Below are 57671 nucleotides of genomic sequence, written 5' to 3' on the forward strand. Positions count from 1 at the left end.
GCAAATGCAACGGGCACAATCACAAACAGCGAAGTCAATATCTCCGGCAGTGCCACCATCACGGGCGATGTCTACGGCGGCTACCATGCAGGTTCCGGTAATGCCACCGGCGGTACGCTCAGTATCTCGGGGGGCAATGTTGGCGGCACGATCTACGGCAACCATGCGAATGCGGGCAACGCCACGGATGCAACCATTAACATCACGGGCGGCACGATGGGCGATGTCTACGGCGGCTTTGCAAACGGCTCGGGCAAGACCACGGGCAACACTGTCAACCTCGGCACGGAGACCACGGCATTCACAGCGACTTCCGTCGGCACCATTTACGGTGGAAACAAGGCAGAGGCAACAGATAATACCCTGAACGTCAACAGCCGGAATGCAGGTGCTACGGATGTTAAGAACTTCGAGAACGTCAACTTCGATGTGGCGCACAACGTCAGCCACGGGGATACCATGCTGACGCTCACAAACGGAGCAAATACCAGCATTGACTGGTCGAAGATGAAGCTGAAGAACCTGGATACCATCACGGCAAGCCCGACGAGCGACCATATCCTGACACTCCTTGACAGCGCAAACGATATTACCTTTACGAACTACGATGCGGCGCGTGCGCGTGAGACGAAGAAGGACGGTGACTACGAATACGTCCTCAACACCGACAGTGAAACAGCGACCGCGAAGAAAGTCGACGTCACGGGCTACCGCTTTGCCAACAACCATACAGCCATCGCAGCCAATGCGAACGAAGCGTGGGGCGGACGCTCTAAGGTCGGTAATACGGTCACAAAGAACTCGCTCGACGTTACGGGCGGCACGATCACCAAGGCAGCCGGCGGTATCGCACAGAATCTTGAGGCGGGCGACGGTGTCGGCGGCTACAAGAAAACGGGCGACGCGGCAGAGAACACGCTGACCCTGAACAGCGGCGCAATCATTACCGACGGCTATGGTGCCGATGTCCGCACCGAGGCAGGAAATGCCACGGGCAATATCATCGACCTTAAAGGCGCAAATGTCACAGGAAACCTCTACGGAGGCGCACTTACACACGCCTCAGCCAGCGGCAGTGCCACGGGCAACACCGTCAACCTCTACAGCGGAAGTGTCACGGGTGATGTCTATGGCGGCTTTGCAAACGGCAATGGCACGACCACGGGCAACAAGATCACCATCGGTGACGGCACGAATGATGCTAACGTCACCGTCACGGGCAAACTCAGCGGCGGCAACAAATCTGCCGAGGGCAACGTCCTCAACCTCAAGAGCAAGGGCGCTCAGGTCGGCAGCCTCGAAAACTTCGGCAAGATCACATGGAGCCTTGGCTCGAATCTTGCCGATGGGGATACCGTCCTCACGCTGAACGATGACACCGCTCTTACCTACAGCACCATCGAAAAGCCGGCGGGCGCAGACGTTTCCAACTGGCTTGGCAGCGTCATGGAAAAGAACGTCCACCTCTTCCAGATGGCAGCGGGCAAGAAACTCACCCTCAGCGGTTACAGCAGTACGGGCAGTGAGCGCACAGGCGATGTCGAGTACAGCCTTGTCACGGACAACAACCAAGATGTTACCACGGCAGGCGGCAGCCTCAATCTCTCTGCCTATAAGTGGCAGAATGCAAACGTCGACGTTAACAGCAACGCACGCAGCGACGTATTCGGCGGCAAGACCGTTTACGGCACGGATGGCGCGACCAAGAACAACAAGCTCACCCTCAAGACAGGTGCAGCCGTCACCAACGCCATTGCGGGTGACACACAGACCGCAAACGGTGCGGCAGAGGAGAATATCCTCACCGTCGAAGACGGCACGGCAACGAATGCCTACGGCGCAAAGACCGTGGGTGGCAAAGCACTGAAGAACAATGCCATCCTCACGGGCGGCAGCGTCACAGACAAACTCGTCGGAGCACAGAGCCAGAGCGGCACAGCCGAAGAGAACACCACAGAAATTAAGGGCGGCAGTGTCACCACCGCCATCGGTGCAGAAACCCTGACCGCAGGAGACGCAGCAAATAACAAAGCGATCATCTCCTCCGGCACAGTCACGGGCAGCCTCAAGGGTGCACAGAGCGCCGGCAAGGCGACAAAGAACACAGCAGAGATCAAAGGCGGCACTATCAGCGGCGCAAGCGTTATGGGCGCAGAGGCGAAGAACGACGCCGAAGAGAATACTGTAACGATCTCCGCAGCACCGACCTCGAACACGTCGACCACGATCACCGGCGGACACTCCACACACGGCAGTGCCGTTAAGAACGTGGTCAACGTCAACGCAGCCGTCACCGGCAACATCGTCGGCGGCTCCACGGACAGCACGAATGGCTTGGATGCCATTGAAAACACCGTCAACGTGCACGCAAATGTCACAGGGAATATCTACGGCGGACACGCACATAACGCATCTCTGCGCAACACCGTGAACATCGCGGACGGCATCACCGTCACGGGCAGCGTCTTTGGCGGCAGCTGCATCACCGCCGAGGGGAACATTGTGAACATCGGCAAGGGATCCACCGTTACCGGAGATGTCGCTGCGGGCAACGCCACCGGCAGCAACCGCGACAACATCATCAACCTCACGGGATCGCGCGTTGAGGGCACCATCAAGGGCGGCAACGGCGGCGCAACCGACGGCAACAACACCCTTGCCGTTCACCATGACCTGACGCAGCAGTCCTACGCCGGCGACTTCACGGGCATCAAGAACCTCCAGTTCTACCTGAATGAAGGCATCACCAACGAGAACCCGACCATACTGAGCCTCGGTACCACGAGCAAAGACATCCGCGGCATCGACGTCGGTGTCGGCGTCAATGGGCTTGCACGGGGACTGAAGGTCAACGACGTCATCAGCCTCATGAAAGTTGCAGGAAACGGCACACTGACCACCGATGCGGACAGCATCGCGCCGCCCGCACCGCAGACCCTCGTCAACCACGTAGAGACCATGCAGGGCGTCTCCCTCCTCTACGGCTTTGACATCATGAAGCGGAGCAGCGACGAGCTGATCGCAACCGTCACGCGGGCAGCCATCAGCGAAGAGACCAAATCCTTTACCGAAACCAGAGCAGGTGCGACCAGCTTCATCAACGGCGGCGCAGACCTTCTTGCAGGTGCAGGCATGACCTCCGCCAAGAAAGAGGGAAGCGGCGACAAGGACAAGGATGCACGCGGCTACCATATCTGGGCAGCGATGGAGCAGAGCGGCATGACCGTCAAATCCGGCTCCTACAGCGACACGCAGGGCTACGGACTTGCCGTTGGCTGGACGCGGGAACTCGGGCAGACGGGCAGCACCCTCCTCTTTAGCCCCTTTGTCGAATACGGCAAGGGCAAATACGACTCCTACCTCGACAGCGGCGTCCATGGCAGCGGCAAAGTCAGCTACCTTGGACTCGGCGTCATGGGACGCGTAGAGAATGCACAGGGACTCTGGGCAGAGGCGGCACTGCACGGCGGCAAGACGCGCAGCGACTACAGCGGCTCGCTCTATTCGGGCACCAGCTCAAGCTATGACAGCTCGAATGCGTACTATGCGGCGCATCTGGGCATTGGCAAGGAGATGAAGACCAACGAGAAAGATAGAGTGAACGCATACCTGCGCTACTTCTGGTCGTACCAGTCCGGCATGCAGGCAAAGATCCATACGAGCGGACGCAATTCGAACGTCGATGAATATAACTTCGGCGCAGTAAACTCGAACCGCGTGCGTCTGGGCTTTAGCTACACGCATAAGGACAGCGACAAGAGTGAGATCTTCGCAGGACTTGCGTGGGAGTATGAGCTGAGCGGAAAGGCGACGGCAAGCTTTATGGGGTATGAGACCCCGAGTCCGTCACTGCGCGGCGGGAGCGGAATGCTCGAAGTGGGCTACCGCTTTGCACCGAAGGACAGCCGCTTCTCGTATGACCTGCGGTTTGCGGGCTGGCAGGGCAAGCGCCAGGGCTACNTGGGGTATGAGACCCCGAGTCCGTCACTGCGCGGCGGGAGCGGAATGCTCGAAGTGGGCTACCGCTTTGCACCGAAGGACAGCCGCTTCTCGTATGACCTGCGGTTTGCGGGCTGGCAGGGCAAGCGCCAGGGCTACTCCGGCGGCGCTCATGTAAACTGGGCGTTCTAAGAGATACAATGTTTTTGGGGAGCTGCTGCATTATATGCGGCAGCCCCTTTTTTTATGAGACGACGGAGCTTTTTCGCTTCGCACTATTTTCATCACACGTTGAATGCGATATAATGACAGAATGATTTTTTTGCAATGCGAAGGAGGGCGTACGATGGCGATGGTTCCGAAACTCAATACAACGATCTTCGAGAAGGAGGTTCCGTTCAAGGTCGTCGCACCCTTTGAGCCGATGGGCGATCAGCCGCAGGCGATTGCAGATCTTGCGGGCGGCATTGAAAACGGCATGACGGCGCAGGTGCTGCTCGGCGCGACGGGGACGGGCAAGACCTATACGATGGCAAAGGTCATTGAGCGCGTGCAGCGCCCAACGCTCGTCATTGCACACAACAAGACACTCGCGGCGCAGCTTGCGAGCGAGTTCAAGTCCTTCTTTCCCGACAACTACGTCGGCTACTTTGTCAGCTACTACGACTACTACCAGCCCGAAGCCTACATCGCGCAGACGGACACCTACATCGAGAAGGACGCGTCCATCAACGATGAGATCGATGAGCTGCGCCACTCCGCGACCTGTTCGCTGTTCGAGCGGCGCGACGTGATTATCGTCGCGAGCGTGTCCTGCATCTACGGTCTCGGCTCCCCCGAGAGCTATCATGAGATGGTGCTCTCCGTACACAAGGGGCAGACGATTCCGCGCGAGGCGATTCTGCAAAAACTTGTCGCCATTCGCTACGAGCGCAACGACATCGCCTTTGAGCGCGGGCGCTTCCGCGTGCGCGGCGACGTGGTCGAGATCTTCCCTGCGGGCTACAACAATCGTGGCGTACGCATCGAGATGTTCGGCGATGAGGTCGAGCGGATCATTGAATTTGATGTGACCTCAGGCGAGGTCTACGGTGAACGGCTTCATTCGATGGTCTTTCCTGCATCCCACTACGTCACGGACGATGAGGATATGAAGATTGCAATGGCGGATATCCGTACGGAGCTTGCACAGCGTCTGGACGAGCTGAAGGGCGCAGGCAAACAGCTTGAGGCACAGCGGCTCGAACAGCGCACGAACTACGACCTTGAGATGATGGAGGAGATGGGCTACTGCTCCGGCATCGAGAACTACTCGCGCCACCTTACGCACAGGAACGCAGGGGATACGCCATATACGCTCCTTGACTACTTTCCTGAGGACTTCCTCATCATGATCGACGAGTCTCACGTGACTCTGCCGCAGATTCACGCCATGTACGGCGGCGACCGCAGCCGTAAGGTCTCGCTCGTGGACAACGGCTTTCGTTTGCCGTCTGCGTTCGATAACCGTCCGCTGACATTCGAGGAGTTCGCCGCACGCGTCAACCAAATCGTCTATGTCTCGGCGACGCCCGGCAAATACGAGATGCAGCAGGCACAGCAGGTTGCGCAGCAGATCATCCGCCCAACGGGGCTGCTTGACCCAGTGGTGGAGGTGCGCCCGCTCGACGGACAGATTGACGATCTGCTCTCGGAGATTCGCGTGCGGATTGAGCGAAATGAGCGCGTCCTTGTCACAACCCTCACGAAGCGCATGGCGGAAAACCTCACCGAGTACCTACGCGAGGCGGGGGTGAAGGTGCGCTACCTCCACTCGGACATCGCGACCATCGAGCGTGCGGAGATCATCCACGACCTGAGAGCGGGCGAGTTCGACGTGCTCGTCGGCATCAACCTGCTGCGCGAGGGACTGGATATGCCCGAGGTGTCGCTCATCGCCATCCTCGACGCGGACAAGGAGGGCTTCCTGCGCTCGGATACAGCGCTCATCCAGACCATCGGACGCGCCGCACGCAATGCGGGCGGACACGTTATTATGTACGGCGATGTCATTACAGGGTCGATGCAGCGTGCCATCGACGAGACGGAGCGCCGCCGAACGATCCAGAATGAGTATAACGAGGCACACGGCATCACGCCAAAGACGATCGAAAAGCCCATCGTCCCGCTGATCGAGATGACACTCGTCGCCGCCGAGGACAGGGCACCCTACGGCAAGAAGGACGGCAAGTCCAAGAAGAAACTTGGCAAGAAGGAGCGCGAGAACCTCGTCAAGAGTCTCCTGCGCGAAATGCAGCAGGCATCGCGTGCGCTCGAATTCGAGCGTGCGGCGGAGCTGCGCGATATGATTGTGGAACTTGAGGGCGATCTGCCCAAGAAGAAAAAGTAAGTGTGAGGAATAGCACTATGGTCTGACCAAACAACTTATGCGACAGCCTGATTGAGAAAGCACTCTAACAAGATCCGTTTACGGGCTTCCCAAAATACTGTCCCAAGAGCTTCACCGAACAATAATTTCCGCACATGGAGCACGCCTCCTCACCTTCCTCGTTGCGCGCCCCGCGTTTTTTGCGGGCAAGTTCGGGATCGATTGCAAGCGTCATCTGCTTTTCCCAATCCAGCTCCTTGCGTGCCTTCGCCATTGCGAGATCCCACTCCCACGCACCCGGTACGCCGCGTACGAGATCTGCTGCATGCGCCGCAATCCGCGCTGTGATAACGCCCGTGTGCACATCCTCTATGGTCGGCAGTCCCAGATGCTCGGCAGGGGTCACATAGCAGATAAAGTCTGCTCCGTTTACGGCGGCAAGTGTTCCGCCAATTGCCGAGGTTATGTGATCGTAGCCCGGAGCGATGTCCGTCACGAGAGGCCCGAGTACGTAGAATGGCGCATTATGGCAGAGTTCCTTTTCGAGCTTCATGTTTGACGCGATCTGATCGAACGGCACATGACCGGGACCCTCTACCATCACCTGAACGCCGCGCGCCCACGCGCGATCCACAAGCTCCCCGAGCGTAATCAGTTCGGTAATCTGGCAGCGATCCGTCGCATCTGCGAGACAGCCGGGGCGCATCCCGTCGCCAAGACTGATCGTCACATCGTATTTCTCGCAGATGTCGAGGATGTCATCGTAACGCTCATACAACGGATTTTCCTTGCCGTGGTGGAGCATCCAGCCTGCAATAAATGATCCGCCGCGACTCACGATATCCATCACGCGTCCCTCGCGCTTCATTTGCTCGATGGCAGTGCGTGTCACGCCGCAGTGCAGCGTCAGGAAATCTGCCCCATCCCGTGCCTGCTGCTCGATCACATGAAAGAGATCCGCATCTGTCATCTCAATCACCGCACCGTGCTTTCGGATCGCGACCACGGTCGCCTCGTAGAGTGGAACTGTCCCGACCATGACGGGGGAGTGCTCGATGATGCGCCGGCGTGATAGGTCGATATTGTCTCCTGTCGAGAGATCCATTACAGCGTCTGCGCCGCAGCGTACAGCTTCGTCCAGCTTCGCAAGTTCCGGCTCAATTTCGGGGAATACGTTCGATGTGCCAATGTTCGCGTTCACTTTGACGCGCAGCCCTGCGCCAACCCCGCGCGGACGGAGCCCTTTGTGTTCCGTGTTCGCGGGAATCACAACCCGCCCTGCTGCCACGCTCTCGCGTACGAACTCCGGCGTCACACGTTCCTCCTCTGCGACAATACGCATCTCCGCCGTAATTTCCCCCGCGCGTGCACGCTGCATCTGAGTTGCCATAAAACGACCTCCTAAAATACAAAAAACCGTCCGGCATAGACCGAACGGCAATCACAAACAAAGCCACTTCCCTACGCAGGCATTACCCAACAGGTTCCAAGGGTCGATCCGGAGATCTCTCAGCAATAACGCTCCCCCAGTGGAAATATACAATTTTCTATGATTATATCATCGCTGCGTATGAAAAACAAGTGTATTGATAAACTTCAGTCATTTGCTCCAAATAAATCAAAACAAAATATGCCCATAGATCAATTAGAAAACAACAGCGATGCCTTTACTTTTGCTCCCTGTTCGCTATAATGGTGGGACAGTAAATGGAGGAAAATATGAACGAAAGTATCAAAATCGAGGGCGCACGCGCCCATAATCTGAAGAATATCAATGTGGAGATTCCGCGCGATAAATTAGTTGTGGTGACGGGGCTGTCCGGCTCGGGCAAGTCCTCGCTCGCCTTTGACACGATCTATGCCGAGGGGCAGCGCCGCTATGTGGAGTCGCTGTCCGCGTACGCGCGGCAGTTCCTCGGGCAGATGGACAAGCCGGACGTGGACAACATCGAGGGGCTCTCGCCCGCGATCTCCATCGACCAAAAGACGACGAGTCACAACCCGCGCTCGACGGTGGGCACGGTGACGGAGGTCTATGACTATCTGCGCCTGCTCTATGCACGTGCGGGTCGTCCGCACTGTCCAAGCTGCGGCAAGCCCATCGCGCAGCAGAGCGTCGATCAGATGGTCGATGCGATCCTGACGCAGCCTGAGGGGACGAAGCTGCTCATCATGGCACAGCTCGTGCGCGGGAAAAAGGGCGAGCACCGCAAGATCCTCGACCAGATCCGCCGCGACGGCTATGTGCGCGTGCGCATCGACGGGGAACTGCGCGATCTCGGCGAGGAAATCGCCCTTGAGAAGCAGAAGAAGCATACGATTGAGATTGTCGTCGACCGCCTCGTCGTGCGTGCGGGCGTGGAGAGCCGCTTGACGGACTCGCTTGAGACGGCGCTGCATGCGGGCGGCGGTGTTGTTTACGTGCAGATGGTGGACGGGGAACTGCTCATGTTCAGCGAGAATTTTGCCTGCGTGGACTGCGGCATCTCGCTCCCCGAGATTGCACCGCGCATGTTCTCGTTCAACAGCCCGTTCGGTGCGTGTCCCGTCTGTACGGGGCTTGGCAGTCACAAGGAGTTCGACGAGGAGCTTGTTGTCCCCGACCCAACACTCAGTGTGGCGGACGGTGTCTTTGCGCCCCTTTCCAAAAATCCAAACTCGTACGGGATGCGTGCGATTACGGCACTCCTGCGTGCGCATGACTATGACGAGCATACGCAGTGGAACCGTATGGACAAGAAAATGCAGAAGACACTGCTCTACGGATCGGAGGAGTATGTTTCCTTCCACTATACGAATATGTTTGGTGAGGAGAAGGAGTACAATGTTCCGTACGAGGGGGTTCTGCCCACGCTTGCGCGACGCTACCGCGAGACGGACTCGGAGGAGATGCGCGAGAGCTACGAGGACTATATGACGGAGACACCGTGTACGGCGTGTCATGGGGCGCGGCTGAAGCCCGAGACGCTCGCCGTGACGGTCGGCGGAAAAAATATCGCCGAACTCACAGCACTCACGATCCGAGAGGCGGATGCGTTCCTCGCAGAGGCGGAGAAGGATTTTTCCCCGCGCGAGGCGAAGATTGCCGTGGAGATCCTAAAGGAAATCCACGCACGGCTGCACTTCCTCCTCGATGTGGGACTGGACTATCTGACGCTCTCGCGCGCGGCGGGGACGCTCTCGGGCGGCGAGGCGCAGCGCATCCGACTCGCGACACAGATCGGCTCGGGGCTGATGGGGGTGCTCTACATTCTCGACGAGCCGAGCATCGGTCTGCACCAGCGGGACAACAACCGTCTGCTTGCAACGCTGCGGCATCTGCGCGACCTCGGCAATACGCTGATTGTCGTGGAGCATGACGAGGACACGATGTACGCCGCCGACCACATCATTGACATCGGTCCAGGTGCGGGCGAGCACGGCGGCGAAGTGGTCGCGGAGGGAACGGCGGAAGAGATCATGGCGAACCCTGCCTCCATTACGGGACAGTATCTTGCGCGCAAGAAATTTATCCCCGTGCCCGCCGAGCGGCGCAAGGGCAATGGCAACGTCCTTGAAATTATGGGCGCGGCAGAAAATAACCTGAAGAATATCAATGTGAAGTTTCCACTCGGGACGCTGACGCTTGTGACGGGTGTCTCCGGCTCGGGCAAGTCCACGCTCGTCAACGAGATTCTCTATCGCGGCGTTGCCTCGCGGCTCTACCGTGCGAAGGGAAAGCCCGGCAAGCACAAGAAGATCAAGGGGCTTGAGCACATCGACAAGGTCATCAACATCGACCAGCAGCCGATCGGGCGTACGCCGCGCTCGAATCCCGCGACCTATACGGGCGTATTCGATGCAATCCGCGAGCTTTTCAGTCAAGTCTCGGAGTCGCGCATGCGCGGCTACAAGGCGGGGCGGTTCAGCTTCAACGTGAAGGGCGGACGCTGTGAGGCGTGCCGCGGGGACGGCATCCTCAAGATCGAGATGCAGTTCCTCCCCGATGTCTACGTCCCGTGTGAGGTCTGCAAGGGGGCACGCTATAACCGCGAGACACTTGAGGTGCGTTACAAGGGCAAGACCATCGCCGAGGTACTCGATATGACGATTGAGGAGGCGGTGGGCTTCTTTCAGAATGTGCCGCGCATCGCACGCAAGCTTGAGATCATCCGCGACGTGGGGCTTGGCTACATCCGTCTCGGACAGCCCGCGACGACGCTCTCGGGCGGCGAGGCGCAGCGCGTGAAGCTCGCGACGGAGCTGTCGAAGCGCAGCACGGGCAAGACGCTCTACATCCTCGACGAGCCAACGACGGGGCTGCACGCGGCGGACATCCACAAGCTGCTCGTCATCCTGCAGAGGCTTGTGGACGGCGGTGATACAGTCGTTGTCATCGAGCACAACCTTGACGTCATCAAGGCGGCGGACTATGTGATCGACCTCGGTCCCGAGGGCGGCGTGCGCGGTGGGACGATTGTCGCGCAGGGGACGCCCGAGCAGATTGTAGAGGTCGCAGAGTCCTACACGGGGAAATTTTTGAAGCCGCTGCTGGAAGAGAAACACAAATCGTAGAGGAGCTTCTATCGGCTCGCTGCACGCACCACCTTTCCCCGCCGCGACGGGGAAAACGAGAATAGAAAAGAAGGTAATGTAATGCTGATTTTAGGTCAGATGATCGTATTTTTTCTGATGATCTTTGCGGGGGCACTCGCACGCCGCTACAAGATCATCATTCCGAACAATCAGGAGCAGTTTTCCTCGCTGATTGTCAACATCGCGTGCCCCTGTCTCATCATCTCAGCGGCGATGCGTGCCGAGGAGCACATGGGGCTGGAACAGGTCATCGAGACGTACACCGCATACGCCGTCCTCCTTGCGATGATGTGTCTCGTCGGCTTTCTGCTGCCGCTGCTGCTGCGCTTTCGCGGGCGCCTGCGCGGAGCGATCAACCTCTCGTTCTGGTTCAATAACTCGCTCTTTATGGGGCTGCCGCTTGTGCAGGGCGTCTACGGCGATCAGGCGGTTGTCTATATGACGCTGTTCTTCATTCCCGTGAATCTGCTCTTTTTCGTCTACGGTGTCTCCTCCATCAGCATTCACAAGCGGCGCGGTTTGGAGATGTTCCGCATGCTGCTGAATCCCGGCATCATCGCATCGCTGATTGCGTGTGTGATCTACTTTGCTGAGATTCCGACGCATCCGCTGCTCTCACAGACGTTTGCGCTGCTCGGGGCAATGACGGCACCTCTGGCGATGATGATGATCGGTGCCTCGCTGAAGGATATCCACATGCGTCACATGCTGACGGATCGGAAACTCCTGCTCTATACCTTTCTCAAGGCTGTGGTGCTGCCGATCCCGATTCTCTTCATTATGAAACTGTTTGTGACGAATCCCTACATCCTTGGGTGCAGCCTCGTCATTGTCGCTGCACCGACGGGCGGCATGGTGGCAATGGTGGCACTCCTCTACAACAAGGTCGCCTATCCGCTCATGACGGAGATCATTGCACTCTCAACGCTGATCTCCGTCGCAACGATTCCACTTGTCTCGGTGATTACGGGACTTTGATAGCTTAGGAGGTACATTTGCCCGGTTTCTTTGTGATTTTCCTGCTCGTCGTCCTTGCCTGTCTCGGGCTGTGTCTGTACGCGCTGCGCTATCTCGCAGAGGGGCGGCGGCTGACGTATCTTCGCATCGCGCTCACCGTCGCCGAACTCGGGGGCGTTGGGCTGCTTTATTATTTGGTCAGAACCCATCAAACGGAGGGCTGGGCGGGCATGGTTACGCTGCCCATCATTCTCCTGCTCGTGGGGCAGCTGATTACGCTTGGCTTCGTTGTGCTCGGTGTTGTGGGGCGTGTACTGTGGCGGAAGATGCAGCATGCGCCTTACGATCCCGCGCGGCGGCGTGTGCTGAAGAATGCGGCACTCTATCCTGCGGCGGGCTTTCTTCTGAGCAGTTACGGTGCATTTATCGAGCGCAAGCATACGGTACGCCGTGACTATACCATCCCGATTGCAAATCTGCCGCCCGAGGCAGACGGCATGGTGATTGCACAGATCAGCGATGTGCATCTTGGCACATATTTCTCCGTGGCGGATTTTGAAAAACTACTTGCAGAGGCGGCGCAGGGCGGCGCAGATCTGCTTGCCGTGACGGGCGATCTGTTCGACGATGAGCGGCAGAACGAGGCAGCGGCAGAGGTGCTTGTCGCGTATGCGCAGGAGTGGCATGACGGGATCTGGTACTGTATCGGCAACCATGAATACTATCGTGGGGCGCGTTCGCTCGTTGATCGCATGGCGGGCGAGGGACGTATTCATGTCGTACTGAACGGAGCGGAGCAGGTCGCAGGACGAGGAAATCTCTATATTGCGGGCGTGGACTATCCGTTTGCGCGCGGCGATGCGTTTGATCCGCAAAAAAAGGCGTATTTTGCAGCGGCGATGGCGCACGTTCCAGAGGATGCGGTGACTGTTCTCCTCGCGCATCACCCCGATTTCATCGACGAGGCGGCGGCACACGGCTCTGTTCCGCTCACGCTCACGGGGCATACGCATGGCAGTCAGTTCGGCATTTTCGGGCAGCCACTGTTCCCCGTATTCAAGTATACGCGCGGTATGGTGCACATCGGTGAGAATTACGGTTATGTGCATTCGGGCAACGGCAGCTGGTTCCCGCTGCGGATCGGCTGCCCGCCCGAGATTGCATATTTTAGATTGGAGAGAACAGCAGAATGAGTTGGCTTGACGACTATGTCGCCCTCCGTGAGGACATTCATCAGGGGTATATATACGAGGCGATTGAAGCGATTTTGTTCATGCGTGCCCATGAGGAGATCCCTGCGGATGAGCAATGGCGTTTCTCCGAGATGATGGGCGCATGCTGCCGTGCCCTTGCGGATACGGAGGGAGCGCTTGCGGCGTACTTTGAGGCGGCGCAGGAGGATAAATTCCTCCGCAGTCAGCGGCAGCATTTCTCGAACTACCTCTATCTCTGCCATGCCGTCCCGAATCTGACGCCGAAGGAACTGAAGGCACAGTTCGATATGTACGCGACGCTCTACCGGCATGAGGAGCCTCTGCCGCCGCGCGCGGAGGTTTGTCATGAGCGGCTGCGGATCGGTTTTATCGCGGGGCACTTCCTCAGCTCGTCTTCATCTCTCTTCTATGAGGGGATTATGCGCGGACTGACAGAGAAATACGATGTCTATGCGTACTCTCTCAGTGACCGTGCGGATGCCTTCACAGAGAACCTACGCGGTGCGGTCGACTACCGTATGCTTGCAAATCTCTCGATTGAGGAACAGGCGGAGCGCATACGTGCGGATGAGATTGATGTGCTCTTTGATCTCGGTGGGCATACGGATGGCGGTATGACCCTTATGCCGCTTGCATATCGCCCGGCACCTGTTCAGATCTCCGGGATCGGCTGGTTTGCGACGACAGGCGTACCCTTCGTGGACGGCTTTCTGACGGATGACGTGCTCTCACCTGCGGGGTCGGAGGCGTTCTACAGTGAGCAGCTGCTGCGTCTGCCGCACGCATTCCATTTCACACCGGATGAGGCGATGCGTGCGAGTGAAGTGCATGCGCGTCCTACGGATGCGCCGATCACCTTCGGCGTGTTCCAGAACTTTATGAAGATCAATGAGGAGTCGTTGAAGGTCTGGGGGCGGATTCTGAAAAAGCTGCCGCAGGCACAGCTGATCCTTCAGGATGCCGCCGTGGACAGTCCGCTGCGCGTGACGACAATCCTTGGGATGATCGAGGGGCTAAAACTGCCCGCGAAGCGCATCTTCGTGCGTACGGGTAGGCGCGATTACCTCGGGGACTACGGGGACATCGACATCGCGCTCGACACGTTCCCGTATACGGGCGGTGCATCGACCACGACTGCGCTCTATATGGGCGTACCTGTCATTACACTCCGCGGGGAGACGCATCATGCCGCGCGCCTTGGCGGGTCCATGCTTACGGCGGCAGGGAAAACAGAGTGGATTGCGGAAGACGTACGCGCGTACGAGAATCTCGCCGTACGGATGGCAGAGGATATTGTCACTGTGCGTGCAAGCCGCGTGGCGCTGCGCACGGAGGTGGAGAAGTCCGCACTGATGGACGGCGGCGCGTATCTTACGGCGTTTATGGATGAGATCGAACGCCTGTGGGCGGAGCGCGGGGACTTTTCACATTGAGAACGGAACTTCTCGAACTCCTCGCACCGAGCACGGAGCCTCTGTGCCTTCTCGTCGTCGACGGATCGGAGCATCTTGCGCGTCTGCGTGAGTTGTATCCGAACGCAGAGATTCATGCCATTACGCCCTATCCGGAGATTGCGGAGAACGAGGCACTTGCGGCGCTCGATGTGCACTGGCACATCCTTGATTGGCGGCGCGATCCGCTCCCCTTTGCCGAGGAAATGTTTGACCGCATCATTTCGGAGTTCGCCATCGAATATGCCTACGAGCCGTATGATACGCTCATGGTGCTGAATCGCGCGCTCAAGGAGACGGGCACGCTCTACACCTGCTATGCGAATGTGCGCTATCATCGTGTGCTCATGGGACTGCGTGACGGAGAGTTCCGCGTGCGCGGCGACCGCCATCTCTATGCCAAGCCTGAGGTTGTGCGCCTCCTCAACGATACGCTCTACAAGGAGATTCACTTTTATGCGGGGGAGCGCGATGATGATCCTGCCGCAGCGGATGCGTGGACAGAGGAGGGCTTCGCGAATTTCAGCGATGATCTTGCCACGCGTATATGGCTTGTCCGTGCAGAGCGGAGTACGGCGGCAGCAGCGAACCTCAAGCTGTTTTTTTCGCAGGAAACGCGCTGCAGGATTGCGCGCCTGCTGCATCGCATTGAGTACGATATTGCGGCGGAGGGAGCCGCTGCGGAACTGCGCGAACTCTGTGTGCGCGAGGGCATCTTTCGCGACTATCTTGCAGATTTTATCACAGAGGTCTGTGTGCACGAAGCGAAGGTTCGGGCGGTTCTTCGTGAACTGCTTGCAGTTTTATAAGGGAAGCACTGATAAATTCAGCCACGCCATCTTGACGCATCTTTTTTGCCCGTACTGTGTCGGCAAATCCTCCACATAGCCCTGCTATGCGTCCGGTTTGCCTCCTTGTTCGGACGAAAAAATCTACGTCAATCTGACGGACTTCATTTTATCAGCGATTCCTAAGAGTAAACCACAACTGAATATCCGGTTGACGAAATAAAAAACCTGCCTTATAATAGACACGATAAATAATATCTATTACGAGGCAGGGATTTTTTATGCGCGAACATGGTATTGCTGAACTCACGAAGAAGATCATCGCGGGCTATCGTGTCACACCGACGGACGACCGCTCCGTCTTTATGAATACGCCGATTAAGGAACTGGGCGAGGCGGCATACCGACTACAAAAGCATTTCTGCGACAATCACATCGACCTGTGCACGATCGTCAACGGACGCAGCGGGCGCTGCGGTGAGGACTGCAAATACTGCGCACAGGCAGGCCGGCACAAGACGGGCGTCGACATTTACAAATTCCTGCCGCAGGAGGAAATCATCGCGCACGCAAAGGCAAATCAGGACGCAGGCGCGAACCGCTTCTCCATTGTCACATCGGGTGGTGCTCTCTGCGGGGAGGAGTTCGAGAAGGCGCTTGACACCTACAAGGAAATGCGGCGCACGCTCTCCATTGACCTCTGTGCTTCGCATGGGCTTCTTACACGCAGCCAATTCCGCCGTCTGCGCGAGGCGGGAGTGACGAGCTATCATCACAATATCGAAACATCAGAGCGTTACTTCCCCGCGATCTGCACGACGCACAGCTACGCTGACCGTATCCGTACGATCAAGGCGGCACAGGCAGAGGGGCTCTGCGTCTGCTCCGGCGGAATCATCGGCATGGGGGAGACGTGGGAGGATCGCTTTGACATGGCATTTGCGCTCCAAGAACTTGGCATCGAGTCCATCCCGCTCAACTCGCTGATGGCGATTCCCGGCACGCCGCTGGAACATCTTGCACCACTCTCGGGCGAGGACATCCTGCGCACCATTGCGATTTTCCGCTTCATCAATCCGACGGCGAACATCCGTCTCGGCGCGGGGCGGAAGCTGCTGCCGGAGAACGGTGCGACGGCGTTTCGCGCGGGTGCATCCGCATCCATCACGGGCAATATGCTCACGACATCGGGCACAACCATTGCAGAGGACATGGAACTGCTGCGGGAGATGGGCTTTACGAACCGCAACGAGGACTGCAGTGTGTCGACGGGTACGTGCGGCGCACATTGATCTTGATTCCTTCAATATTTACATATAAAATTAGGGACGCTGCATTTAGCAGCGTCCCTAATTTTATAGATATTCTTCAAAGCGTTCCATATCGACAATCCGTATGCTGCGCCCCGTCGCCTCGATGATGCCCTCGCGCTGCATTGCACTCAGCTCGCGCGAGAGGGAGGGGCGGCTGACAGCGAGATAGGCGGCGATGAACTCACGGCTTACCGTGAGCGTCACACGTCCCTTTTCATCGATGTGGGGGAACAGATAGCGCACAATCTTTTCGCGCAGCGTGCCACTTGCGAGAATCTTGAGTTTTGTGTGCATTCCGTATGCCTTGCCCGCAAAGATCTTCATGAGGTTGCGCTGAACAATCAGCGCGGAGCGGCGCGGCGTTTCACCGACATCCAGCGTGAAGAGGTGGCTTGAGACTTCGAGCAGCTTCACCTGGGTCACGGCGCGGACATACATATCGTATGGACGTTTGAGCACCTCGTAGACCTCACCGAACATATCACCCGGGCGGTCGATCTCCGAAATGAAAATCTGCCGCCCCGAATACGTATCCTTGAGAATATGCACCTCGCCTTCGAGCAGAATGTAGAGCGAGTGAGGCAGATCGCCGTCGTGAAAGATGAGTGCACCCTTCGGATAGGTGCGCAGTACCACGTCGCTTGAGGCGAGCAGTTCCGCAATATCATCCTCGTTCATGCCCTGTGCAAGAGAGGTTTTGACGAGAATTTGGGCGGCGCTTTCGTTTTCGTTTGTCATGATGCACAACTCCTGCATATACGAAAAAACCGTCCCTCGGGACGGCATTATATACGTAGATGGTGCTCACTGAGGGATTCGAACCCCCGACCCCCTCCATGTGACGGAGATGCTCTACCAACTGAGCTAAGTGAGCCTAAGAAAAAATCCGCATCACTGCGGATGGAAAATCAAATGGTGGGGTTAACAAGATTCGAACTTGTGACCTCCTCGATGTCAACGAGACACTCTAACCAACTGAGCTATAACCCCATTTGTTTGCCGCTCATGTCCAAACGACAAGACGTATTATAGCAAGGAAGATCAATCCTGTCAAGGGAATTTTTTTGCAACAGGAAATACTATATGGTATCGTATTTATAGGGATCGCAGATAAAATGAAGTCCGTCAGATTGGTGTAGATTTTCTGTCCTGTCAAGGAGACGAACCGGGCGCTGAATTTATCAGTGCTTCGTATAATAGGCTTGACAGAATGTTTATGTTATGATAATCTGCTAAAAATTATTAACAATAGAATCATAATTGAATACTTAGCCGATCGGGTGCGCGTTGCGCTCAATAGAGAAGCAGGTGCAAAACCTGCGCTGTCCCGCAGCTGTAATGTGGAGTCAACCTCAATACGTCACTGGGAAACTGGGAAGGCGAGGGAGACGAGGAAGCAGAGCCAGAAGAACTGCCCGATTGGAACGCTGTATCGTCCCTGCGAGAGACAGGAAGGCACGATTATTTTTATGTGTTTCGTATGCCTTTTTGCCGGAGAGCAAGAAGGCTTTTTGTTTGCTTCTTACGGTGTGCTTTTCTTGTACTCTATTTGACGATGCATCAATCCTATTGACATTTTGGAAACGAAATGTGAATACGGGAATAACGCCCGTATTTGAACATTGTTTTCTATGATGTACCGCCGTATCAAATGTTTTTTGTCAAAGGAGAGTAAGCACATGCAAAAGAAGCTGCGAAGGGGTACTGTACTCGGGATCTTAATGTCGACGATGCTGACGGGAGGCACAGATGTTTATGCTCAGGATGCTGAGTCGACTGTGCCCGGCGAGGAAACAGTCAAGACGACATATGTGACGCAGGATATTGATGTCGAAGGAAAGATGAAAGATCCTTTCGGCAATGTGATGACGGAACAGTCCTACTATCGCACGGGCGGCGATGTGAACGTCATTGACCGTGATACGCTTGAAAAGCGGCATTACGATCAGCTCAGCGATGCGCTGCGGCAAGTGCCGGGGGTACAGATCAAGACGCCGGGGTATCGCGGGGGTGAGTATGGGTATACGCAGACACACAACATTGTGACAATCAATGGCGATGATCGAGTTGTTGTGCTCGTGGATGGGCGCCGTATGGATAACTCTGTGGGCAACGTTGTCTCCGGACGTTCAACGAGCGGCTCGAAGGCAGTCACGGACATCAATCAGGTCACAAATATTGATAATATCGAAAAAATAGAAGTCATCAAAGGACCCGGTGCGTCATTTTACGGATCGGATGCCACTGGCGGCGTTATCAATATCATTACACGCAAGGGAACGGATAAATCCTATGGGTCGCTTGATCTGTCAACCGGTTCATGGAATCGGCACAATTATAAATTGAACTATGCGGGGAGCACAGATCAGGGGAAACTGAAATATTTCTTTACACTTGCGCGTGAAATGGGTGGAGATGCCAAATATAAGGATGGACTGAGCGGCAATACCTATACCTATGTGAATACGGGCTACAAAGAGGAAACGTTCAATCTCCGTGTGGACTATGATTTCGACCCCACACATTCATTGCAGGCGGCGTTCAATCATATGCAGAGTGATGCAGACTATCCGCTTACGGCACCCGATCACAAGTACTTTAATCAAGCTGATTGGGATCGGATTAAGACTGATTATTCCGTACATAAAAAATATGGTGATCCAAAAAATCCAGGTTATCGCACACTATGGTATATGTGGGCGGTGACGGGCGCCTATAACGCCTACAACAAGAACAATCTCGATCTGACCTATACGTTCCATCGAGATAACGGCATGGAGAGTTTTGTTCGGTACTACGAACAGCATGAACGCTATTGGGGGTCGTTTGGAGGAGGGAGTCGACAAGATTCGCCCGTACCGGATACGCCCGAATGGTTTGAATGGGGGAAAGCGAATTATCGCAGCCGAGACCATCGCTCATGGTATCACCATCTGGAAAATAAAGGGATTCAGTTCCAACTGGGTAAATCCTATGGGAAACATGATGTTCTCACTTCGTGGACCTATGATAATTCGAAATACTATAATACAAAAGTAAGTACAGGAAAAAACACGAGTGTTAAACGAGATTCTATCCTTGGCTACATTCAGGATAAAATTCTGCTTTCGGATAAGTGGGAACTGACGCCGTCCCTTCGCTTCGCGCATTATAGCGATACCAACCATATCTCGCAGGATGGCGTTCACAGTATTGGCGGCGCATCGTCCAATACCATTACGCCATCGCTCAATACACAGTATCGATTTGATAAAGATACGAGTGCATATTTCGGGTACAGCCGGGTACGCAGACCACTCAAACCAAGCGATTATACTGCGGTGAACGATTCAGATCCTGCAAATTTGCAGGATGAAAAGGGGGATGTGTGGACGATCGGTGTTCGGCATGATTTTTCGCCAAACACGACAGCCTCTGTCCATTACGCCTATACACGTATGAGTAACGCGGTTGTTCGATACAGCATCTGGGATGGAGCGGTGAGTGACTTCAAGCTCAAGTATGTCAACGCCAAGGAAGTCAAGAAATCGATCAACCTTTCTTTGCAACATCAATTTAATCCGCATTTGTCGATTACGGCAGGTTATTCGCATGATTTCGATAAGTTTTCGGCAAAGGATGGAATGACCTTCGATCCTGAACTGAAATGGGCAGATGGCAATGTTAATTCCGTTATCAATAAGTTGCGTCCTGCTAATACCTATACAGCGGATCTTGTGTATGAGAACGGAAAGCTGTATACGGCATTGACGGGGACTTGGTATACGGGCTGCAATACAATGGCGTATACCAGCAAGCGTGCGCTTGTTCTCGATTTCAACATCAACTACGCGCTTCAAAAGGATTTAACCCTGTATGCCTCCGTTGTGAATTTGACCAACCAGGCGTATGAGACGGTTTATACCAGCTATCTTGGGAAGGGGAGCTGGCCTCAGTTAGGCAGACATTTTCTGATTGGTATGAAATATAAATTCTAAGGATATGGGGCGGCAAGTGTGTCATTTTGACAGCTTGCTGTCCATTTCTATAAGAAAGTTGGAGCTATGAAAAAATCTCTCATCTTATTGCTGGTAATTGTCGGACTGTCCATTTTTTTTGCGGAAAGAAATGGAGAGAACTTTGAAGTGAAACTGCCATCAGAAGACATGGTTGAGAAAGCCCCTTCATATGAAACTGTGGAGATTGAGACGTTTGACTCGTCGAAGAACCCCATATGGATTCAGTTTGACAAAGTACCGATACGGGGGATTGTATATGGAGGAAATACAATAGAGACACTCATGGTATTTGGTCAGGGTGACAAGATTCTCAGCGCGTCATTGAGTACATCCGATGAGGCATATGCGCGGATGAGGGAGAAATACCCTGAAGAACTGAAAAAAATACGACATATCTCCCAGCAGGAGATTAGCAGAGAGCAGACGATTGCCTATCAGCCGGATTTTATTCTGGGATGGAAGTCGACATTTTCTCCGAGGCGATACGGCAGCACGGATTGGTGGCAGGAGCGCGGCGTGAATACATATATTGTTGCCACATCAAACCATGTGGTGCCGCATGGAACGATCGAAGACGAGTGCCAATTCCTGGATGACATGGGGCGAATATTTGATGTTAGAGAGAAATCAGAGGCTTTGATCAATGAAATTCACGCAGAGATGGAGCTTACAGAGAAGAGTATTGTGGGGGAAAAACTACAAGAGGTCATGGTCGTTGAAGTGAGTAAAACGGGAATTATGAACTATGATGATGGTTGGATCGTGGGGGATATGGTGCGGCGTCTGGGTGGAAATATGCCCGTCAAGAGTCGCTCTGTGGGGGCTGAGGACTTGCTGGCACAGGATCCGGACATTATTTTTGTCGTTTACTTTAATTCACGGCATCGCGAGGAGTCGGAGCTTTTCTTTCAAAATGTCCGCTTTAACTCATTGAAAGCCTCGCGCAATAATCGAATCTATATGCTGCCGTTCCGGTATATGTATACGCCGGCAGTGCATACAATAGATGGGATTCGAGCGATCAAAAGGGGGCTGTATCCGGAATTATGAACCGTACAAATTGGCAGCAAGCAATCATTCTGACTCAGTTGTTCATCATTCTGTTTATCAGTATGGCAGGGGCATTGACGTTCGGAACCGTATCCCTGTCCGTCGGCGATATCATATCTGCGATTTATGATTCCCTGCGAAGCGGCATCCCCATTGATGCGCCGGGGCAGGGGGCACTCCATGATATTGTCTGGCTGCTGCGGATGCCTCGCATCCTCATGGCTGCGTGTATCGGAGCGGGGCTTGCGACCTGCGGCGTCATTATGCAGGCGATCGTGAAAAATCCGCTTGCCGACCCCTATATCCTTGGCGTTTCCTCCGGTGCTTCTCTAGGAGCAACGGCAGCAATCCTCCTCGGTGTCGGGGTTTCTCTTGGAGAAAACTTTGTCGGGATCGCTGCATTTGTTGGAGCCTTTGCGATATCTCTCGCGATTGTGTTCATTGCAAATATGGGCGGGCGTGCCAATGCAGTGAAACTTCTGCTTGCAGGCATGGCACTGAGTGCGGTATGCAGCGCATTTTCCAGCTTTATTGTCTACTTTGCCAACGATAAGGACGGCATCCAATCCATCACCTATTGGTTGATGGGGAGTATGGCGGGGGCAAGCTGGTCGACCCTGCAGGTGATGATCCCGCTGAGCATCGCAGTGCCGTTGTTCTTCTATACACAGACAAAGATATTGAATCTGATGCTGTTGGGTGATGATACGGCAGTGACCCTTGGGGTGGATTTGCACCTGTATCGTCAGGGGTATTTGCTCGTGAGCGCACTTATGGTAGGATTTGCCGTTTATGCAGCCGGTATGATCGGCTTTGTAGGGCTTATCGTCCCCCATGTGAGCCGTATGCTGGTCGGAGCGGATCATAGAAAGCTGCTGCCGATTGCCGCACTTTCCGGCGCAATATTTCTCGTCTGGGCGGATGTGCTCTGCCGCATCATCATTCCGCAGACAGAACTCCCCATCGGCATTCTGGTTTCAATGATCGGTGCACCCTGCTTTATCTATCTGATGATAAAGAAAACATACGGTTTTGGCAGCGGTGCATAGGCGGCAACAGGAGCATATTATGGAGATTCGCGTAGAAGAACTGGAAAAGAGTTTTGATGGCCGACGGATTCTGGATAAAATATCGCTTGCGGTAGAGAACAGGGCGTTTGTTGGCATTATCGGACCCAATGGGAGCGGGAAGAGCACGTTGCTCAAGTGTATCTATCGCGTTCTCCGTCCGGATTCCGGTGCAGTCTTTCTCGATGGGGAGCCGTTGAATGATCTGTCTGTGCGGGAGACGGCGCGGCGTCAGGCAGTGCTTGCACAACATCATACATTCTCATTTGACTTCACTGTCCTAGAGGTTGTCCTGATGGGGAGAAGCCCGCATAAGCGTATGTTGGAGCGCTATAATGAAGAGGATTATAAAATTGCAAAGCATTATTTGACATTCATCGGAATGGAGAGCTTTGCCCATCAGTCCTTTTCCAGTTTGTCGGGCGGTGAGCAGCAGCGTGTGCTGCTTGCGCGGGCACTTACACAGTCGACGTCCTGTCTGATTCTTGATGAGCCGACGAATCATCTGGATATTCGCTATCAGTTGGAAATTATGGAAAATATTCGCCAGATGAATCTGACGGTGATTGCTGCGATCCATGATCTCAATATTGCTGCATCTTACTGTGATCGGATCATTGCGATGAAGGATGGCGTGATTTTGAGAGAAGGAACACCCGAGGAGATTTTCACGGATGAATTTATCTATGAATTGTATGGTGTGCGGGCAAGAATTCACCGCTTTGGGGATGGGAATATTGTGATTTCGTATCATCTGTAAAACAACCCATGCGGACGTTTTTGTCCGCATGGGTTGTTTTACAGAAATTATTTTCTGCGATTCTTCTTTTTTCGCTGTTCCGTGGGGGCGTCTGTCGACAGCTGCGTTTCGGAACCATTCCGCAGTCCAAGCCACAGGAAGAAACAAAGTGCGAAGAGTCCGAAACCGAGGCTGGTTATCTGGGCACTCGTGAAGAGCCCTAAATATTTCTCCGTGTAGTCGCCGCGCAGGTACTCGAGTGCGAAGCGTACGAGGCTGTAAAGCATGACGTAGAGGGCAAAACACTGTCCGCGTGCGTGTCCGCGTGCGCGGAAGATGAGCAGGAGGGCAAAGATGACGATGTCGAGCTGCCCCTCCCAGATCTCCGCCGGCCAGAGCGGCTGTGCGCCGTAGGTGTGGTGGGCAAGTGTCGTGTCGGGGTAGAGGATGCCGAAGCTGCTGCCCGTCGGCGCGCCGAAGGCGTCTCCGTTGAGGAGGTTCGCGCAGCGCCCGAGCGCCTGTCCGAGTACAATCGCAGGTGCGGCAACATCCATGAAGTGAATGGTGTCGAGCTTGTGCTTGCGGCTGTAGAGGATGCCGACAAGTACGCCGAGAAAGACACCGCCCTGAATCGCCATGCCGCCCTGCCAGACGTTCAGAATCTCGGTCAGGTGGTGTTGGTAGTAGTCCCAGTCAAAGAAGAACACGTCCCAGAGCCGTGCGCCGAGGAGTCCCGCAATACCGCAGTAGATGCCGAGGTCGGGGACATGCTTCTCGTACCCGCGTCCGTCTACCTTTGCGAGAAAGTAGCCGACGCCCGTCGCGAGCAGGATGGAGAGCGATATGACGACACCATAGGAGCGGATGGGGAAGTCGCCGATGTAGAAGAGGTACTGATGCAAGAGCTGCCGCCTCTCTATTCAGCCGCAAAGAGCGGGAGTGCCTCAAGGAAGATGATGTCCGTCCGCTTTGCCGCATCGCCTTCGGCAAGCACCGCAGCCTGCCCGATGATGTGTGCACCTGCTTTTTTTGCAAGCTTTTCGAGTGCAAGCATTGAGCCGCCCGTACTGATGACATCGTCGAGGAGGAGCACCTTACATCCCTCGATGCGTTCAATGTCCGTACTCATCAGGTAGAGGCGCTGCTTTCCCAGTGTTGTGATGGACTCGTCCTCGACCCAGATGGGATCCTCCATGTATGCCTTGACGGACTTGCGCGCTGTGATGTAGTAGGGCATGCCCAGCTGACGTGCAAGCTCCGCCGCGAGGGGAATGCCCTTTGTCTCGGCGGTCATGATGATCTCGGTATCGGCGGGGATTTTCTTTGCCAGCTCCCGCGCACAGTTTACGCACAGTTCCACGTCACCAAGCATGATAAAGCCGGCAATCGCAAGATGCTCGTTGAGGTTGAGGATGGAGAGCCTTCGCTCGCACCCAGCAACGGTGAGGTCATAATATCGTTTTGCCATGATGCACCCCTTAGATTCCTTTCTCTGTAAGGACAAGTTCCAGCGCGTTCAGCACGTCGCTGATGTTGTCCTCGGTAATGATGAGCGGCGGCTGAAATGCCATGACGTTGCGCCCGATGCCGTTCTTGCCGACGATAAAGCCGCGCTCCTTCAGCTCCTCAAGCACGAGGTCGAGTTCGGCGGCGGCGGGGGATTTGTCCGCGTGGACGAACTCCGCGCCGACCATCAGGCCGAGTCCGCGTACGTCGCCGATGATGGGATGGCGTTTCTGGATTTCCCTAAGTCCTGCGCGCAGCTGCGCTCCGCGCCGTTCGGCGTTCCCCATGAGATCGTGCTCCTCGATGTAGCGGATGACCTGAAGCCCTGCCGTTGTGGAGACGGGGTTGCCGCCGAGGGTCGATGCGCCGGGTTTCGTGTAGGTATCCGCGACTTCGGGGGTCGCAATGAATGCACTGATGGGCGCGCCGTTGCCGAGCGCTTTCGCCATGGTCATAATGTCGGGGGCAACGCCAAAATGCTCGATGGCGAACATCTTGCCCGTGCGCGCGAAGCCCGTCTGCACCTCGTCCGCAATGAAGAGAATACCGTAGTGGTCAAGGATCTCCTTGACGCGCTTGAAGTAGTTCTTCGGTGGGACGATGATGCCCGCATTGCCCTGAATCGTCTCGGCGATGAAGGCGGCGGGGCGACCGGTGGTCGCACTCTTGATCGTCTCCTCAAGCTCGTAGGTGCAGTCGATGCCGCACTCCTCGGGTGTATGCTGATGCGGACAGCGGTAGCAGTAGGGGTTCTTGACAAAGTGAATGCCGCCGACGGGATTCGGGTCGGTGCGCCACATGGAGATGCCCGTGAGGCTCATCGTGAGCTTTGTGCGTCCGTGCAGTCCTCCGCGCAGAGCGATGAACTCGCTGCTGCCCGTGGCAATCTCGGCGAGGAGCGCCGCGCCCTCGTTCGCCTCCGTGCCCGTGGAGCAGAAGAAACTCTTTTGAAGGTTTCCCGGTGTGATGCGCGCAAGCTGCTCGGCGAGATTGACGAAGTTCTCCGTGAGATAGATGTTGCAGACGTGTTGGAGTGTGTTCAGCTGCTCCGTGACGGCGGCATTGATCGCGGGATTGCAGTGTCCGCAGTTGATGACGGAGACGCCTGCGAAGCAGTCGAGATATTTTCTGCCCTCACTGTCGTAGAGATACTGCATCTCGCCGCGCACGATCTGGCGCGGGTCGTGGTAGAAATGCCCGAGACAGGGCATGATGTATTTCTTCTTCTTTTCAAGGATGACGGCGGCGCCGATGTATTTGTTCTCGTTCGCGGAAGCTATGTCCATGAGGCTTCTTTCTATTTCTAAATGGAATTGCGGCTCTGGCGGAAACGATAGGTGCCGATGCCCAAGGGGCGCGGCGCGATCTCTGCAAGATGGTCGAAGTCCGCTTCCCGGTAGCTGTCACTGCCCGCTGCGAGGCGGTCAAGGGCGGCGCGGTAAATACGGACGATTTCACCAGTCGTTTCAGCCGTGTAGTCTTGTGCCTCGATGCGGTAGGAGCCGAGACCGTTGAACTTCTCAAGGTAGGGGTAGAGGCAAAGATCCTTTGCAAAGTAGATGTGATTGCGCCCGTACTGATCGATGCGGATGGAGTGCACGCCGCCCGCCTCGTCGCGGAACGCATAGTGCGTGTCCATCAGCTCCGGCGCGGCAAGATCGCTGTAGTTTGGCAGCGACATCGCGGGGAAGTTGTAGTCGCAGATCATGGACTCGTACGCGCCGTGGATGACTGCCTCGATCGGCAGTACGGCGTTCTCGACGATCTCGCGCAGCTGCTGGAACGAAAGCTCGTAGGAGGCAGTTGCCATCGTTAGACCGTTCTCCGCGAGGAAGGTGACGGCGAGATGGTTGAAAATGTTAAAGGAGTGATCCGCCTGTATGGGCAGCTTTGTGAGCGTGTGCGCAAGCTTCAGCGTGCCGAGGTTGCCGACCATGATGCCGTCCACGGGAATATTGTTCAGTGCGGTAAAGAACTGCTCGAGCTCGCCGCATTCACGTCGCATGGTGGTGCGCGAGGTGTTCACAATGATGCGTGCGCGACCCGCAGCGTAGCGGACGATTTCCTCGTAGTCACCGAGTTTCCACGGGCGGTTGGGGCGAAATGCCTCGCCTCCGACATAGACCGTATCCGCACCTGCATCGATTGCCGCGCGTGCCGCCTCGACGGTTCCGACGCGTACGCTCAGATGGCGGCTCGGGGTGTTTTCCTTTTCGATGGGGCGTTCCTCGCGCAGTACCTCGTCGGCAAAGCCCGCCTCCTCGACTGCCTGGCTGAAGAAGCGCGGTTCGCGCTCACCTGTCATGCCAATATCGACGGCGGTCGGCTGCCCGAATGCAAATGTCGTCGTGTAGTCGCGCACGCGGTTGTCGTAGAGTGTGCGCCAGCCCTCCTCATCCGTCGTGTAGCCGTTCGGGTCGGCGATGTACGCATCAATCGCCCTGCGGTACGTGGAGACGAGTCGCCCGATGAACGCGGGGGAGCGCATGCGCCCCTCAATCTTGAACGAGTAAACGCCCGCTTGAATGAGCGCGGGAATCGAGCGGTACATGCACATGTCCTTGAGTGCGAGTTTGTAGGGACCGGGGCTGTCTGCGTCGAGCACCGCGCCCGACTTCTCGTCGATGAGAGCGAACGGCCAGCGGCAGATCTTCATGCAGCGTCCACGATTGCCGCTCTGCCCAAAGAGTACGCCCGAGTGGATGCACTGCCCACTCTCGGAGATGCACATGTCGCCGTGCATGAAGTACTCGACCTCGATGCCCGTGCGCGCGCGGAAGAGCGCGAGTTCGGAGAGCGTCATCTCGCGTCCGACGACAATGCGCGTGATACCATACTCCTTGAGCTTTTCGATGGCGTGCTCGTTGTGCGTGTTCATCATGACGGAGGTATGCAGGGGAACGGAAATGCCCATCTCGTGTACGAGTTCGAGGACGGCGAAGTCCTGCACCAGGATCGCGTCCGGACGAATCTCGTTGAGATAGGCAAGATAGTCGCGCAGTGCGGGTAGCTCCTCGTTGCTGATGAGGTTGTTGAGCGTGACGTAGAGTTCGACATTGTGCGCGTGCGCGTAATCGACCGCTTCCTTGAGGTGCTCGTCATCGAAGTTGAAGTCGCCCTCGTGCAGCCGCATATTAAAATGTTTGCCGCCGAGATAGACGGCATCCGCACCGGCTGCAATGCCCGCAGTCAGGGCATCCCATGTGCCCGCAGGGGCAAGCAGTTCGACGGATTTTCGGTGTAACAGCATCGTGAAAATAACTCCTTCTGGATGGAGAATTTGTTGCTTCAGTCAATGAAGCATTCTCCTTTATCGCCTATGATTATAGCAGGAAAAAACGTTTCTTTCAAATGATGTCATAAATAGCAAAAAAGAATGAATATAAATAGAAGTTTTTTCGTCGCTCTCCTTGTAAAAGAAGTGCTTTTCGGGTATATTATACATAGATTTTATCATACATGCTAGAGGGTATAAATTTTATATAATATACACCGCAGTTGGCGTATTTTTTACCCGTCAATTATTGTTTCTGATTATTTATTTTTCCTATGTATTTATTTAATCATACGATGAGGAGGCCTGTGTATGGGAGAGTTTGGGAGTCTGGGAATCTTTCTGTTGGTGGCGCTGTTTTTCCCCGTCATGGCGCTCGGTCCTGCATTTCTTTTGCAGCCGAAACAGCCGTCGCCGCAGAAGTATATTCCCTACGAGTGTGGTGTCGATCCGATCGGCTCGCCGTATGTGCAGTTTCGCGCAGGGTACTTCCTCTACGCGCTGCTGTTCATTGTCTTTGACATCGAGACGGTGTTCCTCTATCCGTGGGCGGTGGAGTTCCAGATGCTGGGACTGTTTGCGCTCATCGAGATGTTTGTCTTTGTCGGGATCCTCGCACTGGGGCTCGGCTATGCGTGGCGAAAGGGGGATCTGACATGGAGATAGCGGAACGCGTTCCCGAGAGTCTGCGGCACAACGTCCTTGTGCTCAAGCTGGATGAACTCCTGCGCTGGGCGCATGCGAATTCGATCTGGCCGCTGTCCTCGGGGCTTGCCTGCTGTGCCATTGAGATGATGAGCACGGCGACGGCGCGCTTCGATCTTGCGCGGTTCGGCTATGAGGTGTTCCGTCCCTGTCCGCGTCAGGCGGATCTCCTCATCGTTGCGGGGACGCTGACGTGGAAGATGGCAGATCCGATCGTGCGCCTCTATGAGGAGATGCCCGAGCCGAAATACGTCATTGCGATGGGAGCCTGTACGATAGCGGGCGGTCCCTTTGCAGATTCGTATGCGGTTGTGCCGGGCGTGGATGAGATTCTGCCCGTGGATGTTTTCATCCCCGGCTGCCCGCCGCGCCCTGAGGCACTGATCGACGGCATGCTGAAGCTGCGCGAAAAGATCCTCCATCCGGAGCGCGTTCGTGCTGAACGTGCATACTGGGCGGAGCAGGCGGAAAAGAAGGCGGTGAACGCATGAGGAAGGACTATGTATCTCCGGATGCGCTCGCCGGCATCAAGCGCGCCTTTCCGAATGCAGAGTATGACGCAGAGGCAGAGCGTCCCGCCCTCTATATCGGGGCGGATGAACTCATCGCACTCCTGACATTCCTGCGCGACGACAGCAATCTGCAGCTGACGCGCATGGAGAATGTGACGGCGGTCGATTGGAAGGATCGCTTTGAGATGGTCTACCATCTCTTTTCATACACACGTATACACTGGCTGACGGTGAAGGTGACGCTGGATCACGATGCCCCCGTCATTCCGTCGGCGACGGCGGTGTTCCCGGGCGTGGAGTTCGAGGAGCGCGAGGTCTATGATCTCATGGGGATCTCGTTTACGGGGCATCCCGATCTCCGGCGCGTGTTCCATGTGGACGGCTTTGTCGGGCATCCGCTGCGCAAGGACTTTGTCCCGCCGCCGCCCCCGAACATCCCGCGCATCCGAAGGGAGGGGATCTGATGGTACGCAGCGAGACTTACACGCTCAACATGGGACCGCAGCACCCGTCGACGCACGGTGTGCTGCAGGTGCAGCTCGAACTCGACGGCGAGCGCATCGTCAAGGCGACGCCGATCATGGGCTATCTCCATCGCGGCATTGAAAAGCTGCTCGAAGATCGGACGTATCCGCAGGGGCTGCCCTATACGGATCGTCTGGACTACATTTCCTCCATGAACAACAATTTCGGCTATGCGCTTGCCGTAGAGGAGCTTGCGGGGATTGAGACGACGCCGCGCGCGGAGTACATCCGCGTCATCATGGCGGAGCTGAATCGCATCAACAGTCATTTGATCTTTATCGGGACGCTCGCGAACGATCTCGGCGCGTCGACGGGGATGCTCTACTGCTTCCGCGACCGCGAGAAGATCCTCGACATCTTCAATCTCGTCTGCGGTGCGCGCCAGACCTTTCACTACATCCGCATCGGCGGGGTCAAGGAAGATCTCACGCCCGAGGCAGAGGTGCTGATCCGTGCATTCCTCGACGAGGTGCCGATTTTCCTTGAGGAGTACAACAAGCTCCTGACGGGTAACGAGATCTTCATCCGCCGCATTGTGGGGACATCCCCCATGACGACGGAGCAGGCGCTCTCCTACAATATGACGGGGCCGAATCTGCGCGCGACGGGGCTTGCCTTCGATCTGCGCAAGGTGGACGGCTACAGTGTCTACGATGATTTCGACTTCGACATCCCTGTCGGAAAAAACGGCGACAACTGGGATCGCTACATGGTGAAGCTAAGCGAAATCGCCGAGAGTGCGAAGATCATCCGTCAGGCGATTGACGGGCTGCCCGAGGGTGACTTTATGGGAAAAAAAGTACCGAAGGTCATCAAGCCGCCGAAGGGCGAGGTGTTCAGCCGGACGGAGGGCACGCGCGGTGAGCTTGGCTTCTACATTGTGAGTGACGGTACGACGAAGCCGTACCGCATCCACATCCGCCGCCCCTCGTTCGTCAATATGCAGGGGCTGAACGCAATGTGCCGCGGAATGCTCATCGGTGACTCGGTCGCGGCGTATTCATCCATCGACCCGATCATGGGCGAAGTGGACTGCTGAGGAAGGAGGAAAATGATGGAGCTTTCTTTCTTGGGAGCGATTGCGCTCACACTGCGTGCAGCTGTTTACAGCGTTGTGCCGGTTCCGTTTGTGGTCGATCTTGTCATGACCTTTGTCGGCATTGCGATTCTGCTCGGGATCATCTCGATGGCGGCGATTGTCTTTACCTATGCGGAGCGCAAGATCTGCGCGTTCATTCAGGTGCGTATCGGGCCGAACCGTGTCGGCGGTCGCTTCGGACTGCTTCAGCCGATTGCGGATATGCTGAAACTCATGAGCAAGGAGGACATCATGCCCGCCGGCGCGGACAAGGTAGTCTGGGCGCTCTCGCCCGCGCTGCTCTTCGTTCCTGCGGCGCTCGTCTATGCCTTCTTCCCGTTCGATGCGGGCGCGGTGCTCGCGGATGTGAATGTGGGCGTGTTCCTGCTGTTCGCCGTTTCGGGGCAGGCGGTCTTGCCGTTCCTCATGGGCGGCTATGCGTCGAACAATAAATACTCGTTCATCGGCGGTATGCGTATCGTCGGGCAGATGCTCAGCTATGAGGCACCGCTGCTCTTCTCGCTGCTCGGGGTCGTTATGCTGACGGGATCGCTGCGCCTCGACGACATCGTACAGATGCAGGCGCAGTCGAGCTGGTTCATCTTCATGCAGCCGCTTGCGTTCATCATCTTCTTGATTGCGGCGGTTGCGGAGACGAACCGCACGCCGTTCGACCTCGTCGAGGGCGAGTCCGAGATCATCGCGGGACCCTTTACGGAGTACTCGGGCATGCGCTGGGCGCTGTTCTTTCTCGCGGAGTACGCGAACCTGCTGACGGCGGCGATCCTCGCGACGACGTTCTTCCTCGGCGGCTACAGCGGCCCCGGGTTCCTGCCGGGCTTTATCTGGTTCGGCATCAAGGCGGTGCTCATGGTGCTGCTCATCATGTGGTTCCGCTGGACGTTCCCACGAACGCGTGTCGATCAGATCCTCACCTTCGGCTGGAAGGTGCTTGTGCCGCTCTCGATTCTCAACGTCTTTTTGACGGGCGTCGGGATGTATCTTGTCGGTATTGTCTAAGGGGGGTGCCCACATGTTTGGAAAAGGTTTGCTCACAGGCATGAGCGTCACATGGAAGCACCTCTGGGGCAAGAAGGAGACCTTCTGCTATCCCGAAGAGAAACTTCCGATGACGGACAATTTCCGTGGGGGGAACCTCGCAATGGACTGGCGCGTCTGCATCGGCTGCTCGATGTGTGCGAATGCGTGCCCGAACAAGGCGCTTGATCTCACGATTGTGCAGGACGCGAAGAAGAAGCGCCACATGAAATCCTACATACATAAATCAGGACGCTGCCTCTACTGTAATCTCTGCGTGGAGGTCTGCCCCGTCAAGACGCTCGTCTGGGATAAGGACTACGCGATCTCGACGTGGAGCAAGGAGACGATGACCCACGACGCGATGACGGATCAAGATCGCGTGGATCTCGAGGAATTCCTCGCACAGGTCGAGGTCGAGGCGGCGGAGGAAAAGGCAAAGAAGGAAGCCGCTGCAAAGGCAAAGGCGGAGGCTGCCGCAAAGGCGAAAGCCGAGGCAGAGAAGGCTGCAGCTGAGAATCCGGAGGCGGCGAAGCCGGCAGCGGAAAAACCAGCTGCGCCCGCCGCTGCGGCGGACAAAATGGCGGCAGCGAAGGCTGCTGCAGCCAAGGCAGCAGCGGCAAAAGCTGCCGCAGCAAAATCTCAGGCAGCAGAGAAATCGGCTGAGGTCAAGGCGGAGCCGCCCGCCGAAACGAAGGACACGGAGCAGAAAGGAGGGACGGCATGAGCATTGTCTTTTATTTTCTCGCAGCGGTGACGATCATCGGTGCGCTCGGTGTCGTGCTGTCCCCGAATGTCGTGCACAGTGCACTCTTCCTCGTCCTCTCCTTTATCGGGGTAGCGGCGCTCTACTTCTATATCGGGGCGGAGTTCCTCGGCGCGGTGCAGCTGATGGTCTACAGCGGCGCAGTCGCCGTCCTGATCGTCATGGCGATCATGCTGACGCGGCGCGACTCAATGGCGCAGTCGAATCCCTCGCAGAAGCTCTTTCGCCGCGTGGTGACGGGGCTGCTCGCGGGTGGACTCTTCTTCCTCATCGGGCTTGGCATTGTCCTCTCGCCTCTGCCGGATGGCGAGATTGGCACGTCCACGGGAGCGCATGAGATCGCACAGCTGATGCTCGGCACGTACGTCCTGCCGTTTGAGATCGTGGCGGTGCTCCTGCTCGTCGCGATGGTCGGGGCGCTTGTCCTTGCGAGGGGAGGGGATACGGCATGATCGGACTTCCGGAACTGCTCTTTGTCGCTGCCGTGCTCTTCTGTATCGGACTTTACGGTCTGCTCACACGGCGCGGCATCATTCCAATCCTCATGTGCGTGGAGCTGATGCTCAATGCGGTGAACATCAACCTCATCGCATTCGACCGCTTCTATGCGCACAACATGGAGGGACAGCTCATGGCACTGTTCTCGATTGCGGTCGCCGCGTCCGAGATCGCCGTCGGGCTTGCCCTCGCATTCCGTCTGTATCAGATCCGCTTCACGACGAATGTCGATGAACTGGATACGCTCAGAGATTAGGGGAGGGGAGCGATATGTTTACATTTGCACTTACGCATGCCTATCTGATCCCGCTCTTCCCCGCGCTGGCATTTCTCATCATCGGACCGTTCACGCGGCAGGAAAAGAATCTCTCCGCAGCGATTGCGATTACGATGATGTCGCTCGCATTCGCGTTCTCCGTCTTTGTCGCGCTTGCCACCGTGAACTATCAGATCACGATGAACGATCCGTACGTGATGAAGGCGCTCTGGGCGCAGATCGGCAATGTGAAGCTGACGATGGGCGTGCTCATCGATCCGCTTGCGGCGATGATGCTCGTCATTGTGACGCTGGTTTCGCTGCTCGTCTATATTTACTCCGTCAGCTATATGGAGCACGATGAGGGGATGGGGCGGTTCTTTGCCTTCATCTCGCTGTTCTCGGCATCGATGCTCGGGCTTGTTGTCTCGGTCAACTTCCTTCAGCTCTACGTGTTTTGGGAGGGCGTCGGCCTTTGTTCCTACCTGCTGATCGGGTTCTACTATCATAAGGTATCGGCGCGTGAGGCGGCGAAAAAAGCGTTCATCACAACGCGCATCGGTGACTTCGGTATGCTTGTCGGCATCCTGCTCGTGCAGATGGTGTTCGGGACGATGGACTTCATCGAGCTGCGTATGCTCGTACCGCCGTACGCTGTTGTTGCGGGCACGGGCTTCCTGACCGTCATCGGTCTGCTGCTCTTTATGGGGCCAATCGGTAAATCCGGTCAGTTCCCGCTGCATGTCTGGCTGCTCGACGCAATGGAAGGTCCCACGCCCACATCGGCGCTCATCCACGCGGCGACCATGGTCGCTGCGGGTGTCTACCTCGTCGCGCGCGCATTCTTTATCTTCAGCGAGTCGCCGTTTGTGATGGACTTTATCGCAGGACTCGGTGCGTTTACCGCGCTCTTTGCGGCGATCATCGCCGTGACACAGCGCAAGTTCAAGTCGGTGCTCGCGTACTCGACGATCAGTCAGCTCGGCTACATGATGCTCGCAGTCGGCGTCGGCGCGTTCTCCGCATCCATGTTCCACCTCATGACGCATGCCTTCTTCAAGGCGATGCTCTTCCTCTGTGCGGGTGCTGTCATGCACGCACTGCACGATGAGACGGACATCACGAAGATGGGCGGACTCTGGCGGAAGATGCCGCTGACGTTTGCAGCGATGCTTGTCGGCGTGCTCGCCATTTCGGGGATTCCGCCGTTCTCGGGCTTCTTCTCAAAGGATGAGATCCTCGCGGCGGTCATGCACGCAAGTACGCCGCTCTACGTGATGGCGACATTTACCTCGTTCCTCACGGCGTTCTACATGGCGCGTCTCCTCATCGTGGCATTCCTCGGTGAGAGCCGCAGCAAATATGAGGCACACGAGGTCGACGCATTCATGCGCTGGCCGATGATTATGCTCATACTGCTTACCATTGTGAGCGGCGCGTGGGGGTATTTCGGTGGGTTCTCCATCTGGGTAAACGAAGGCGTTCCGCATCATGAGGCGATTGACTGGACGGTTGCAGGGACGAGCACGGTGCTCGCTCTCGTCGCATTTGCCGCCGCCTATCAGATCTACGGGCGGCACAGCCTGCGGTCGGCGATGCGGGCACGGAGCTTCGGCTTCCTGTACCGCGTTGTTTACCACAAGTTCTACATCGACGAACTGTATGGATACTTCCGTGAGCGTCTCGTCTACGGCACGGCACTGATCCTGAAATGGGTCGATGAAAAGATCTTCGACAATATCATGATTGGTTTGGGAGCCTACGCGCTCGCCACGAGCGACCTCCTCACGGAGTCCGCGAACGGTCAGGCACAGCGCTACGTCGTCGTGTTCTATACGGGCGTCTTGATTCTCCTGTGCTATGCCCTTTACTGGGCGGTTCAGATCATCGCCTACTGGGGGGGAGGTGCTTTCCGATGATGACATTTCCGATTCTCTCGGTCATCCTCCTGACTCCGCTCGCGGCGGCGCTTATCATTGCGCTGCTGCCAGGGCGGCTGCACGATACGATCCGCCAGCTTTCGGCGTTTGCGATGATGGTCGCGACACTCCTGACACTCTTTGTCTATGCGGACTATGATATGGCGCGCGGCGGAATGCAGTACACGGAGTATATCCCGTGGATCACGGATCTCGGCGTTGCGTATTCGCTCGGTGTTGACGGCATCTCGCTGCCCATGCTGCTGCTCTCAAGTGTTGTGGGACTTGCCGCCGTCTACAGTTCGTGGCATGTGGAGAAGCGTGTGAAGGAGTATTTCGTGCTCCTCCTCATCGTGATTGCAGGCGTTTCGGGGGCATTCCTCGTGCGCGACCTCTTCTTCTTCCTCGTGCTCTGCGAGATGGTCGTCATTCCGGCATACCTGATGGTGCTGATCTGGGGATCGTCGGAGCGCGTGAGCAAAGAGCATGCGGCGATGAAGATGACGATCTTCCTCCTTGTCGGCTCGGCATTCATGCTGCTCGGCGTACTCCTCCTGTATGTGAGTGCGTACGAGTCGGGGATGCGTACGTTCGACTTCGAGGCGCTTGCCGCCGCCGCTCTCATGGGCAATATCTCGTGGGAGGTGCAGGTGACAGCCTTCTTCCTCCTGCTCGTGGGGTTCGGGTCGCATCTGTCGATGTTCCCATTCCATATATGGTCGCCTGACGGCTATGCGGGCGCACCGACGGCGATCTCGATGATTAACGCGGGCGTGCTGAAAAAGATCGGGGGCTATGCGCTCATCCGCATTGGCTTCTTCATCCTGCCGCTCGGGGCAAAGTTCTGGGCTCCCCTGATCGCCGTGCTCGCGATGATCAACGTCATCTACGCATCCTACATCGCGCTCGCGCAGCGCGACATCAAGTACATGATCGCGTATTCCTCGGTTTCCCACATGGGCTACGTCCTGCTCGGCTTTGCGGCGCTCAACGTCGTAAGCGTGAGCGGTGCGGTCGCCTACATGGTGGCGCACGGCATCATGCTCGCGCTCTTCTTCTCGCAGGTCGGCTATGTCTACGAGAAGACGGAGCTGCGCAGCGTCGGCGACCTCTGGGGGCTCGCACATCACATGCCGCACATCACGGTGGGCTTTATGCTCGCGGGTCTCTGCTCGCTCGGGCTGCCGGGGCTGATCGGCTTCATCCCCGAGTTTACGATCTTTGTCGGCATCATCGAAGTCTATCCCGTGATCGCCGTGATCGCAGTCTCTGGCATCATCTTCACGGCGTTCTACGTGCTGCGCATGCTCGCGCGTGTCCTTTTCGGGCCGCGTGTGGAGCGGTTTGCGAAATTCCCCGATGAGCGTAAGATCGACATGGTGCCGCTCGTCGTGCTCGGCGTGTTCCTCGTCGGCTTCGGCGTGTTCCCGGGACTCCTCATGGATGTGGTGGACACGGGCGTTGCCCCACTTGCGCCGCTCTTTGAACTGATCCAGGATGCACCGACAATTATAGGAGGTGGGCACTGATGCTGCAAGCGATGAATTTTGCTGCGATTTCCGTTGAAATCGGCATAGTTGTGCTGATGGCGCTCGTGCTCCTTCTCGATCTCATTCTCAAAAAGGACGCACCGCGCTGCATGGTGGCTTGGCTGACCGTTGCGGGACTCCTCGGCGTGCTTGCGCTTGCCGTGGGCATGTATCCGCCCGATGGCGGTGCAGCTGCATTCTATGCGGGGCTTTACATTGTCGACGGCTACTCCGTTTTCTTCAAGATTCTCTTCATCATCGGGATTCTCTCGACCGTGATCTTTGCGGCGGACTACGTGGAGCAGACAATGCGGCACAAGGGGGAGTTCTATCTGCTCCTCCTCTCCGCGCTGCTCGGCATGTGCGTCCTCTCCTCGGCAAACGATCTTATGACGGCGTTCGTCGGGCTGGAGCTGATGACGATCTCGTTCTATGCGCTCGTCGCGCTCCGTACGGATGCGCCGCTCTCGGCGGAGGCGGGCATCAAGTATCTCGTCTTCGGCTCCGGTTCGACGGCGGTTCTGCTCTACGGCATGAGCCTCGTCTACGGCATGACGGGGACGATGGTGTTCCAAGACATCGCGCAGGGACTTGGGCTTGTGTTCTCGCTCGGGCTGATCGGCGTGGTCTTTATCCTCGCGGGCTTCTTCTTTAAGCTCTCGATCATCCCGTTCCACCTCTGGGCGCCGGATGTATACGAGGGAGCGCCCGCACCCGTGACGGCACTGCTCGCCATGTGCTCGAAGGCGGCGGGCATTGCGATTCTGCTGCGCGTGCTCTTCGTGGCGTTTCCATTCCTCTCGGCGTATTGGGCACATCTGCTCGCCGTGTTTGCGGGTGTCTCGATGGTCGGCGGCAACCTCATGGCATTCCGCCAGACGAATATCAAGCGCATGCTTGCATACTCGTCGATTGCACAGGCGGGCTACATGATGACCGCGATGGTCGCGACGAATGCGGCGGGCATCAAGGCGGTTCTCTTCTATGCGATGGTCTACGTCTTTGCGAATGTCGGCGCGTTCGTCACGGTGTCCTACCTTGAGATGAAGCGCGGCAGTGCGGACTTTACGAGTGTGCGCGGGCTTGCGAAGGACTCGTTGCTGCCGGCGGGCATCCTGATGGTCGCACTCCTCACGATGGCGGGCATTCCGCCGACGGCGGGCTTCGTCGGGAAAATCTACATCTTCTCAGCAGCAATCGACGCGGGCTATCTCTGGCTCGCGGGCGTCGGCTTCGTCATGTCGATGATGTCCGTCTACTACTATCTGCTCGTCATCAAGGAGATGTTCCATGATGTTGAGGTGGGGGAGAAGTGGACGGAGGAACATCTGCACCTGCCGCTCCCCGCAAGCGCAATGGGCGTCATCGCCGTCGCCTTTTCGCTGATTATCGGCGTCTGGGCAGAGCCTCTCTCGATCTTCAGCAATATTGCGGTCTATACGTTTATGAGATAATATCTAAGTTTCAATCGTTTTACAATTTCATCCGAAAACACAAAGAACCCGTCGGCACCATCGCCGACGGGTTCTCTATGTTTTACTGTGTCTGTTTAGAAGGTCATGCGTACGCCCCCGCGCCAGATGCGGCCGTCGTAGGCGAGCGCATCGCTCTCCTTGTCGAAGATGTTGTCGATGCCGAGGTAGGCGCTGAACTGCTCGTTGAACTTCTTGGTAACAACGAAGTTCGTGAGTGCGAGAGCTGCGTCCTTATAAACGGTGCGCGCAGCCCTGCCTCTGCCGACCTGCTCCGCATAGCGATAGCCGGCGGTCCAGTCCTGCCAGAGCGTCGCGTTCCAGCCGTGACGCGGGTCATCGTAGCTGAGCTGGAGGCTTGCCTTGTGGCGGGCGCGTCCCATCAGACGCGTGTTAGTCTTATCGTCCTGTGCGTCGAGGTAGGTATAGAGTCCACGCAGGGCGAATCCGCTGCCGAGATCCTGCTTCGCCTCAAGCTCGACGCCCTGAATCGTGGCGCTGTCGATGTTCTGATAGGTACCGGTTGAGAGGATAGCAGGCGGTGGGGGACCGGGGATGACGGTATTGACTACGTTGACGTTGATCAAGTCTTCCACCTTGTTGTGGAAGTACGTGAGCTTACCGAAGGTCTTGCCACGCTCGCCCTCGATTCCAAGGTCGAAGTTCAGCGCCTTTTCGGGTTTCAGATCGGGATTTCCAACAATATGGACATTTATTTTTCGAGCTGGTGTATGCCTCCAGTCAAAGTAGAGTTCGCTCGCGGTCGGGGCACGGTAGGCACTGCCGACGTTCGCCTTGAAGCGCAGCCCCTTGTTTATTTTGTAGGTTGTGCCGAGCTTTCCCGTCACCTCGCTGCCGAATACGTCGCTGTGATCCCAGCGCACAGACGGGATGATCGTCCAGCGCGGGCTGGCGAGCCACTCATCCTGCACATAGAGCGCGGCAAAATCCATCGAGCTGTCGCCAAGTTGATTGGTCACACCTTCAAGCGTCGTTGTCTTGGAGCCTTTGATGCGCGTGCTCTCGTAGTCTTCCTTGCGGTATTCGCCGCCGACGGTCAGCAGATGATCCTTTGCGATCTGCATGGAGCGTCTGCCGTCGAAGATCAGGGAGTTGTACGTCATATCGTCAAAGCTGTGGAGGCTGCCATTTGCGCGGTTTCTTGTCCGCTGACTCTTGTCAAAATAGGTATAGTACACCTGCATCTCGTAGTCGCCGCGGCTGTCACGTCCGGAATACTTGACGCCCGTGGAGAAGCGATCATGGTCATAGCTTGTTTTCTGTGTGGCGGAGTCCTTCATGTCGAGATCTTCCTTCAGATAGTCGAAGAAGACGTCGAGCCACTTGTCCCTTGCCACGTCCATACGCCCGTCGATGTTGAAGAAATACTTCTTGCCGTATATATTACTGACCGCGTCGGTACCGCGCTCGCGCACGCCCGTGCGCTTGAAGCTCGTGCTGAACGCCCATTTGCCGACCTTGCCGGAGTCGAGACGGAGACCTTCATTGTTCTGGCGCGTCGTCCAATCGAGGGTAACAGAGGTCTGTGCTTCGGCGGGGCGCTTCCGTATGACGTTGATGACGCCGCCGAGCGCCTCCGAGCCGTAGAGAGAGCTGACCGCGCCGCGCACAATCTCGATGCGCTCCACATCGTCCATGTTGACGCGCTGCAGCTCATAGTAGTTCATCGTCTCGCTCGTATTCTCCGTACGGACGCGGCGTCCATCGATGAGGATGAGCGTCTGATTTGTATTCATGCCGCGGATGGCGGAGCGATTGCCGACCATCGTGTTTTCCTGCAGATCAATGCCGAGGGCGAGTTTGAGCGCCTGTGCAAGGTTCTCCGCGCCCATCTTGTCGATGTCCGCGCGCGTGATGACCTCGACGGCGCTTGGTGTCTCCTTGATCTCTTGCTCCGTGCGGGAAGCCGTGACAACGACTTCATCTGTGACTACAGATGTCCCACCATCGCGAGCGGCTGCGTAGGCGGGCACGGATATTGCGCTGAGTACGGCTGCGGTCAGAAGAATTTTCCTCTGTGTGTGCTTGTGTGACATTTTTTCAACTCCTATCATATATGTAAACGTGGCGTATGCAAAAGCTCCGCGTGGGGAATTCCTGCACATCGCCGCTGCCGCCTCGTTTTGCTCTCCTAAAAAATGCAGATGTGTTTTCTCTGCCCATCCCTCCCTTCACTGTGGCGTTGGATACATGATGTTCGCGAGTGTCTGAAGGGCATCCGCAGCGCGGACACCGGGATTTACGGCGAAGAGTTCGTACGGGAGTACATAGACACGTCCGTTCTTTACAGCGTCGACCTCTGCCCATGCCTCGCTCTCCTGCAGGTCGCGGCGCATCTTCGGCTCAAGCGTCTCAGCGGGACCGTGCACGATGATGAAGATCACGGCGGGATTCTCGCGCGCGACAAACTCCATGGAAAGCGGAATATAACCGCCGTCCCCCTCTGCTCGGTCGGCAATATTGCCGCCGCCGAGCATGTCGATCAGACCGCCGGTAAAGCATTTCGATGTGCCCATGTTAAAGCTGTCGGGCGAACCAAAGACGAGGAGATTCTTTGGCGGTGTGCGGCCCTCCGCGCGTCTCTTTACAGCATCGAGCTTCTCCTGAATCACTGCTGCCTGCGCACGCGCGTCCTCTTCATGTCCTGTGAGTTTTCCATAGAAATCAAGTGTGGAGAGCAGGGAAGGGACGTCGTCGAGCGCCTGTATGTAGAGCGGTACGCCGGCATTGCCGAGTGTCTCCACGAGTCCCGTATGGAAGGGGACGTTTGTGCCGATGACGAGATCGGGCTGCAGCGCAAGGATCTTCTCAATGTCGGGCTGGTGTATGATGCCGACCTCCTCTGCGGCTGCCGTCTTTTCCTTGACCGTTTCCGAGAGCACCTGCGAGGTCGGCTTTCCAACGATGTTGTCGGCGCCGCCCGCTGCGACGTAGAGGTCGAGGTTCGACGGGTTGAGGATGACAACGCGCTGCGGATGCGACGGAAGTGTGACCGTGCGCCCCGTGCTGTCCGTCACCGTGCGTTCCTTTGGCTCCGGCGATGCCTGCTCCTGCGGCCAGAGGAGAAAGACTGCGGCTGCCGCAAGACAGAGAAATGCTGCAATGATACCGATTTTTCGCATAAACACCTCCAAAAACGATAAAGCCATCCTGTTGGATTTCGGCGCTCAATGTTCGTGTGCCCTTCGCGCAACGCGCTCCGGAAGGCAGAGTTTCGTGTGCCGCCCAGCGATCTCAACATCGCTGACGCGGCTCTCGACACCGTAGAGATCACGCACGAGTTCACGCGTGAAGACGTCGTTTGGGGATCCGTCCGCGATGATCTTGCCCGCGTGAACGGCAATGAGACGTTCACCATAGCGCACGGCTTGGTTGAGGTCGTGCAGAACCATAATGACGGTGAGACCGAGTGTTTCGTGGAGATTTTCCACAAGCTCCATGAGCGCAAGCTGATGGCGGATGTCGAGATACGTAGTTGGCTCGTCGAGGAGGAGCGCCTCCGGCTGCTGTGCAAGTGCCATCGCAAGACGCGCACGCTGACGTTCGCCGCCGGAGAGCGCGCGGATTGGACGCATGGCGAGGGACTCCATGCCTGTTCGTGCCAATGCCTCACGACATATTTCCTCGTCCTCTTTGGAGAACATGTCCCAGAATTTTCGATGCGGCAGGCGTCCCATGCGAACGAGGTCGAGTACTGTAATATCGCCGGGCGGTTCTGCACTCTGGGGCAGGAAGGCGATCTTCTGTGCAATATCCCGTTCGCTTTTTCTCCATATATCCGTTCCCAGGAACTCAATTGTCCCGCTGTGTGGCTTGAGGAGGCGGGCGAGCGCCTTTAGAAGTGTCGACTTGCCTGAGCCGTTGGGGCCGATGATTGCAGCGATCTCCGCGCGGTGTATGGAGACATCGACCGCATGTATGATCTCCGTGCTCCCGTAGCCGAGCGAAAGAGCGCGTGCCCGCAGCAGTTCTTCCATAACGTCACTCCCTTCGCATGCTCTTTTTGAGCAGGTAGAGGAAGAACGGCGCGCCCAGAAAGGACATGAATACGCCGACCGGAACTTCGACCGGTGCAAAAGCGACGCGTGCCGCAGCATCCGCACCGGCGACAAGCGCTGCCCCCCAGAGTGCTGACGCCGGCAGGAGCCAGTCAAAGTCAGAGCCAGTCAAGAGGCGCACGATATGCGGAACGACGAGTCCAACAAAGCCGAGCATGCCTGCAGCACTGACAGCGGATGCGGCGAGCAGCGCGGCAAGCACGAGGAGGATAAGGCGGGCGCGTGGGACATTGACGCCGAGGCTCCGTGCCGTCTCCTCGCCGAGCTGCAGGGCGTTCAGCCAGCGACTGCCGAGCAGCGCTCCGGCAATACCGATGAGTGTGTAGGGGAGTACCATCTCCGCATGGCTCCAGCTGCGCCCCGCGAACCCTCCTGCCATCCAGTTCACTGTGCCCTGCACGCGATCGGAGTAGAATACCATCAGTGCAGTCATCGCTCCGCCGAAAAATGCGGCGATGGCAACACCTGCGAGTACCATGCGCATTGGATGCACGCCGTTTTCCCATGAGAGGGCAAAGACGAGCGCTACGGCAATCATCGCTCCAATGAAGGCGCCGAGTGGGACGAACTTCGTCTCGGCAGGCAGTAGGATCATGATGCACATGGCGGCAAGTCCGGCGCCTGCGGAGACACCGATGATGCCCGGATCGGCGAGCGGATTTTTCAGAATGCCCTGCAGGATACAGCCCGCGAGTGCGAGATTGATGCCTGTGAGAGCCCCCGTGACGATGCGCGGCAGCCGAATATGATACAGGATGCGGTAGTCTTCTGGCGTTCCGTTTCCGAGAAGTGCCGGAAGAATATCGCGCGGGGCGATCTCGACCGCGCCCAATGAGGCACTCGCAAGCAGTGCACCGATGAGCGCGAGGAAGCCGATGCCAAGTGCCAGCCGCCGCCGCAGTGCACGCGGATGAATGTCGGTGGGGAGGTTTTTTCCCGATGGTTCCATAGAATCTCCATGCTGCAAGAATATGAGATATACAATTATTATCAATTGATAGATAAAAGAAAAAGGGGAGTCCCCCTTTTTCTTTGCCCGTAATACGGTCGATGCCGCAAGCGACAACGGCCGTGTTTATAATCGTTCCTTCATCTATCTGTCGCTAGAATACAGTATTGCGTTTCTCTTGTCAACTCAAAATTTACACAGAAAAAAGCGCTGCAGCATGAGGATATTTTTGCTCTCCTGCAGCAGCGCTTTTAAGGAATCGCTGATAAAACAGTCCTGCAGATTGGCGTAGATTTTTCGTCCGAACAAGGAGGCAAACCGGACGCATAGCTAAAGCTATGTGGAGGATCGCGGGCACAGTGCGGGCAAAAAAGATGCGCTAAGATGGCGCGGCTGAATTTATCAGTGCTTCCTTAATTTTATTGTTTGACTTTCGTCAGCAGGTTTGTGTACCGGAATATTCGTTATTTCATCTCGTCCATGATGGAGTCGTCGCCGCCCTTGAAGAACATGTAGCGCGCGAGGTCTTCCTGGAACTTGTCGACATCGGCGGGCACCCATTTGCCGGTATTCTTGTCCTTCTTGACCTCGACCTCAAACGACTGCTGTCCTGCGACTTTTGCAGCCTTCATTTGGTCGGAGAAGATCTTCAGATACACGTCACCGAGCTTGGAAAGAGCTGACGTATCATCCGAATCCATCGCCTTTTTCATTTCTTTTTCGAGCATCTGCATAGAGCCCGTCATCACAGATGTTAACTCGATGTAGTCGGTCGTGACTTTGACCTTCGCCGAGTTGTCGCTCTTGGACACGTCCTCGGTCTTGATCTTCAGCTCCTTGAGCTTGTCACCCATGACCTTCTGGGCAGCGTCGTTTCCTTCCTTGCTGGCTTCGAGACTCTTCCCCAACTCTTGAATAAAGATCTCGTTGATGGGCTTTGCGCCATCGCCCGTCAGCTTGAAATCCTTCATTGCAGCGGTATCGCCGTGACCGATTCCCTCCGCGAGTGCCTGGACATCGACATGCGGATCGTTCCCGCCGCAACCCATGAGAGTGACGCTCGCAAAGAGTGCAAAGCAGAGGGCGAGTAAGATTTTACTGATCGATTGGATTCGCATCATATTTCCTCCTTTATATCGTGAACCACACAAAACTGAGGGGCGATCCTCCTTTCCTCTATAAATCTTGGCTTTAGGAATCGCTGATAAAATGAAGTCCGTCAGATTGGCGTAGATTTTTCTGTCCGATTGAGGAGGCAAACCGGACGCATAGCCAAAGCTATGTGGAGGATTTGCAGGCATTGAGCGGGCAAAAAAGATACGCTAAGATGGCGCGGCTGAATTTATCAGTGCTTCCTTTATTCTAACACAACGAGAAAAAAAGCGTACTGTCATAAATGACAGGTTTTACAAAAAATTTGAAAATACATACGAAAAAGAGTTTGTTGTACGATGCTTTGTTTCGTGCAACAAACTCTTTTTGTGTTTCTTCCTCGTTATACAGAGGCAGTTGGAAGCTTTTATATATCCCAATGCAGCCCTTCGGGATTCGGTGTCGCGCGGTCGATCTCGCGCAGGATCCACGGGGCATTTTCATGCGTGGCAGCAAAGGCGTCTGCAAGTCCCTGTTCGTAGGCGGGTGGGATCTCCATCGCGTGAATTGCCATGTGCATATAGTCCTTTGCGATGAGGACGACGCCGCGCTCGGCGGCGAGATGCGCCTTGAAGCGGTAGCCGTAGTAAAGATACGAGTTGTGCGGGACGGCGTCCTCAAGCCCCTCGAAGGCGGCAATGCGTTCATCTGCCTCCGCCTCCGCCTCCTCGGTCATGCGCAGCTTGTGCATGAGGTTCCAGCGATCCGCCCAGAGTTCGCCGCGCAGGATGTACTTGTAGAGGAAATCCGTGGACTCGGCGCACTCAATCGCGAGATTGATGTGCTCAAGCGCGGCTTCCTGTGTCGCCTTGTCCGCCGTTTCGAGGGCACTCAGCCCCTGCATGGCGTAGACTTTCTCCTCCACATCCTGCGATAGCTCCTCGTTCGGCTCTGCGTCGATGACACTCTGAAAAAGTGCGAGAGCATCGCCGCGATATTCCTCCGTCTGAGCGAGAAAGTGGGCGAGGCGTGCGCGTGCGTGCCAGTCCTCCACGCCTCCCGCAAAGAGTTCGTGGGGCGGGGCTGCCGCTCCAAGTCTGTCCAAAACAACGTGAATGAGTTCGTGAAAGCGTTCCTGTGTCATAGTTCTATCACCTGTTTCATACGGTCTAGGAGGGGGAGATCGTGCGTGATGACGATGAGTGTACCTCCGCGTGCATCGAGCTCCCTCAGTACGGCGGCAATCAATCGCGCCCCGCGTGCGGTATCCAGACCTGCCGTCGGTTCATCGAGAAGGAGAATGTCTGCTTCTGCGGCAAGGGCAAGCGCCGTAAGCAGACGGCTGCGCTGTCCGCCCGAGAGGCGAGTGGCATTCGCCCCCAGTGGCTCATCCAATCCCGCAGGAAGTGCCCGTACGACATCGGCGAGCTGCGCCGTCTCAAGTGCATCCCACATCTGCTGCTCGTCCATATCCGCATGCAGTCGCAGGAAGTTGTCGCGTGTCGATGTGCTGAAGAGATAGCTCCCCTGCAGGGACGCTCCAAAGAGGGCGCGTGAGGCGTCGGCTGACAGTACGGTGTGCGGTACTCCTCTATATGAGATTGTACCGCTGTCGGGATCCCAGAGACGCAGGAGAAGGCTTGCAAGTGTGGTCTTGCCTGCGCCGCTCTCGCCGATGATCGCCGTGTGCTCGCCGCGCCGAATCGCACATGAGAAATCCTGCAGGATCGGAATGCCGTCATGGTAGGCAAAGGAGAGATGTTCCACCGCAATCAGCGGGGCATCCTCCTGCCACGCAGGAGAAGATGCTGACAAAGTTTTTTCAGAGAGATGTTCCTTTGCTGGCAGGATCGTCTCTGCCGCGCGCACTGCCTCTACCGTGCCGAGGCTTGCGGCGGGCAGGGGACGGTACTCGCTGAGCACGGCTTCGAGAACGAGTACCCAGACGGCGTACTGCACGCCCGTCAATGTCCCGTCCGCGACGCGCGGCGTAAGCAGAACAATCAGGAGAATCCAGAGTGTGACGCGCAGAACATCGAGCAGGGTGAAGAGGCGCTCGCGCTTCGTGCGTTTGTCATCTTGTTTTTGCTGAAAATCCTCTGCTGCGCGGTCGAGCTGTCCCTGTGCTCGTGTGCATGTACCCGCTGCTGCGAGTTCGATGCGCCCATCGAGGCGGTCGAGCAGAATTTCCCGATAGGAAGTGCTCTCCGTGCGAAGATCTGCCTCGTGCAGAAGATGAGGTAGGGCGAGATGCAGGAGATAGAGAAATGCAATGAGGAGTGCGCCCCACGGACTGAGCGGAAGGAGTGCCGCACAGGTGACGGCGGTGAGCAGCCCTGCAATCAGCGGCTGCGGAACGGTGCGCAGGTAGAAGTCGCGCAGGGTCTCACAGCCCGTCAGAAGATCATGCAGAAACGCGCCTTCGCGGACATTGCCCTCCCGCAGAGGAATCGCCGCAGCAGAGCGGCGATAGGTCGCCTGCTGTAGGTTCTCATAACACGCGAATGCAAGTCGATGGGAGAGCAGGCGGTCGAAATAGCGAAAGACGGCACGCCCGATGCCGCACGCCCGCACCAATGTAATCGCAAGCGCAAGCGCGGAGAGTGGGGGCTGCAGTGCCGCGCTTGCAATGATCCATGCAGCCGTCCCGATGAGTGCAATGCCAGAGGCGGCTGCGAGAACACCCGCGAGGAGTGCGGGCAGTGCCTTGCTCGGTGCTGCAATGGAGAGCAGCCGAAAGAGCGTACCGGTCATGTCGCCTCACCTCCCAATGTAATAACGTGATCTGCCCACGCAATGAGCGCGGGGCGGTGTGATGTCAGAATCAGCGTGCGATGATGGGCAAAGCGCGTCAGTGCATCAATGACCACAGCCTCCGTCTCTCCGTCCAGTCCCGCTGTCACCTCGTCGAGGAGGACAATGGGGCGGTTTTGGAAAAACGCGCGCGCAAGTCCGAGACGGTGACGCTGTCCGGCGGAGAGGGGGTGTCCGCCCTGTCCGAGCGGTGTCCGGAGTCCCTCGGGCAGGGCGCACAGAAAGTCTCCAAGTGCCGCCGCTTCGAGTGCCTCGATAACGGATTCGTCCGAGGCGTTTTCGAGCCACAGACTGACATTCTCGGCGAGCGTCGCTGTAAAGATATGCGGCTCCTGCGGTACGTACGTGATGAGATTTTGTTTTGTTGCCTCCGAGAGCTGTGCAAGGTCAAATGCGTTGGTGCTTCCCGCCCCGTCCGCGAGCACAATCTTGCCCTCGGTCGGCGCAATCTGCCCCGCGAGCAGGAGGAGCAGCGTCGACTTGCCGATGCCGCTCGCGCCCGCGAGTACGGTGGCTTTGCCCGCAGGGAACGAGAGGGTCAGCCCCGTGAGCACCTCCTCCGCAGTCAGTGGATAGCGATAGGAGAGCTGTTCCGTATGCACGGCGGGCGGCGAGAGAATCTGACTGCGTGTGCCGTCTGTGGGGGAGGGGAGATCCAGATAGGGGGCGAGCGCTGCCTCTGCCGTCTTTGCATCCATCGCTGCATGGAATGCGATGCCGCCCTCGCGCAGCGGCTGATAGAACAGCGGCGCAAGGATGAGCACAAAGAACGCCGGCTGAAAGGACATCATTCCTTCCAGAAGACGCAGACCGATGGAGACGGCAATGAGCGCAATCGAGAGGGTGGTAATCAGCTCAAGCGCGAATGCCGAGACAAAGGCAAGCCGGAGAACGGAGAGCGATGCCTCGGCGAAGCTGTGGCTCATGCGCGCGAGATGCACGCCCTCAGCGTCGATGCGGCGAAAGATCTTGAGCGTCATTGCCGCGCGCACGAGTTCTCCGAAGCCGTTCGTGAGTGTCTGCATCTTGTCCCACTGCCGCTCGCTCGCGCGGCGCGTCGCCTTTCCAATGAGGAAGAGCAGGAACGGCGCAATCGGCAGCGTCACAAGGAAGAGCAGGGCGGAGAGGGGATCCGCAAACACTGTCACAATGAGAATCAGTGGGATCAGCACTGCACCCGAGATCATCGTCGGCACTACCGTGTGGAAGAATGGATCGAGCGCATCGACGCGCTCAAGAGTCAGCGTCAGCGCGCCCGCAGAGGTGCGCCCGTGCATGAGCATCGCCTCATGCAGGGCAGTGCGTGCAGAGAGGCGAACGCGATGGGAGAGCTGCGCCTCGATGCGGCTCTTGGAAAGGCGCAGGAGTGTCATCGAGAGGACGCACAAAAACAGCATCAGAAGGTCTGATGCTGTTTCGGTAGGTCCTCCGTGTTCCATGAAAACTGCATTCACAATGACGGCAGTTTCCCATGCCGCCGCAATGACAAGCCCCCCGTGGAGGAGTTCGATCACCGCGCGTATGAGGATGCTGCTGCGTTCGGTGTGCAGCACAGAGCGTAGAATGGACTTCTTTTTTTTCATTGTGATTAGTATGCCTGATGTCCCGCATCGTTCGGAGAGATGCGTTTGCGGAAGATGTAGTACGTCCAGATCTGATAGGCGAGGACGACGGGAACGAGGATGACCGCTGCGACCGTCATGATGGAGAGTGTGTATTCCGTCGAGGACGCATTGTAGATCGTGAGGCTGTACCCGGGATTCAGGCTCGAGACCATGAGGCGCGGGAAGAGACCAGCGAAGAAGCCGACCGTCGTGCCGACGATCGCAAGGCCGCCGAGCATGAATGCTGGTTTATGTGCCTTGGCATAGAGCGCACCGATGGCAGCGACAAATGCCGCAGCGGAGAGGACAAGTGCGCCGGCAGCGAGCGGACTCGCATAGAGATCCGTCTCGACATAGGTGAGGATCATGCAGAGCACGTAGAGGAGCGCTGCGAGGACGCCGAACTTCAAGCCGAGCACACGGGCGCGGTCGAGGAGATAGCGATCTGTGAGGCGCAGGTTCAGGAATGTCGCTCCGTGGAATGCAAAGACTGCGAAGAATGTCACGCCGCCGACCACCGTGTACGGGGTCAGGAGATCGAAAAAGCCGCCTCGATAGACCATATTTGCGCCGATGGGCAGACCCGCGATGAGGTTCGTGACGACTACGCCCCAGAGGAACGCGGGGACGATGCTGCCGAACGCAATCGCACGCGACCATGTGCGCTGCCATTTTTCATCCGTGCGCTGATGGCGGAACTCGAACGCGACCGCACGCAGGATGAGCGCGACAAGCATGAGAAAGAGCGCGATATAGAACGTGCTGAAGAGCGTGGCGTAGACATGCGGGAACGCCGCGAACATCGCGCCGCCCGCCGTAATCATCCAGACCTCGTTGCCGTCCCAGACAGGGCCGATGGAGCGAACGATCTGAGAGCGGTCGCTCTCCTTGTCCGAGAGGAGTGTGAGCAGTGTGCCGACACCGTAGTCGAATCCCTCGAGGAAGAAGAATCCCGTGAAGAGAACGACGATGAGCACAAACCAGAGAATATTGTAGTCCATGCTTACTTCCCTCCTTCGATGGCAGGTGTGATCTGCGTGCGGCGGATGAAGCGGAAGGCGATGTAGAGCGCCGTGATGATGAGCAGCAGATAGAGCACGGTAAAGCCGATCAGCGTGAACATAATCTCTGCCGAGGTAAGGTTCGGCGACACACCGTCAACGGTTTTTTGCAGTCCCATGACGAGCCATGGCTGACGGCCCATCTCCGCGACGATCCAGCCGCAGGAGTTCGCGATAAAGGGCACGATGACGAGCCACGGGAGCGCGTAAAGCAGCTTCTTTGCCGAGAATAGCTTGTCCTTTTTTGCCAGATAGAATACGACAAGTGAGACGAGTACCATGAAGAATCCGGCGCCGACCATCGCACGGAAGGAGTAGAAGAGCATCGTTACGTGCGGACGGTAGTCGCCCGGGCCGAACTTCTCGACGGCCTCCTTCTGAAGGTCATTGATGCCGCGCACCTCGCCCTTGATGTTGTCATGCACCATGATGGTGAACATATAGGGGATCGTGATCTCGAAGTCGTTGTGCCCCTTCTCCATGTTCGGATAGGCGAGTACGGCAAACGGCGCGGGATCCTCCGTCTCCCAGAGCGCCTCCATCGCCGCGAGCTTCATCGGGCTGGCCTGAGCGAGGTACTGCGTGTGTAAATGTCCGCTCATGATGACACCGACGACACCGACGATGGTGTAGATCGCACCCGCCTTGATCGCCTGTGTGAAGGCGTAACGCGACTCCTCATCGTGGAGCAGCTTCCATGCCGAGACCGCCATGATGACGAAGCCTGCCGTTGTGATGCCCGCGAAGAGCGTGTGCGACTGTTCGCCGAGGATGTAGTGGTTCGTGATGAGTCCAAAGAAGTTTGCCATCTCCGCGCGTCCGTTGGCGATCGTGTAGCCGACGGGGTGCTGCATGAATGAGTTGGCGACGAGAATCCAGAATGCCGACAGGTTGCTGCCGATCGCGACGAGCCAGATACACGCGCAGTGTGCCTTTTCGGACAGCTTGTCCCAGCCGAACATCCAGATCCCGAGGAACGTCGACTCGAGGAAGAACGCCGTCAGCGCCTCAAGTGCGAGCGGTGCGCCGAAGATGTCGCCCATGAAGCGCGAATACTCCGACCAGTTCATGCCGAACTGGAACTCCTGCACCAGACCGGTAGCGACACCCATCGCAAAGTTGATGAGAAAGAGCGTGCCGAAGAAATTCAGCAGCTTCCGGCAGGTCTTCTTCCATTCCGGCTTCTTCGTCCGCACGTAGCACGTCTCGAGCAGGGCGACAAAGATCGCCATGCCGAGGGTGACGGGGACGAAGAGAAAGTGATAGATGGTGGTGATTGCAAACTGCCATCGTGACAGCAGCACTTCTTCCATTTCAAAATCCCTCCTAAAAATAAAACCTATGATATAACAGCACTGGCTTCTGTCATATATAAGGAAGCACTGATAAATTCAGCTTGTGCCTCTTGACGCATCTTTTTTGCCCGCACTTCGGCGGAAAATCCTCCACAGAGCACCACTCTGCGTCCGGTTTTCCACCTTGTTCGGACGAAAAATCTACGCCAATCTGGCAGACTTCATTTTATCAGTGATTCCTAAAATGCGACAAAAGACCTTGATTCGGTGAATTATATCACAGGTCAATATGAAATACAAGTTAGATGAATATTTTTAACTATTTAAGAATGAATACTGTTTATCCTCATTTCCGAAGCGCATTCACAATGAGCAGAATCAGGAGCAAAATAAGAGCACCGCCAATGAAAGGATAGGGGAGCGGTATGCCCCCCAGAAAGCCGAATGCGCCTGCCGCGGCGGGGGTGAAGAGGAGAAGAAAGAGGATGCTGAGCCAGAAGTTTTGCTTTGCACGCGTGCGTGCGGCGTTGCTCGTATCCCAGAGTGGGACAAGGCTCGGCAGACCCTCTGTGTCGAGCGTGATGTCGGGGGTGAATGTGGAGTGTCCCTGATTTCGGCGTGCCTGTGCCTCGAAATAGGCGGCATCCTCGGGGGATATGAGCGGCTCGATCTCGGTTGCCTTTGCCTCGGGACCGCGAAGCAGCTCTTCGTGCAGTGGATCATGGACTGTGTCTTCTTCCTGAGCGGCGGTCGGCTTTTCAAAGGAGGAGGGGCAGGCGATGCTGATGTCTGCCGCCCGCATGGCGGCCTGATCCGCCATTGGATCCCCGACCATCGCGACGACGGAGCCGCGCGACTGGAGCAGACGGATCTCACGTGCCTTATCCGTACCCGTGAGATCGGAGCGCACCTCGGCGATGCGGAGGTCCTTGGCCGTTGCGTTCGCGAGACGCTTTGTCTCACCAGTGAGGAGGATGAGGGATAGCCCACGCTCCTTGAGCGCCTGCAGTGCGCGTCTGACCTCGGCTCGTACATCGTCGCGGACGGCGATGATGCCGCGCGCGTACTTGCTTGAACTGACGAAGAGCGGGGTCTGTCCGCTCGTTGCGAGCTGATCGGCACGCGTGAGAAGTGCCGCGCTGATCTCGATGTTTTCCTCCTGCAGCCACTCTTTCTTCCCGACGCGTACAGGCGTACGCGCGATCAGCGCTTCAACGCCGAAGCTCTCCGTCTCATGGGCGGCGGAGTGGCGCTGCAGGTGCAGCCCACGCTGGACGGCGGTATCGTAGAGTGCGTGCGCGTAGGGGTGCGTCGCCTCGCGTTCGGCGCTGGCGGCGAGGGCGAGCAGCGAGCCCTGCGTCATACCCTCGGGCACGAGGGCGGAGATGAACACGCTGCCCTCCGTGAGCGTACCGTTGCGATTGAAGGCAATCGTATCGACGTGCAGCAGCTCGGTCAGAGCGCTCATGCGGTTGCACACGACACCGGAATCGCGCAGCTGGCGTTTGATCCGCAGGGCGATCAGGCAGCGCGATGCGATAAAGGGGAGCGGTGAGGCGGCGAGGAAGACCCCGAGAAAGATTTCGGATGCCGTTTCGATGGAAACATCTCCCATCACGTACCAATAGCCCGCAGCTCCCGCAGCGAGAATGACACTGGCAATGAAATGTGAAAATGTGGAGAAAAATTTCTTCAAGGACGCTCAACTCCTGCCGTACTACTTTTACACGGGCATTATAACATAGGCAACGGGCTGTGACAAATCCATTCGTGTCGTGGTGCTGAATTTGCGGTTTCATAAAACGTTCTCATTTGGCGGGGAGTGGAACTTCGTGAGCGGTGAAAGGGGGATGCCATGCTTTCTCTTGAAAATCTCCTCGCCCAATGCTAGAATACAGAAGAGTAAAAATATTACGCAGGAGGAAGCGATATGAGTGTAAATACGACGAATGCGGAGCAGGAGAAGGTACTGCGCCTGATGGCGGAGAAGTATCCGACGAAGGAGATTGTCTATGAGAAGATCGTCTATCTGAAATCACAGCTTATGCTGCCGAAGGGGACGGAGCATTTCATGAGCGATCTGCACGGCGCATACGATTCCTTCTTTCACATTCTCAACAACTGTTCGGGGGTCATTAAGGAGAAGGTGGACTATTGCTTCGGCGAGCGTATGACGGAGGAGGAGAAGGCAGAGTTCTGCACACTCATCTACTATCCGCGCGAAAAGGTGGAGCAGCTGACGATACAAAGTAAGGCGACGACGATCTGGTACCAGCAGAATATCGCGAATCTGCTCGAACTCACAAAGCTCATGAGCTGGAAATTTCCCGCAAACAAGATGCGCAGCTATATCCCGAAACGCTACGAATCCGTCATTGTAGAGCTGCTGAGCACACGTCCGGAGCTGGACGAGGCACAGCTTTATTACTATAAACAGCTCATCGAGACGATTGTGGAGATCGGCGGCGGAGCAGACTTTATTGAGGCGTTCAGCGTGCTCATCAAACGGCTCGCTGTGGAGCGCATCCACATCGTTGGCGATTTTTTTGATCGCGGTGATCGTCCCGACGGTATCCTCGACCTCCTCATGGAGCATCCGTCCGTCGACATCCAGTGGGGCAACCATGACGTTCTCTGGATGGGAGCGGCACTCGGCAGCGAGGTCTGTATCGCGGCGGTCATCCGCAACTCGCTGCGCTACCGCAATACGGATGTCTTGGAGCGCGGCTATGGCATCAGCCTGCGCCCTCTCTCGACGTTTGCCTCGCGCATCTACCCCGACGAAAATCCGATCAAGGCGGCGGAGCGTGCGATCTCAATGATGATGTTCAAGCTGGAAGGGGCACTCATCAAGCGCAATCCGGACTTCCGCATGGAGGATCGCCTGCTCCTCGACAAGATTGATTTCAGCTCGTCCTACGTTACACTGAATAATGGACGGCGTGTGGAGCTTGAGAGCGCCTATTTCCCGACGATAGACGACGGTACAAACTGCTATGAGCTGACAGAGGAGGAACAGCACATCATCGACGATCTGCGCTCCTACTTTATCGAGAGCAAAGCACTGCAGCGCCATGTAGACTATCTCTACGAACGCGGCAGTATGTATCTGTGCTGCAACGGCAATCTGCTTTTCCATGGCTGTGTCCCCATGAACGAGGACGGGAGCTTCCGTACGATTGTCTACAAGGGGGAATCGTACCAGGGGTGCGCGTGGATGGACTTCTGCGAGGAAAAGGCACGCGAGGCGTGGAATGACCATACGCAGGAGGGGTTGGACTTCATGTACTTCCTCTGGTGCGGACTGCTTGCGCCGACATCGGGGCGCTCGTTCACGACATTTGAGCGCTCCTTTATCTCCGACGAATCGACGTGGAAAGAGCCGGCTGACCCGTATTTCCGTCTCATCAAGGATGAGGCAGTCTGTGAGAAGATCCTCGCGGAGTTCGGTCTGGACGCGAAGCACGGGCACATCATCAACGGGCATGTGCCTGTCAAGGTGAAAAAGGGAGAGAGTCCTATGCGCGCAAACGGACGTGCGCTCATCATCGATGGAGGATTTGCGACGCCGTACCATTCCAAGACGGGCATCTCCGGCTATACGCTGATCTACAACTCGCGCGGTCTGCGCCTTCTCCAGCATCAGGCGGTCGCAAGCGTGCGCGATGCCCTGCGCGAGAACCGTGATATCGAGTCCGTTTCGCAGACCGTCGAGCTGCAGGCACGCAGCTCTCTCGTGCGCGATACGGATCGTGGTGCAGTGATCGTGGACGAGATTGCAGACCTGCACACACTCCTGCGTGCGTATCAGACAGGCCATATCAAGCCGCAGTAAATGTAAGGAAAAAATACCGTCGATTTTAGGAAGCACTGATAAATTGAGCATTGTCAGATTGGTACATCTTATCAGTGATTCCTTTATGTCGACGGTATTTTTCAGTTTCCGTTGTATTTCGGATCTATGATAAATGTTGTGGAGTGTGATGGAGATGAAACAATATCTTGCCCATATACGGCGTGATGCGTCTGCAGAGCAGACGGTTCGTGCCCATCTCCTGCGTGTAGGCAATCTGATGGCGGCGTATGCTGAGGGGATCGGTTTATCAGCGACTGCACGGCTGATCGGAGTGCTGCATGATCTCGGAAAATGCACGCACGAATTTGCGGAATATCTTGACTACTGTCATAAACATCCCGGTGACTACAGCCGTAAGGGAGATGTTGATCACGCAACAGCGGGTGGTCAGCTGCTCCTGAAAAAATATGAGGCGATGGGAGAAAATGAGTGTCTGACAGCGCAGATGATGGCCCTCGTCATTTTCTCACATCACTCTGGGCTGCTGAACTATCTTGGCGAAGAAGGAAAATCTGATTTTCTGCGGCGCGCGGAGAAGATGAAAGTGCCGCAGATCGATCTCTCTTATTACTACGAGAATGTCATTGCGGAGTCGGAACTCGATCTCCTGTTCAAAAATGCGGCTTGTGAGTTCTCTGCACTCGACGCAAGAATTGCAGCACGTACTGATATGGGAAGTGAGGTATATCACTTCGCATGGGGGATGGTACATAAGCTGCTCCTTAGTATGCTCGTTGACGCTGACCGATTGGACAGCGCGGAGTTTGAACTGGGAGAACAACAGACACGTGCATGGGACATGGCGACAATTTGGGCGGAGTTCTCCGATAAACTGGAACGAAAAATTGCGGGATTTCCTGTTCCGGAAAAAGCAAAGGCAAAGGAAATTGCGGTGCTTCGTAAAAAGATCAGTGATGATTGCTTGCGGGCGGCAGAAGAGGTGTCCGGCATCTATCGTCTCTGTGTTCCGACGGGTGGTGGAAAGACACTTGCTAGTATGCGCTTTGCACTGCGTCATGCGCAGAAATATCATAAGAAACGAATCCTTGTTGTCATTCCATATACTTCAATCATTGACCAGAATGTCAAGGAAATTCGTGAGATCTTTGATCTGGATGCCGCGATTCTGGAGCATCATTCCAATGTCGTTGTTGAGGAGACCGGCGAGGATACAGAGAGCATGGATGTGCGGCGCATCCTGACAGAGCGGTGGGATGTGCCGGTGATCTTTACGACGCAGGTACAGTTTCTGAATACACTGTTTGCGGGAGGCAATACTGCTCTCCGCAGACTGCATGCGCTGGAAGACAGTATTCTGATCTTTGACGAGATTCAGACTCTGCCTGTGCGCTGCACCTATCTCTTCAATGCGGCGATGAATTTCCTCAAGGATTTTTGCCGTGTCACAACAGTCCTCTGCACGGCGACCCAGCCGCCGCTTGCACAGCTGGAGTTCCCCATTGAGATGAGCGAGAATGCAGATCTTACGAGTGATACGACGGAACTGTTTGAGGGATTTCAAAGAGTGCAGATTGAGAATATCTGTAAGGATGGCGGCGCTTCCGTTGATGAAATTGCCGATGAGATTGTGAACAGTGCAGAGGTGCATGGCAATGTACTCTGCATTGTCAACCTCACAAAACAGGCACGGGAACTCTATGCAGCAGTTGTCGAACACCTGTGTGAATCGGAGCAGGATATCCATGTGGTGCATCTCAGCACGAAGATGTGTCCTGCTCACCGTAAGGAAGTTTTGAAATCCGTGCGGACAGAGCTCGCTGGATGCGGACAGTATCCTGAGCAGCGCCTCATCTGTATCAGCACCCAGCTTATCGAGGCAGGTGTCGACGTATCGTTTCCTGTTGTCTACCGTGCGCTTGCGGGATTTTCCTCCATCGCACAGGCTGCTGGACGCTGCAATCGACACGGGGAGATGGAGCGTGGGCTTGTTCGGCTTTTTTCATTCGAGAATGAGGATCTCAGTCGGCTGGAGGACATCTGGCAGGGGAAAAAGATCGCACTCGATCTGCTCTATCATGCCGAGGCAGATACGATTCTCTCCCCGCACACAATGGAGGACTATTTCTGCAGATTTTATAGAGTGCAGACGGCACGAACGCTGCGCTATCCGATGGCAAGCCAGAATACCATATTCGATTTACTCTCATCCAATGAGGCTGGACTACAGCAGGCACATGAGCACGGGGATGATCCGGCACTCTGGTTCACACACGCCTTTCGTGATGCAGGAAGTGCCTTTGAGGTCATTGACTCGTATACAGAATCAGTTCTTGTCCCCTATGCAGGAGGAAAGGAGATGATTGTCGAATTTAATGACAAACAGTTTGATAAGAAGATGATTGGAAGGCGGATGAGAGCGGCAC

41 protein-coding genes, 2 tRNA genes and 2 riboswitches (1 of these 45 only partly in view) are annotated in these 57671 nt (G+C 56.4%); of the genes, 24 read left to right on the forward strand and 19 right to left on the reverse strand.

Features of this window, described 5'->3' with window-relative positions; all coding sequences use genetic code 11:
• The first annotated feature begins 4285 nt into the window (after window positions 1-4285).
• Window positions 4286-6328 carry an excinuclease ABC subunit UvrB gene (gene uvrB, locus C8273_RS05270; RefSeq protein WP_106626707.1) on the forward strand — a complete coding sequence of 681 codons (2043 nt, stop codon included), beginning with the start codon at window positions 4286-4288 and terminating at the stop codon, window positions 6326-6328.
• Window positions 6329-6392: 64 nt separating this feature from the next.
• Here the strand turns inward: uvrB and thiC are convergent, their stop codons facing one another.
• Window positions 6393-7697, reverse strand: a complete 1305-nt coding sequence (thiC, locus tag C8273_RS05275) for a phosphomethylpyrimidine synthase ThiC (protein WP_106626708.1) — start codon at window positions 7695-7697, stop codon at window positions 6393-6395.
• A 51-nt stretch (window positions 7698-7748) separates the two neighbouring features.
• A riboswitch (TPP riboswitch) is annotated at window positions 7749-7845 on the reverse strand.
• A gap of 181 nt (window positions 7846-8026) precedes the next feature.
• Here thiC and uvrA point away from each other — a divergent pair.
• From uvrA to bioB, 6 genes are all read left to right on the forward strand, one after another.
• Window positions 8027-10861, forward strand: a complete 2835-nt coding sequence (uvrA, locus tag C8273_RS05280) for an excinuclease ABC subunit UvrA (protein WP_106626847.1) — start codon at window positions 8027-8029, stop codon at window positions 10859-10861.
• Window positions 10862-10942: 81 nt separating this feature from the next.
• Window positions 10943-11860, forward strand: coding sequence for an AEC family transporter (locus tag C8273_RS05285; protein WP_106626709.1), 918 nt, complete (start codon window positions 10943-10945; stop codon window positions 11858-11860).
• Window positions 11861-11877: 17 nt separating this feature from the next.
• The gene (locus C8273_RS05290) at window positions 11878-13032 is read left to right on the forward strand and encodes a metallophosphoesterase (RefSeq protein WP_234343850.1); all 1155 of its coding nucleotides are present in this window, start codon (window positions 11878-11880) and stop codon (window positions 13030-13032) included.
• Window positions 13029-14486: an O-linked N-acetylglucosamine transferase, SPINDLY family protein gene (locus C8273_RS05295; RefSeq protein WP_106626710.1), complete on the forward strand. Its 1458-nt coding sequence runs from the start codon at window positions 13029-13031 to the stop codon at window positions 14484-14486. Before C8273_RS05290 ends, C8273_RS05295 begins: the two co-directional genes overlap by 4 nt.
• A complete protein-coding gene (locus tag C8273_RS05300) occupies window positions 14483-15313 on the forward strand; it encodes a methyltransferase domain-containing protein (protein ID WP_106626711.1) in 831 nt (276 codons plus the stop codon). Before C8273_RS05295 ends, C8273_RS05300 begins: the two co-directional genes overlap by 4 nt.
• 260 nt (window positions 15314-15573) lie before the next feature.
• Window positions 15574-16584 (forward strand): biotin synthase BioB, encoded by a 1011-nt coding sequence (gene bioB / locus C8273_RS05310; protein WP_106626712.1) that lies wholly within the window; start codon window positions 15574-15576, stop codon window positions 16582-16584.
• Between the two features lie 63 nt (window positions 16585-16647).
• On the opposite strand, the gene C8273_RS05315 is transcribed toward bioB, so the two are convergent.
• The 3 genes from C8273_RS05315 to C8273_RS05325 form a co-directional block, all read right to left on the reverse strand.
• Window positions 16648-17343, reverse strand: coding sequence for a Crp/Fnr family transcriptional regulator (locus C8273_RS05315; RefSeq protein WP_407695398.1), 696 nt, complete (start codon window positions 17341-17343; stop codon window positions 16648-16650).
• A 60-nt stretch (window positions 17344-17403) separates the two neighbouring features.
• Window positions 17404-17479 (reverse strand) — tRNA-Val (locus C8273_RS05320).
• Between the two features lie 39 nt (window positions 17480-17518).
• Window positions 17519-17595: transfer RNA gene (locus C8273_RS05325), tRNA-Val, on the reverse strand.
• 271 nt (window positions 17596-17866) lie between these two features.
• Window positions 17867-18038, forward strand: a riboswitch (cobalamin riboswitch).
• A 246-nt stretch (window positions 18039-18284) separates the two neighbouring features.
• Here C8273_RS05325 and C8273_RS05330 point away from each other — a divergent pair.
• From C8273_RS05330 to C8273_RS05345, 4 genes are all read left to right on the forward strand, one after another.
• Window positions 18285-20582 (forward strand): TonB-dependent receptor plug domain-containing protein, encoded by a 2298-nt coding sequence (locus C8273_RS05330; RefSeq protein WP_234343852.1) that lies wholly within the window; start codon window positions 18285-18287, stop codon window positions 20580-20582.
• A 66-nt stretch (window positions 20583-20648) separates the two neighbouring features.
• Window positions 20649-21653, forward strand: a complete 1005-nt coding sequence (locus C8273_RS05335) for an ABC transporter substrate-binding protein (protein ID WP_106626714.1) — start codon at window positions 20649-20651, stop codon at window positions 21651-21653.
• Window positions 21654-21715: 62 nt separating this feature from the next.
• Window positions 21716-22702, forward strand: a complete 987-nt coding sequence (locus C8273_RS05340; RefSeq protein WP_407695404.1) for a FecCD family ABC transporter permease — start codon at window positions 21716-21718, stop codon at window positions 22700-22702.
• A 19-nt stretch (window positions 22703-22721) separates the two neighbouring features.
• Window positions 22722-23480, forward strand: a complete 759-nt coding sequence (locus C8273_RS05345; protein ID WP_106626716.1) for an ABC transporter ATP-binding protein — start codon at window positions 22722-22724, stop codon at window positions 23478-23480.
• 47 nt (window positions 23481-23527) lie between these two features.
• Here the strand turns inward: C8273_RS05345 and lgt are convergent, their stop codons facing one another.
• Genes lgt through C8273_RS05365 form a run of 4 tightly spaced genes read right to left on the reverse strand, consistent with a single transcriptional unit; the run spans window position 23528 to window position 28215 of the window.
• Window positions 23528-24361, reverse strand: a complete 834-nt coding sequence (gene lgt, locus C8273_RS05350; protein WP_106626717.1) for a prolipoprotein diacylglyceryl transferase — start codon at window positions 24359-24361, stop codon at window positions 23528-23530.
• Window positions 24362-24375: 14 nt separating this feature from the next.
• Window positions 24376-24927 carry a phosphoribosyltransferase family protein gene (locus tag C8273_RS05355; RefSeq protein WP_106626718.1) on the reverse strand — a complete coding sequence of 184 codons (552 nt, stop codon included), beginning with the start codon at window positions 24925-24927 and terminating at the stop codon, window positions 24376-24378.
• A gap of 10 nt (window positions 24928-24937) precedes the next feature.
• Entirely contained in the window at window positions 24938-26251 is a 1314-nt protein-coding gene (locus C8273_RS05360) for an aspartate aminotransferase family protein (protein WP_106626719.1), read from the reverse strand.
• A gap of 17 nt (window positions 26252-26268) precedes the next feature.
• Window positions 26269-28215, reverse strand: a complete 1947-nt coding sequence (locus C8273_RS05365) for a peptidase U32 family protein (protein WP_106626720.1) — start codon at window positions 28213-28215, stop codon at window positions 26269-26271.
• A 336-nt stretch (window positions 28216-28551) separates the two neighbouring features.
• Here C8273_RS05365 and C8273_RS05370 point away from each other — a divergent pair, with 336 nt between their 5' ends.
• The 11 genes from C8273_RS05370 to C8273_RS05420 are packed head-to-tail and all read left to right on the forward strand — an operon-like array spanning window position 28552 to window position 38519.
• Window positions 28552-28905 carry an NADH-quinone oxidoreductase subunit A gene (locus C8273_RS05370; protein WP_106626721.1) on the forward strand — a complete coding sequence of 118 codons (354 nt, stop codon included), beginning with the start codon at window positions 28552-28554 and terminating at the stop codon, window positions 28903-28905.
• Complete coding sequence (locus C8273_RS05375; protein WP_106626722.1) at window positions 28896-29435, forward strand: NADH-quinone oxidoreductase subunit B; 540 nt, start codon at window positions 28896-28898, stop codon at window positions 29433-29435. Before C8273_RS05370 ends, C8273_RS05375 begins: the two co-directional genes overlap by 10 nt.
• Window positions 29432-29920: an NADH-quinone oxidoreductase subunit C gene (locus C8273_RS05380; RefSeq protein ID WP_106626723.1), complete on the forward strand. Its 489-nt coding sequence runs from the start codon at window positions 29432-29434 to the stop codon at window positions 29918-29920. The genes C8273_RS05375 and C8273_RS05380 overlap by 4 nt, the downstream gene beginning before the upstream one ends.
• On the forward strand, window positions 29920-31020 hold the full coding sequence (locus C8273_RS05385) for an NADH-quinone oxidoreductase subunit D (protein WP_106626724.1): 1101 nt from the start codon (window positions 29920-29922) through the stop codon (window positions 31018-31020). Before C8273_RS05380 ends, C8273_RS05385 begins: the two co-directional genes overlap by 1 nt.
• A gap of 12 nt (window positions 31021-31032) precedes the next feature.
• A complete protein-coding gene (gene nuoH / locus C8273_RS05390) occupies window positions 31033-32079 on the forward strand; it encodes an NADH-quinone oxidoreductase subunit NuoH (RefSeq protein WP_106626725.1) in 1047 nt (348 codons plus the stop codon).
• A gap of 13 nt (window positions 32080-32092) precedes the next feature.
• Window positions 32093-32824 carry a 4Fe-4S dicluster domain-containing protein gene (locus tag C8273_RS05395; protein WP_106626726.1) on the forward strand — a complete coding sequence of 244 codons (732 nt, stop codon included), beginning with the start codon at window positions 32093-32095 and terminating at the stop codon, window positions 32822-32824.
• A complete protein-coding gene (locus C8273_RS05400; RefSeq protein ID WP_106626727.1) occupies window positions 32821-33315 on the forward strand; it encodes an NADH-quinone oxidoreductase subunit J family protein in 495 nt (164 codons plus the stop codon). The genes C8273_RS05395 and C8273_RS05400 overlap by 4 nt, the downstream gene beginning before the upstream one ends.
• Complete coding sequence (gene nuoK / locus C8273_RS05405) at window positions 33312-33617, forward strand: NADH-quinone oxidoreductase subunit NuoK (protein WP_006692666.1); 306 nt, start codon at window positions 33312-33314, stop codon at window positions 33615-33617. Before C8273_RS05400 ends, nuoK begins: the two co-directional genes overlap by 4 nt.
• A 14-nt stretch (window positions 33618-33631) precedes the next feature.
• Window positions 33632-35536 (forward strand): NADH-quinone oxidoreductase subunit L, encoded by a 1905-nt coding sequence (gene nuoL, locus C8273_RS05410; RefSeq protein WP_106626728.1) that lies wholly within the window; start codon window positions 33632-33634, stop codon window positions 35534-35536.
• Window positions 35533-37065 carry a complex I subunit 4 family protein gene (locus C8273_RS05415; RefSeq protein WP_106626729.1) on the forward strand — a complete coding sequence of 511 codons (1533 nt, stop codon included), beginning with the start codon at window positions 35533-35535 and terminating at the stop codon, window positions 37063-37065. Before nuoL ends, C8273_RS05415 begins: the two co-directional genes overlap by 4 nt.
• Entirely contained in the window at window positions 37065-38519 is a 1455-nt protein-coding gene (locus C8273_RS05420) for an NADH-quinone oxidoreductase subunit N (RefSeq protein WP_106626730.1), read from the forward strand. The genes C8273_RS05415 and C8273_RS05420 overlap by 1 nt, the downstream gene beginning before the upstream one ends.
• A 95-nt stretch (window positions 38520-38614) precedes the next feature.
• On the opposite strand, the gene C8273_RS05425 is transcribed toward C8273_RS05420, so the two are convergent.
• From C8273_RS05425 to C8273_RS05490, 11 genes are all read right to left on the reverse strand, one after another.
• On the reverse strand, window positions 38615-40594 hold the full coding sequence (locus C8273_RS05425; RefSeq protein WP_106626731.1) for a TonB-dependent receptor plug domain-containing protein: 1980 nt from the start codon (window positions 40592-40594) through the stop codon (window positions 38615-38617).
• Between the two features lie 135 nt (window positions 40595-40729).
• Window positions 40730-41680, reverse strand: coding sequence for an ABC transporter substrate-binding protein (locus C8273_RS05430; RefSeq protein ID WP_106626732.1), 951 nt, complete (start codon window positions 41678-41680; stop codon window positions 40730-40732).
• Between the two features lie 45 nt (window positions 41681-41725).
• Complete coding sequence (locus tag C8273_RS05435; protein WP_106626733.1) at window positions 41726-42535, reverse strand: ABC transporter ATP-binding protein; 810 nt, start codon at window positions 42533-42535, stop codon at window positions 41726-41728.
• A 4-nt stretch (window positions 42536-42539) separates the two neighbouring features.
• On the reverse strand, window positions 42540-43565 hold the full coding sequence (locus tag C8273_RS05440; protein WP_106626734.1) for a FecCD family ABC transporter permease: 1026 nt from the start codon (window positions 43563-43565) through the stop codon (window positions 42540-42542).
• 464 nt (window positions 43566-44029) lie between these two features.
• Window positions 44030-44686, reverse strand: a complete 657-nt coding sequence (locus C8273_RS05450; RefSeq protein ID WP_234343854.1) for a hypothetical protein — start codon at window positions 44684-44686, stop codon at window positions 44030-44032.
• Between the two features lie 398 nt (window positions 44687-45084).
• A complete protein-coding gene (locus C8273_RS05460; RefSeq protein ID WP_106626737.1) occupies window positions 45085-45801 on the reverse strand; it encodes a hypothetical protein in 717 nt (238 codons plus the stop codon).
• On the reverse strand, window positions 45798-47411 hold the full coding sequence (locus tag C8273_RS05465) for an amino acid ABC transporter ATP-binding/permease protein (protein ID WP_106626738.1): 1614 nt from the start codon (window positions 47409-47411) through the stop codon (window positions 45798-45800). The genes C8273_RS05460 and C8273_RS05465 overlap by 4 nt, the downstream gene beginning before the upstream one ends.
• Complete coding sequence (gene cydD, locus C8273_RS05470; protein ID WP_106626739.1) at window positions 47408-49054, reverse strand: thiol reductant ABC exporter subunit CydD; 1647 nt, start codon at window positions 49052-49054, stop codon at window positions 47408-47410. The genes C8273_RS05465 and cydD overlap by 4 nt, the downstream gene beginning before the upstream one ends.
• Window positions 49055-49059: 5 nt before the next feature.
• Complete coding sequence (gene cydB, locus C8273_RS05475) at window positions 49060-50076, reverse strand: cytochrome d ubiquinol oxidase subunit II (protein WP_106626740.1); 1017 nt, start codon at window positions 50074-50076, stop codon at window positions 49060-49062.
• Between the two features lie 2 nt (window positions 50077-50078).
• Window positions 50079-51449, reverse strand: coding sequence for a cytochrome ubiquinol oxidase subunit I (locus C8273_RS05480; protein WP_106626741.1), 1371 nt, complete (start codon window positions 51447-51449; stop codon window positions 50079-50081).
• A gap of 328 nt (window positions 51450-51777) precedes the next feature.
• A complete protein-coding gene (locus tag C8273_RS05490) occupies window positions 51778-53127 on the reverse strand; it encodes an HAD-IC family P-type ATPase (RefSeq protein WP_106626742.1) in 1350 nt (449 codons plus the stop codon).
• A gap of 234 nt (window positions 53128-53361) precedes the next feature.
• Here C8273_RS05490 and C8273_RS05495 point away from each other — a divergent pair, with 234 nt between their 5' ends.
• Both C8273_RS05495 and C8273_RS05500 read left to right on the forward strand, forming a co-directional pair.
• Complete coding sequence (locus tag C8273_RS05495; RefSeq protein ID WP_106626743.1) at window positions 53362-55266, forward strand: fructose-1,6-bisphosphatase; 1905 nt, start codon at window positions 53362-53364, stop codon at window positions 55264-55266.
• Window positions 55267-55420: 154 nt separating this feature from the next.
• Window positions 55421-57671: the 5' portion of a CRISPR-associated helicase/endonuclease Cas3 gene (locus tag C8273_RS05500; protein ID WP_106626850.1), read on the forward strand. It continues 164 nt past the right edge of the window; only the first 2251 of its 2415 coding nucleotides appear in the window; its start codon is at window positions 55421-55423; the stop codon falls past the right edge of the window.

The organism is Candidatus Centipeda massiliensis (assembly GCF_900290285.1).
GTDB lineage: Bacteria > Bacillota > Negativicutes > Selenomonadales > Selenomonadaceae > Centipeda > Centipeda massiliensis.

Bases quoted from the DNA above. Each gene is read 5' to 3' on its own strand.
- C8273_RS05395 (WP_106626726.1), top strand. From the start codon at position 32,093: ATGTTTGGAAAAGGTTTGCTCACAGGCATGAGCGTCACATGGAAGCAC.
- nuoL (WP_106626728.1), top strand. From the start codon at position 33,632: ATGTTTACATTTGCACTTACGCATGCCTATCTGATCCCGCTCTTCCCC.
- cydD (WP_106626739.1), bottom strand. From the start codon at position 49,054: ATGAAAAAAAAGAAGTCCATTCTACGCTCTGTGCTGCACACCGAACGC.
- C8273_RS05375 (WP_106626722.1), top strand. From the start codon at position 28,896: ATGGAGATAGCGGAACGCGTTCCCGAGAGTCTGCGGCACAACGTCCTT.
- C8273_RS05440 (WP_106626734.1), bottom strand. From the start codon at position 43,565: ATGGAACCATCGGGAAAAAACCTCCCCACCGACATTCATCCGCGTGCA.
- C8273_RS05420 (WP_106626730.1), top strand. From the start codon at position 37,065: ATGCTGCAAGCGATGAATTTTGCTGCGATTTCCGTTGAAATCGGCATA.
- C8273_RS05295 (WP_106626710.1), top strand. From the start codon at position 13,029: ATGAGTTGGCTTGACGACTATGTCGCCCTCCGTGAGGACATTCATCAG.
- uvrA (WP_106626847.1), top strand. From the start codon at position 8,027: ATGAACGAAAGTATCAAAATCGAGGGCGCACGCGCCCATAATCTGAAG.
- nuoK (WP_006692666.1), top strand. From the start codon at position 33,312: ATGATCGGACTTCCGGAACTGCTCTTTGTCGCTGCCGTGCTCTTCTGT.
- C8273_RS05415 (WP_106626729.1), top strand. From the start codon at position 35,533: ATGATGACATTTCCGATTCTCTCGGTCATCCTCCTGACTCCGCTCGCG.
- C8273_RS05460 (WP_106626737.1), bottom strand. From the start codon at position 45,801: ATGACACAGGAACGCTTTCACGAACTCATTCACGTTGTTTTGGACAGA.
- bioB (WP_106626712.1), top strand. From the start codon at position 15,574: ATGCGCGAACATGGTATTGCTGAACTCACGAAGAAGATCATCGCGGGC.
- thiC (WP_106626708.1), bottom strand. From the start codon at position 7,697: ATGGCAACTCAGATGCAGCGTGCACGCGCGGGGGAAATTACGGCGGAG.
- C8273_RS05345 (WP_106626716.1), top strand. From the start codon at position 22,722: ATGGAGATTCGCGTAGAAGAACTGGAAAAGAGTTTTGATGGCCGACGG.
- C8273_RS05385 (WP_106626724.1), top strand. From the start codon at position 29,920: ATGGTACGCAGCGAGACTTACACGCTCAACATGGGACCGCAGCACCCG.
- C8273_RS05465 (WP_106626738.1), bottom strand. From the start codon at position 47,411: ATGACCGGTACGCTCTTTCGGCTGCTCTCCATTGCAGCACCGAGCAAG.
- C8273_RS05360 (WP_106626719.1), bottom strand. From the start codon at position 26,251: ATGGACATAGCTTCCGCGAACGAGAACAAATACATCGGCGCCGCCGTC.
- C8273_RS05480 (WP_106626741.1), bottom strand. From the start codon at position 51,449: ATGGAAGAAGTGCTGCTGTCACGATGGCAGTTTGCAATCACCACCATC.
- C8273_RS05400 (WP_106626727.1), top strand. From the start codon at position 32,821: ATGAGCATTGTCTTTTATTTTCTCGCAGCGGTGACGATCATCGGTGCG.
- C8273_RS05495 (WP_106626743.1), top strand. From the start codon at position 53,362: ATGAGTGTAAATACGACGAATGCGGAGCAGGAGAAGGTACTGCGCCTG.
- C8273_RS05335 (WP_106626714.1), top strand. From the start codon at position 20,649: ATGAAAAAATCTCTCATCTTATTGCTGGTAATTGTCGGACTGTCCATT.
- cydB (WP_106626740.1), bottom strand. From the start codon at position 50,076: ATGGACTACAATATTCTCTGGTTTGTGCTCATCGTCGTTCTCTTCACG.
- C8273_RS05435 (WP_106626733.1), bottom strand. From the start codon at position 42,535: ATGGAAGAACTGCTGCGGGCACGCGCTCTTTCGCTCGGCTACGGGAGC.
- C8273_RS05380 (WP_106626723.1), top strand. From the start codon at position 29,432: ATGAGGAAGGACTATGTATCTCCGGATGCGCTCGCCGGCATCAAGCGC.
- C8273_RS05365 (WP_106626720.1), bottom strand. From the start codon at position 28,215: ATGCTGTTACACCGAAAATCCGTCGAACTGCTTGCCCCTGCGGGCACA.
- nuoH (WP_106626725.1), top strand. From the start codon at position 31,033: ATGATGGAGCTTTCTTTCTTGGGAGCGATTGCGCTCACACTGCGTGCA.
- uvrB (WP_106626707.1), top strand. From the start codon at position 4,286: ATGGCGATGGTTCCGAAACTCAATACAACGATCTTCGAGAAGGAGGTT.
- C8273_RS05355 (WP_106626718.1), bottom strand. From the start codon at position 24,927: ATGGCAAAACGATATTATGACCTCACCGTTGCTGGGTGCGAGCGAAGG.
- C8273_RS05450 (WP_234343854.1), bottom strand. From the start codon at position 44,686: ATGATGCGAATCCAATCGATCAGTAAAATCTTACTCGCCCTCTGCTTT.
- C8273_RS05315 (WP_407695398.1), bottom strand. From the start codon at position 17,343: ATGACAAACGAAAACGAAAGCGCCGCCCAAATTCTCGTCAAAACCTCT.
- C8273_RS05330 (WP_234343852.1), top strand. From the start codon at position 18,285: ATGCAAAAGAAGCTGCGAAGGGGTACTGTACTCGGGATCTTAATGTCG.
- C8273_RS05425 (WP_106626731.1), bottom strand. From the start codon at position 40,594: ATGTCACACAAGCACACACAGAGGAAAATTCTTCTGACCGCAGCCGTA.
- C8273_RS05370 (WP_106626721.1), top strand. From the start codon at position 28,552: ATGGGAGAGTTTGGGAGTCTGGGAATCTTTCTGTTGGTGGCGCTGTTT.
- C8273_RS05285 (WP_106626709.1), top strand. From the start codon at position 10,943: ATGCTGATTTTAGGTCAGATGATCGTATTTTTTCTGATGATCTTTGCG.
- C8273_RS05340 (WP_407695404.1), top strand. From the start codon at position 21,716: ATGGCAGGGGCATTGACGTTCGGAACCGTATCCCTGTCCGTCGGCGAT.
- C8273_RS05430 (WP_106626732.1), bottom strand. From the start codon at position 41,680: ATGCGAAAAATCGGTATCATTGCAGCATTTCTCTGTCTTGCGGCAGCC.